Origin of the sequence: Microlunatus ginsengisoli (genome assembly GCF_039537205.1) — a bacterium.
Lineage (GTDB): Bacteria > Actinomycetota > Actinomycetes > Propionibacteriales > Propionibacteriaceae > Microlunatus > Microlunatus ginsengisoli.
Window position 1 is genome coordinate 84872 of record NZ_BAABAB010000049.1, and the last position, 44016, is coordinate 128887.

Sequence of the window (44016 nt, forward strand, 5' to 3'; positions counted from 1 at the left end):
ATCAAGGTCGCGTCGCCCTCGTCGGGGATGACATAGAAGGGGAAGACCAGGTTGCGGGGGTCGTTCAGGCCGCGGAACGCGTAGCCGATGTCGACGTACATCACGCCCTCGTTGATCCGGTCGAAGTCGACGGTGACCTCGGTGATCTCGATCCGGGTCTCCCATCGCTCCAGCGCATCGCGGACGTCGTAGGCGACCTGCCCGGCGGTGGCCGAGTTGGCCGGCCCGAAGACATGATCATGGATCCGGCAGCCGAAGTCGGGCCGCATCGGCCGCTCGCCGATCGCGGTGCCGAGGATCAGCCGGATGGACTGCTCGATCTCCCGCTCGCGGGTCACCAGCGACACCCGGCCGCTCGCGTCAGTACCCAGCGGATAGGACCAGCCCGCTCCGATGAAGTCGACGTCGTACATCTCAGCTCACTCCAGTCATCAGTTGATCTTGACCATGCCGCCCTTGATGGTGGTCATCGCACTGCCCTCGACACTGGCGGTGGTCTGCCCCTTCACCGACACCGACATGCCCTCGACCGACACCGACCCGTTGCTCTTCATCTGCACCGATCCGCTGCCGCCGTCGACCTGGACGCCCTGGGTGGCGTTCATCTTGATCGAGCCGGCCTTCATGGTCAGGTCGGAGGTCTTGGCGTCCAGGGTGATTCCCTGGGTGCCCTCGATCAGCACCTTGCCGTCGGCGTGCACGGTGATCATGGTGTTGGTCTTGTCGATGTTGATCAAGAACTTCTCGTCCTTGGTGGTGATCGAGATGCCCTCCTTCTTGCCCTCCTCGTCGAGCAGGTCGATCCGATGCCCGGCACGGGAGACCAGCGAGCGCCGGTTGATCGCACCGGAGCCGCCATCGACCAGGTCGTTCGGACCGGGCGGCAGCTTGTCGATGCCGTTGTAGAGCCCGCCGAATACCACCGGCCGGTCGAAGTCCTGCTGCTCGAACGCCACCAGCACCTCGTCGCCCACCTCGGGCAACGCGATCCAGCCGCGCTCCTTGCCGCCGCCGGGACAGACCACGCGGGCCCAGCCGCTGACGTAGTCGTCCGACAACCAGGGGTACTTGACCTTGACCCGGCCCATCTTGTCCGGGTCCTTAGCGTCGGTGACCTGGGCGATCACGACCCCGCCCGGGGTGTTGCGTGAACGCGCGCCGCCGGAAGCGAGTCCGAGCAGGCTGCGGTCCTGCTTCCCGGTGACGGTGATCGCGGTCGTGTAGCCGGTGGTCGGGTCGAACCGGTGCCGCGAGCTGGTGATCGTGTATTTGCCCTCGAACGGCGCGCCCAGGCCGTCCAGGGTCACCTTCTTGCCGGCCTTGAGGTCCGGGTTCCCGCGGGCCACGCCCTCGAACTCGGCGAACGCCGCCGCCTTCTCCTCGGCCAGGGCCTTCGCCGCCTGGTCCACCTCGCTCTGTGTGCGATAGGGGATGTCGGTGGAGACGTAGGTCGGGTTGCCGAACGCGTTTGCCAGATCGGTCGGCTTGACCGTGGGCAGGTCGACGGCGGACGTCTTGGCCGGTGCGGTGGCGACCAGCGCGTTCTTCTCCGCGACGTTCCAGCCGCGCACCTCGACCTTGCCGACCTGCTGGGCGGAGGTGATCACCGAGCGGAAGCGGAGCAGCTCCTCGCCGAACTTCAGCGTGGGCGGCGTGCCGGAGGCGGCGTCCTCGGTCTGCTTCACGAAGGAGAACTGTCCGTTGCGCACCGTCAGGTCGGACCCGGCGTCTCGAGCCAGCTGGGTGAGGATCTCCCAGTCGGTCTGGCCCGCCTGGCTGACGAAGGGGAACACGGTCGAGGTCGAGTCCACCTTGCCCACCTTCAGGCCCGCCCGCTTCGCGACCTGTGAGGCGATGTCGGACGCGGTCATCTGGACGTAGCTGACGGTGCGCCGGTCCCGGAACAGCCGGTGCGCCGGGTCGTAGCCGCGGATCACCGTGAACGTCCCGCCGGTGTCGAACTCCAGTTCCAGGGCGGTGATCTCGGCCTCGATCAGGGTGGCGGGGCTGGAGGAGGTGGCGGTGTTGACCTTGATCTTGATCTTGCTGCCGACCTTGGCGTTGCTCTTCGACAGCACGATCCGCTCGGGGTCGCGGAAGCGGAGGGCGAACATGTCGGGCAGCCGCTGGCTGTCCTCGACCATGGCCGAGATCAGCAGCGGGACCAGATCGTCGGGCAGCGGTGAGCCCTCGATCTCGACCAGACACATGCTCGACGTCATCCGGTCACTCCCATCTCCTCCAACGAGGGAAGGAGAATCGTGCGACCGGTCGGCAGCCGGAGTGGGTCGTCGATGCCGTTGTACGCGGCCAGCGGACGCCAGTGGTTCGGGTCGCCGTACTCCCCGTACGCGATCGAGGCCAGGGTGTCGCCTATCACGGTGCGGTGCACGCGGCGGATTGAGTCGCTGCCCGAGGTCGGGTTCTGCCGTGGTGGCGCACCAGGCATCTCCTCCATCGAGACGCTGCAGATCGCGCGGATCGGCGTGCCGTCGGAGCGGAACAGGGTGTACTTCGCGCTGACCGAGGTGATCACCGCCGGGAAGGTGGAGATGCTGCCCCAGTGCATCACCACCAGTGGCGGCGTGGGCTTCTTCTGGCCGGCACTCTGCTCGGTCGGGACGAGACAGTTGAACAGCTTCTCGACGATCTCCAGCACCGAGCCACCCTTGGTGCCGGTGGCGTCGAAGAACATCTCGACGGTGAGCTTGCACGGGTCGGAACCGGTGAACTCCGGCGGCGGTGCGCTCTTGGATCCCTTCGCCGGCTTGCGTTCCCACTTCGCCGACTTGGCGATGGTGACTTCCTTGGGGTTGAACTGGAACTCGATGTCCTCCTTCTTGCCGCCGGGCTCGTAGCCGCCCTTGGCCGGCTTCGGGGTGTGGACCGAGATCATCGCCTTCTTCATGGTGGGCCGGCCGACGACGGCCTTGCCGCCGCCGGAGTCACCGGCCGCGCCGAGCTTGCCGTTGCTGCCCGCCAGGGCGATCGCCGTCGTCATGGGCGGAGCCTCTCGGGAGTGAGGAGTGATGCCGGGCGACGACGGAACGTACCCCCGGCGTGGCTGTGTCGTCCGGGATCGGGATCGAACGAGTGAGATCTCGCGGCGTCCATGACCGCGGAGCGCGGAGCGCGACCATCGAACACCGTCATGGGCGGAGCCGCTCGGGAGTGAGGAGTGATTCCGGGCGCCGACGGGACGCGCGCCCGCCGTGGCTGTGTCGTCCGGGATCAGGATCGAACGAGTGAGATCTCGCCAGACCCAGGACCGCGGACCGCGGAGCGCGGAGATCGAACACAGTCATCAGGACCCCTTGGGCAGGAAGCCGTGGTGGGCGAGCTCGAGCGTCTCCATGGCGACCTTGGGGGAGTCCAGGTTGAGGCTGGGCCCCGTCCAGCGCACCGGGATGACGCCGTCGAGGTTCCAGCTGGCGACCTCTCGGCCGTCCGCGGTGCGCGCGCTGATGGAGGCCGTCTTGCGGCTCACCTCGCTGGCGAACCCGATCAGCCACTCGGTGATCAGCCCGCTGTCCTTGCCGACGGCGCGGGAGAGTTTGACGTTGCTGTACTTGAGCCGGCTCGGCAGCTGCCACACGAACCCGTTGGTCCCACCCTCCTCGCGCTGCTCCATGACCAGCTCGACGCCGAGGCCCTCGCAGGTGCTGAAGTAGCCGAGGTTCTCCCCGTCGACGGTCACGCTGAAGCAGACGCTGACGGCCGGGTCGGTGGTGGCGTCCTTCGGGTCCGACATGCCTACCTTGGCAGCCATCTCAGTTCTCCTCGTGGTCGGTCGCGAACGGGATGATCATGGGCGGAGGTCCGTCAGCAGGCCGGCTCGCTCGCGGTCCTGCCACAGCTCGGCCCGCAGCCGGGCGGACAGCGGTTCGTACAGCCGGCGCGCCATCTCCTCGATGTCGGACCCGCTAGCCGGGCCGCCGGGCGCGGCAGCCCCGCCGGCCGGGGCTGCCGCGCTGGCGGGTGCCGCCTCGGCCAGCTGGACCTCGGTCGCGGCGGGTGCGGGAGCCGCGGCCACATCGCGCTGCACGGCCGGCATCGCTCCGGCCGCGTCGGACTCGTCGCCGGGTGTGCCGGCGACCAGGGCGAACATCTCGGCCAGCCCGACCGTCCGGCTGGAACTGGCTCGGGTGGACTCGGCGGTGGGCTGCGTCGCCGCGGGCCGGGGCTCGGCCAGCAGCTGCACGAAGGGTTCCGGGGTCGGTGGGCCGGCCGGATCGGGCAGCACGGCCGGTGCCGAAGGTCCAGGGAACGTGCTGGGTCCGCCGCCGGGCAGCGTTGACGGCCCGGACGACGTCCACGACGCCGGCGACGGTCCGTACGACGGCCCGGCTACCCCCATGTCGCGCGATCCAGAGGCGGGCAGCCCGGACGGGAGGGATCCGGGCGTGGGGGCGGCCCATGACATCGAGCGCTGCACGGCCGCGGGCCCGCCGGACGCGGCTGGCAGCGGCGACCAGGTCCGGTCCTCAGCCGGGCTGCTGGACGGCCACTCGGTGGACGGCTCGGCTGCGGTCCAGCCGTGCGTGGCGGCAACGACCTCCGATGTGGCGGGCGCATGCCGTGCCGCGGTGTGGTCTTCGTAGCGGACCCGCTGGACCGGCGGCTCGGTGGCTCCGGCGGGCTGCGCCCAGGCGGCCGGCTCCGGTCGGACGAGCGGCGCGCGGTCGGTGAGCAGGGTGCGCTGGACAACGGCAGGCTGCCGCAACAAGCCGAGTCGTACGTCCGCTGCAGGCAGGCTGCCGGACGCGTCCGGTGCCAGCCGTCGGGCCACCACGAGCGCGGGCGGCCGGTCCGATGCGGTCGGCCGGCTCGGCTCGCCCGGCCCAGCGGACGGACCGTTGGTTCGCGCCGCCGGCTGCCCGAGCGGCACCGCCGCCGACTCCGCGGCCTGTCGTGCGACCACGAGCTCCGGGCCGGCGTGCGGGGCGTGGGAGCGCGACTCGGCCGGTGTGGCTCCCGGGGTTCCGGACATCGGCACCGAGCCGTCGGGCTCGGCCTGCAGGGCGGTGATCGCCGCCGCGAAGCCGCTCAGCGGCGCCTCGGCCGGCGCGGCGTGCTCCGTGGTCGTCGACCGGCGCTGCACGAGCGGCGGATACTCCTGGTCGACAGGCGCGACGGCATCGGTCCTCCCGTCGGCCGGACTGCCGCCCTCGACAGGGATCCTCACCGGCGCGGCTGCGGACAGGGTGGGAGCAGAGGAGGTCGAGGCGACGGTCGAGGGCGATGCGGACGGATCCGGCGCCGGGCCCACGTCCACCGGGCTGGGCTCGTGCGACGAACCCGCCGTCGGCCGGGAAGGCTCGGCGAACTGGCGCTGCACGGCCGGGGAGCCCGGGCCGGTGCGGCCGGTTGCCACCGGCATCGAATCCGTTCCGCCGATCGCGGGAGCGTGGGCATCGCCGTCGGCACCGGAGGCCCCCGCCAACGGCGGCCGGCTGGCGAGCAGCCCGACGACGTCGGTCGGCTGCGGCGCGTCGCCCGCGCTCGCGGCGGCGGCACCGGTCGCGCCCTGTTCGGCAGCCCAGGTCGGTACCGCCGGATCGTCCGGCCCGGCCTCGGGCGCAGACGACGACGGGGCGCCGGACGGCTCCGGCGTGGCTTCCGCCACAGGTTCGGATACCGCGGCAAGGCGCTGAATGGTGGTCGGCGGGATCGCGTCGGACGGTCCGCTCGAACCGGAGACGTGGCCCGCGGACTCGCGCGCGACCACCAGGTCGGTGCCGGCCGGAGCGGCGGGCGGACTGACCGGCACCTGGCTCGGGGGTGTGGCACCTGGCGCCGTCGGGTCGGCCGATCGGCTGACCGTGAGCGGTCCCGGGTCACCGGAGAGGGTTCGGGTGTCGCGGCTCGGCTGCCCGTCGCCCGCAACCGGCTCGCGCGACGCCGGGGCACTCGCGACGGGCCGCGCGGAGTCCGCCAGGCTCGGACCCGGGCCGTACGTCCGCAGTTGGCCGGCGCCGCCGACCTCGCCCGCTGCCGTGCTGCGCTGGACCGGGACGATCAGCGCCGGCGTCGTGCCTGCCGGGGTCGTGCCTGCCGGGGTCGTGCCTGCCGGGGTGCCCGACGGGGTTGTGCTCGATGGGGCAAGGGACGGTTGCGTTGGAACCGGTTCGGAGCCCGCGCCGCCGGGAGCGGCGGCCGGCTCGCCCAATGTGGGCAACTCCGTTGGCGACGGAGGAACGGCGACCTCGGCCGAAGTAGCCTCGGGCCCGGATCCACCGCCGTCATCCGCAAGCCGCTGGATGGGCAGCGCTGACGGCACGGGACTGGCTGCAGCCCGGTCGTCACCAAACCCCGGGTCCCCACCGGCCGGATCCCGAGTAGCCGCCTGATGCGTACCGGCAGGATCCACAGCGGCAGGATCCACAGCGGCAGGGTCCACAGCGGCAGGGTCCGCACGGCGGGCGACCGTCAGCGGCGCGGACGGCTGGGCCGGGCTCACCGACTCCACCGCCGCAGACGATGTCGGAGCCGGACCCTCGATGTGTTCCATCGGCGCGGCCGCGATCGGGACCTCGACGGGGACATCGGCCGCCGGCGTGGACGAAGGCTCCGAGCTCGGCTCGGGCCGAAGCGTGGCGATGTGGCGCTGGACGGCCGGTGCCGGTCGCTTGGCGGGCGCCGCCTCCGGAACCCGCAGCTCGGGACCGCCGCCGTAGCTCAGCGGCTGGCCCGGTGCTGCGTCGGCCAGACCGCCGACCACCCCGCTCGGACCGTCCGGATCGACCAGGTGTCCCAACGGGCCAAGGAAACTAGGGTTCTGCTGGGTGGTCAGCGAGCTGCGGAAGGCGTCGGGCGGCGCGACCGCCGGAGCGACGTCGCCGAGACTGCGCTGCACCGGCGGGAGCGACGACCATGCGGCCGGGCCGGACGTCCGCCCGGACATCGGCACAGGTTCCGAGCGCGCCGGGCCGGGCGCCGGAACGCCGGAGGCGTCGCCCCCGGTGTCCCCGGCACCCGGCCGGCGACCCCATCCCCACGGCCAGCGCATGGTGTCGACTCCTGATCATGATCGTCCGCGGCTCAGTCGCCCGAGATGCGGGAGTTGAGGGCACCGATCTCGCGGACGAACCTCTGTCGCTCGGCGTGCTCGAGGTCGAGGATCTCCTCACGGGTCCAGTGCAGGTAGTAGGCGACGTACGCGATCTCTTCGTACAGACGATCGGTCGCGTACGTCAGGATTCCCCCAGGCGCCCCCCGGAGACGTCCACCGCGAAGTGGTGGTCGCAGGAGGGGCAGGTGACGGTGGCCCGGGTGTGGCCCTCGGTGTTCACCCGACGGTAGAGATCTTGCAGGAACGCGAGATCGGTCGCGAACAGGTTCTCCACGATGCCGGGATGGATGTCGTCCATCGTGCCGATCCGCTCGATCACCCGGGAGAGCAGGACGACCGTCAGGTAGGCCGGGTTCTCGCGGACCCGGTCGTCGCGCAGCGGAACCAGCTCGTCCCGGGCGGTGGCCAGTCGCATCACACCGTCGCGGTGCACCGTGCCGGAACCGTCGACGTAACCGCGAGGCAGTAGGAAGCTGAACTCGGTGACCAGCTTCTCCCGTTGCGCCGGCGCCTCGACCGGCGAACCGGTCGAGGCGTCCCGTGCCGCGGGCTCCGGGATGATCAAGGTGCCGCGGCGCATGGTCACTTACCCTGGACTTCGATCGACTCGCAGGTCAGGGTCAGCTTCTCCGACAGGTAGGACGTGTCGCCGGCCTTCAGCGAACCGATCTCCAGGCTCTTGGGCCAGGCGTTGGTCAGCTTGTAGCGCTTGACCTCCTGACCCTCGTAGTCGAAGACGATGATCGAGCCGCCCTTGCGCGAGTCGGACATCTTGCCGAACCGGCTGTCGTTGACCCACTTGTCGAAGCTGTTGTCGCCGGTCAGGCCACGGGTCAGGGTGATGTCGGGCGCCTTGGGCCGGCCGGGCAGCCGGCGGATCTGGTATTTGCCGTCCGGGCCGTTCTCCTTGAATTCCACCACGTCCTGCTCGATCTTGAGACCCGAGATCTCGGTGATGCTCTTGATCGTCACGCCGTCGAACTCGAGTCCGAACGAGTGGCCGACCGAGCTGTCGCCATCGGGAAGTGCCATCTGCGTACCTTTCTGTGCTCAGTTGAGGATGTCGGTTACTCGCTGACCAGGCTGGTGCCGCCGGAGAACTGCGCCAGTCGGAAGATCACGAACTCGGCCGGCTTGACGGGTGCGACGCCGATCTCGCAGACGACCTGGCCGGCGTCGATCCCCTCTGCCGGGTTCGTCTCGTCGTCGCACTTGACGTAGAACGCCTCGTCCGGGGTCGAGCCGAACAGCGCGCCGGCACGCCACTCCATCACCAAGAAGGCGGCGATGGTCCGGCGGATCTTCGCCCACAGCGCCCGGTCGTTCGGCTCGAAGACGACCCAGTTGGTCCCGTTCAAGATCGACTTCTCGAGGTAGTTGAACAGCCGCCGGATGTTCAGGTAGCGCCAGGCCGGATCCGACGACAGTGTGCGCGCGCCCCAGACCCGGATGCCGCGACCCGGGAAGGCTCGGATCACGTTGATGCCCTCGGGATTGAGCAGGTCGTGCTCGTTCCTGGTGATGTTGATCTCCAGGTCGATGGCACCCCGGACGATCTCGTTCGCCGGCGCCTTGTGCACGCCGCGTTCGGCGTCGTTGCGACCCCAGATGCCGGCGATGTGCCCGGACGGCGGCATGTACGCGAGCTGCCCGGTGGCCGGATTCATGGTCTGCACCCACGGCCAGTACAAGGCGGCGTACATCGAGTCGTAGCGAGCCTTGTCGACACGCCATTCCTTGATCTGTTGGGCATTCATCCCGGGCGGCGCGTCGAGGATGGCGACCCGGTCGCCCATCAGCTCGCAGTGCGCGATCATCGCCAGCTGAACGGCCTGGACCTGGTCGAGGTCGATCGCACCCTGCTGGTAGGCGCTCATCAGGTCCGGCACGCACAGCATGGTGATGTCCTCGATGGCCTCCAGGCCGCCGAAGCCGGTGCGGTCGGACACGTCGCCGACGTAGTCGTCCGGGCTCAGCCGGGTGGACGGCACGGCGGCCGGCGGCACCGGAGCCACGAGCGCCGTCTCGCCGGAGGCGAGGCGGACGGCCTGACCGCTGCCGGTGTCCTCGAGCTGGACCGTCTTGGAGACGGCGTTGACCATGGTCACGACGTTCTGCTTGCCGCGGGCGAAGCTGGCCCGGTCGAACTCCTCGACGACCTCGCCCTTCACCTTGACCAACAGCTTGAACATGTCGTCGGACGGGCTGTCGCCGCCGGGATCGGTGATCTCGACGGACACGTCGCCCGGCGAGGCCGCCGGATCCAGCGCGGTGACCTTCAACCGGCCGACCTGGGCGGTCGGGCTGGCGGCCAGCTCCTTGGCCCGGGCACTGCGCGGAGCGGGTCCGCTGCTCGCGCCGTTCTGGCCGATCCGGACGACGTAGCAGTTGCCGCCGCCGTTCATGAAGTAGCCGTAGACCGACTGAGCGAGGTACGACCCGGCGACGAAGCCGCCGAAGGTCGTGGTGAACTGCGTCCAGTTGCTCACCAGGGTGGGCACATTGAACGGGCCGTCCTCGGCAAGGCCGATGAAGGCGGCGATCGCGGTTCCGGCGCCTTCCAGCGGTCGCGCCCCTGCGGCGACCTCCTCGACGTAGACACCGGGTGACTGGTACGGCGGCATGCTGGCTCCTCGGGGTGTGACAGTGGCCTGCGACCAGCGTGCTCCCGCACACCCGGCGGCGGTACGTCCGCGCGGACGGTGCGTCGGGCAATCTCCGTTGCCCGAAAGGGAAGTCGGCGGGGCCCGGCCGGTGTCGAGGCGCTAGCGCCGCCACCAGGTCGGCGTGGAGACGTGATGATGCTCGGCGCCGAGCGCGACCGGCTCACCTCCGCCGGCGTCCAACCGCAGCAGCCGTTGCTTCGTCGACGGCTTGCCGTCGGAACCGCGGTTGGACACCGCTACGACGGCTGTGCCGCCGGGCGCCCAGCTCGGCTTCTCCTCCCTGGTCGGACCGCTCAGCAGGGATCGGGCCGTGCCGCCGCCGATCGGCACCACCATCACGTCGTCGTCCACCGGACTGCTGTTCACCTGGCGCCGGAACGCCAGCGACGCGCCGTCTGGGGACCAGCTCGGGTCGGCGTCGATTCCCGGCCCGCTCGAGGTCACCGCGCGCGGCGTGCCGGTGCCGGCGAGCGGCAGCACGAACAACGAGCCGCCGTCGCCGTCGGACAGGGTCGAGCTGCCCCAGAAGGCAACCGACCTGCCGTCCGGGGAGATGGTCGGGTCGCCCGCCTGCGGCTGTCCGCTGTCCAGCTCGCGCCGGATGGCGCCGTCGAGACCGACCACCACCAGCCGCTTCGGGCCGCCCGACGGCTCACACTCCAGCACGAAGGTCTGTAGGTCGGTGGGAGACCAGCTCGCGTGCCGGATCCGGCCGCAGCCCGCCGGGGAACGGAACAGGAGCTTGCCGTCGCCGCCGCTCGCCGGCATGGCACGGACGGCGTTTTCGGCCGCGTCGATGTAGCTGAGCGTCCGGCGGTCGAGGGAGAGACCGATGCCGAACTTGTCGCCACCTCCGATCGCGCCCAGATCGCGTTCGCTGCCGGGCCGGACGGTGTCCACCAGCAGCAGCCGAGTCGTGGCTCCCGACGTCGTGGTGACCGGCACCACCAGCTGATCGTCGCTGATCGGCGGGCCGACCGGCAGGCCGTATCGCGCGGGATCCGGCGGTGCGGGCGTGGCCGCGGTTGATGCGTCGACCGAGGCACCGGTGGCCGGCGACTCGCCGGTCGCCCGCTCGGACCCCCAGCGTTGCACCGCGATCCCGGCACCGGCCGCCAGCGCCAGCACGATCGCGCCGACCACGAGCACAACGCGCCGGCGTCGGCGAGAAGTCCGAGCCGCGGCGGGCGCGACGTCGAGCGGCGCCTCGACCGGCAGCTCGGTCGGATCCACCGGGGGTTCCGCGGCGACCGCCGGCACCTCGATCGGTGCGGGAGCGGGGTCGACGGGCGCCGGCTCCGGCGCGGCTGCCTGCCGGGACACGGGTTCGGGCTCGGGCCGATCGATCTCGCCGGCAGGCGGAACCGGGCCGGCCGCTACCGCCCGGGCCTGGTCGGCGTACAACACGGCGCCCAGCGCGATGTCGTTCTTGGGATAGGTATCCAGCGCGATCGGCACGCCGAGCTCGCGCGTGAGCCGCTCGGTCACCAGCGGAATGCGGGAGCTGCCGCCGACGAGCACGACGCAGTCCAGCTCCGCGTCCGCGACGCCGGCGAGCCGCAGCGCGCGCCGAGTGGTTTCGATCGTCTGGTCGACCGAGGGTCTGATCAACTCGTCGAGCTCGCCGCGGGTGAGCCGGATGGTGCGCATCGCCCCGGGCAACATCGAGGTGATCTCGGTGCTGACATCGGTGGAAAGTGCCTCCTTGGCCTCGATGCACTCGCGGCGGAGGGCGGCGAGCGCGCGGGCGACCGGCGGATCCTCGCCGTCGAGCTCGCCGATCCCGAGCCGGGTCAGCGTTTCGGCGAAGATCATCTCGTCGAAGTCCGACCCGCCGAGATGTTCGATGCCCAGCGGGGACCCCAGGATCTCGAAGCCGGACACGGTTCTGCGCAGGACGGCGGCATCGAAGGTGCCGCCGCCGAGGTCGTACACGGCGAGCTCGGAGCCCACCGGCACCTTGCGCCTCGCCGCGTACGCGATCGCCGCGGCCACCGGTTCGGGACACAAGACCGCGTCCGGCACGCCGGCGTCGGCCGCGGCGGTGCGGATCAGTCCGAGCTTGAACCCACTCCAGTCGGCGGGGTGGGTGATCACCACCCGCTCGCACGGAGGTTCGAGCCGCTGCGCCGCGAAGTCCAGGACCCAGCGGAGCAGCATCGTCTGCAGCTCGGTGGCGCTGAACGCGCGCCCGGCGACCATCATCGGGACGCCGTCGCCGAGCCGTCGCTTGAACTCGCGGACGACGCGTTCGGGTTCCGCGGCTGCCCGCCGCTCGGCCGCCTCGCCGATCAGGACCTCGCCGCCGTCGGCGACCAGCAAGACCGACGGCATGGAGACGTGCCGGTAACCGAGCTCCACCATCCGCGGCTGCTGATCGTCCAGGTATGCGGCGGCGGTGAAGGTCGTTCCGAGATCGATACCCAGGCGATACCCCATGCGCTCCCTCGGATCGTCACCCTACCGGCCCGGAGCCGGGTCCGAACGCCCGTCAGCCGAGCCGCTTCGGCAGGAAGGAGATGACGCCCTTGATCAGCAGGACGAAGAAGACGAAGGTCGAGGCGGTGGTCGCTCCGGCGGCGGCGATGCCAGCCAGACCGCGGTTGACCTGGGGTGCGGTGATGTCGATGTTCTTGTCGCCGATCGTCGTGCCGCAGCTGGAGGTGATCACATATCGCCCGAGGGGCAGATCGGGGATGGACGTGCGGAGATAGAACGTGCCGTCCGCTGCCGCCCTGGTCCGGCCCAGTGTCGTGCTGCCCAACCGCACCGTCACCGTCTGGCCCGGGCGGCACCCGGTCCCGGCGATCTGCACGTCGCCGCCCGGCCGGCCCACCTCGGGCCCGGTCACCAGCCGGCTGGACGTCGGTGGCGGCGGCTGCTCGGACGGCTTGGCCGTGGGCGACTGGCTGCTGGGCGGCGCGCTGCTCGGCGGCGCGCTGGTCGGTGGCTGGCTGCTGGGCGGTTCGCTGGTCGGTGGCTGGCTGCTGGGCGGTTCGCTGATCGGTGGCTGGCTGCTGGGTGGCTGGCTGCTCGGGGGTTCGCTGCTGGGCGGCTCGCTGGTGCGGACCCAGGTGACGATCGCTCTGGCATGTCTCGGCGCCACCACCGCCGACTCGGTCGCGGTGATGGTCTCGGTTCCCGCCGCGCCGCGATCCCATGACAGGGTCGCCCGACCGTCCGGGCCGGTGGTGGCAGTGCGGCCAAATGCAGACTCGCCGGCCGCGGAGCTGTCGAAGGTCAGGTCGAGCGACCGTTCGGCGAGAGGCTGCCCGGCGTGAGTCAGCTGCGCCGTGATCGAGGCGGTGTCACCGATGTCGACGGTGGCACGATCGGGGATCAGCGACAGTGTCGGAAGCCACCACTCGTGGTCCTCGTCGTTCGAGATCACCCGATCGCAGCCGTACGGCGTCGATGCGGTGATGTGATCGGTCCGGGCCGAACTCCTGGCGTAGGTGTACTCGACCCTGCCTTGATCGTCGGTATCGAACTCGGCATCTCCGCTGTCGGTGCCGGTGAAGCGGACGGGCACCCGCGCGCTGGGAGTGATCTCCTCCCCGTCGTCGTATGTGACGGTGGCGGTCAGGGTCACCGTGGTACCGACCCGATCATCCGCGCTGGACTGGTGCAGATCGACCACGAGCGGAGAGGGATCGGGCACGCCCCAGGTATGGGTGGTTTGATCCGACTGCGGTTGCAGAACTCCGACCTCGCGCACGGTCACCCGGTCCCGGGTCGGCACGTCGCGACGCAGTGACACCGATGCGAAACCGTCTTGGTCCGTGGTACCGCTGCCGCCGAGATCGGACAGGTCGCATTGCAGGCTGTGGCTGGCGAAGTCGAGTCTGGCGTCGGCCACGCCCTTTCCGTCCAGTGTCAGCCGAGCACGTACTTCGGCGTATGCGCGCGCCGGTGAGCGGGTGTCTCGCGGCTCTATCCTCAGCTCGGGGATCGCCCAGCGGACGGTCACCGGGTCTGACATGACGCGACCGCATCCCGGGACATCGACCGTGGCGACGAATGTCCGAGTGCCCGAAGTGGTGCGACTCTCGCCGAAGATCGCTCCGCTGGTGACGCCGCTCTCGGTGGTGGCGAGGGCCGGACCGGTAGCCGTCTCTCGGAGCGACACGTCGAGGTTGGACAGCGGCACGGCTTCGTCCGGCAGGTGCCCGGGGTAGGTGGGTGTGGCGCCTAGCGTGACCTCGGCGCCGACCCGGACGACAGCTGCCCGCGCCTCGAGATCGACAGCGATCGGGGCGCCCGCCGGCGGGTCCCAGACGATCTCGGTGGTCGCGACCGCGGGCGCGATTGTGGCGTCCTCTTCGACGGTGACCAGGTCGGTGCTGACCTGGTCCCACCGCCACGGCGCGAAACTCGCGCGTCCGACCGAGTCGGTCATCGCAGCGCGCTCGAGATTGCCCAACGTCGCATTCCGTGCCGCGAGGGTCAGGCTCGCCCCAGCGACGGCCCCCCCGTCGTGGCTCAGGATCGCGGTGACCTCGACCGATTGCCCGGTGAACGCGCGCGACCGGTGTCCGAGCACGTCGGTGCCGCCCGGTGACAGGTCCAATCTCGGGGCCCAGCGTTTGAGCACGACCGAGAAGCTGCCTTGCCGGCCCGCGAGGCCGACGACGACGACCTCGGGTCCTGGTTGTTCGGTCACGAAGGACAACGTCGCGGTTCCCGTGGCGCTCGTCGTCGTCGATGCGACCCCCGCGCCGGGGTTCGCCGTCGAATAGGACAGGAGCGTCTCGGTGGCCGCCCGAGCCTCGTCGACACTGGATACGACGGCCACGTTCACGGTCGAGCCGACCCGGGGTGGACCTCCGCTCGGATCGAGCGTGATGCTGACACCAGGATCGAGGAACGAGTCCCAGACGTGCGACGTTCCGCTGCTCGCGGGAATGGCCGGTCCGATCTCCTCCACAGTGATGGCCTCGGCCGACGGTGCAGCACGGGTCCAGGTCACGGATGCTTCTCCGCGCGCGTCCGTTGTGCGGGTGTAAGGGTCGACCACCGCGCGGTCGGCGGGATAGAACTGATCCACCCGAAAACTCAGCTGCTGTCCCTCGACGGGTACGCCGTCGTGGGTGACGCTAGCGATCAGGGTGAAGCTGCCGCCGGTGACCGATACCGAGTCGCGCCGGTCGAGCGAAATCGTGGGGAACCACCAGCTGAGCCCGATCGGCTCGGATACCGTGTCGGCACCCGAGCAGCCGTTGTTCACCACCCGCGCGGTGACCGACTCGTTGCCGATCAATGGGCTCGTGTGCTGGAACACCGCCTCGCCGTCGGCGGTGTATACGATCCCACTCGTCCAGCCACCGTTGGCGGTGCCGCTGAACACGACGGCCCAGCCGTTCTGCAGGACGTCGTCACCCGGCGCCGCCGCCGAGACGATCGCCGAGAGGGTCACCGTCGATCCGATCCGATTGCTCGTGGACTCGACCGACACATCGACCTGGAGAACAGGCGGATCGGCCCGGGCCGGAACCTGGGTTGCGGGGGAGACGGCGATGGCGAAAGCGGCGATGAGCAGAGCGGCGCAGAAGCCGACCACCCGTCGAACGGAGCGTGAGCGCGCGCCAGCGCCCGTACGCCTTACCCCCGAGACGACCTGCGTCGTCACCATCCGACCGTAGGGGACACGCCTTCCTCCTGTCGACGTAAATCCATGCTGGATCCCCGACATGCGGAAGCTCAGGCGGGCACCTCTTCTTCTTCCTCGGCCGCCTCTCGCTGGACGAAACTCCCTTGCACGGCTTCCTCTTCTTCCTCCGGTGCCTCGCCCTCGCGCTGCACGAAGAGGCCCTGCACGGCATCCTCGTGATCATGGTCGTCGCCGCCGTGGCGCTGGACGAACAGGCCCTGGACCTCTTCTTCCTCGGCCTCCTCGCGCTGCACCGCGGGCCCGGAGGCGCTCAGGGTCTGGACCGGCGACGGGCCGGCCATCACCCGGTCGGCGTTCGCCGCGGCCTCCCGTTCGAACCGGTCGGACGGATCGCTCACCTTGATCCCGCCGGGCGCGGAGGTGCCGTCCACCGGCCCGCTGCGCTGCTGCACCACGTGGGTCAGCTCGTGCGCCAGGGTCGTCTTGCCCTCGGCCGACGACGGATCGTACTTGTCGCGCTGGAAGACGATGTTCGACCCGACGGTGTACGCGTGCGCGTTCACGGCTGACGCGGAGGCCGCTGCGGCCGAGTCGTCGTGCACCCGGACGTCGCTGAAGTCGTGACCCATCCGCCCCTCCATGTCGGCGCGGACCTCGGGTTCCAGCGGGCGGCCGCCGGAGGAGACGACGTCGTGGACCGGGGAGCGCTCCTCCTCCATCAGCGCCGTCACGCCGGCGTTGCCGACCGAGCGCTGCAGGCCGAGGATGTCGTCCGCGCCGAGCGCGTCGGTGCGGCCGGCCGCGGCGGCCTTGGCCGCGTGGGAGCCGGTCTCCTCATCGATCCGGGATGCCTTGGGACGCAGCGAATCGACCCGCTCGTCGTACGAATGCTCGTGCATGACTCGACCTCCGCTAGCTGTGCGACCACTCCAGGGTCGCACGCGATCCGGCCCCGGAACAGGGCCGCGAGTGGGGACGTACGCGCACCTCGGGTTGCCCGAACGGGCAAGCCGCCTCCGGCACGCGTGCGGCGCGCGCCGCTCGGCTCCCGCCCGTTTCGCGCGCGGTCCGCCGACTTCGCTCGGTTTCGACCCACGTCGCTCGTGAAGCTCGACGCGCGGAGTGGGCTGGAGTCGCGCGAAGTCGGTGGCGCGGGCGGTCGAGCCGGCGGGATCAGGCGATCTCGGAGTAGTAGCGACCGAACTCGCGCTCCAGCACGAGCCGGCCGAGCTTGCGATACTCCTGCTCGACGGCGGCCACCAGATGCAGCATGACGACCGGAGAGCCGTCGGCGGCGGCGAGGTAGGCGGCCGTGGTCGAGGCGGACCGGATGTTGCCGCCGGCGAAGTCGAAGGACGCGGCCAAGAAGTCGTAGTCGATGTCGTCGCCCAGCGGCAGCGGCGGGGCCAGGCAGCGCTGCCACAGCGACCGGCGCAGTTCCGGGGTGGGTTCGGGGAAGTCGAGGATCGCGTCCAGCCGGCGAGTGAATGCCTCGTCGATGTTCGCCCGCAGGTTGGTCGCCAGCACGGCGAGCCCGTCGAAGGTCTCCAGCCGCTGGAGCAGGTAGGCACTCTCGATGTTGGCGTAACGATCATGGGCGTCGCGGACGTCGCTGCGCTTGCCGAAGATCGCGTCCGCCTCGTCGAAGAACAGCACGGCATTGACCCCGCCGGCCTCGGCGAAAATCCGCTCGAGGTTCTTCTCGGTCTCGCCGATGTACTTGTCGACGACGGTCGCCAGGTTCACCGTATAGAGGTCGAGCCCGAGGTCGGCGGCGATCACCTCGGCGGACATGGTCTTGCCGGTGCCGGAGTCGCCCGCGAACAGCGCGGTGACGCCGTGGCCACGGCCGCCGCCGCGCCGCATCCGCCAGTCGGTGAGCACTGTGTCGCGGTGCCGGGCCCGCGCGGCGACCTCCTTCAGCCCGCGCAGCACCGTGGGCGCGAGCACCAGGTCGTCCCAGGACACCTCTGGCTCGATCCGGCGCGCGAGCCGCTCCAGCCCCGCCGCGTTCTGCGCCCGTACGCCGCGGCGCAGGTCGTCGGCCGACAGCGGTCCGCCGCTCATCCGGGCCGAGGCCTCGGCCGCCCGGACGGCCTTGCGTACCTGCCCGGGGCCGAGGGCCAGGTGGACGGCGAGCGACGCCGGATCCAGCGACGGGTCGTGCGGCCCGAGCTCACGCTCCCACAGCGCCAACCGCTCCCGTCCGCCGAGGACCGGCGCGTCCGCCAGGATCGGGCCCTCGCTGGACCACTGCGGATCCCAGGTGGTCGAGCCGACCAACAGCACGGGTACGTCCGCCGCCGTCAGCCGGTGCAGCGGCTCCGGTCCCGCCTCGGCCAGCGCCTCGACCGGGCCGGCGACGAGGCCGGCTCCGATCAGCAGTGCCTCCCGGATCGCCAGGTCGGCCAGCGCGGTCGCATCGGCCGGGGCGATCCCGGTCAGCCGGCTCAGGTCCAGCGTGAGCGCGCCCATCCCCGCCGCCGTCAGCGCGGCCACTCCGATTGCCGACCCGGTGCCCACCACCTTCTCCCGCAGGTGGATCAGTCGTACGCCGGAGGCCAGCGCCCGGCCGAGCTGCGCGGCGACCGGCGCCGGATAGGGCGCGACGTCGTCGATCAGACCGGCCAGGCCGGCGGCCGGCGCATCGTCGCCGAGCAGGTGGGCGCCGACCCGGTCCGGCACCCGGAGACCGCGGGTGAGGAACGGCCGCTCGGCGTCCTCCACGACCAGCAGGCCGCGCCGGATCAGCGGCCGGCTCGACTCGAGCCGGGCCCGCGCCGCCGCGGTCATGGTCGACTCGCCGGCGAGCTGCAGGGCGAGCCCGACCGAGGCTCGGCGCCGGGTGACGTCGTCGTTGAGATAGCCGTACAGCCGCTCGAACCGGCTGTCCAGATCGGGCATCAGCGCGATCAGCAGCAGCTCGATGTCCAGGGGGCCGAGCCCGGCGGTCCGGGCCAGTCGGCGGAGCCGCAGCACGCTGCCGGTCGCCTCGGCCGCGTCGGCGTCGGACTCCAGTGCGGCCCGTGCATCGCTGGCCAGCGGATGCGTCTCCGGCGGTGCGGTCGCGAGCAGCTGGTCGACGGTCTCCTCGCTGACGTACAGGCCACGGAAGGGGTCGTCGGGGGCCGGATCGCCGACCCGGCGCTGGGCCACCAACGCGCGGACCCGAGTCTCGACCAGCTGCGCCCGACCGAGCAGATAGGCGAGGTCGGGTGTGGTCACTGCTTCTTCTTCGTCTGCCGGACGCGGGTCATCGCCACCCGGGGCCCGGGCCGACCGCCCGTCGCGGACTTGCCCGCGGTGCTGGTCGTGCCGGTCGCGCGGCCGCCGGCCGAGGCGCCGGACCCGGAGCCGCCCGTCCCGCCCGTTCCGCCGGGCTGCCCGCTCGCGGGCGGCGGCGCCACCGGCCCGGCCTCGGACGACCCGAGCGGCGCCATCGCATCAGCCCAGCTGGTCGCGACGGCCCAGGCGCTCGGACCGCCGCCGGCCTCGGCTTCGGCCGCGCCGTCCTGGTCGGTGCCCGCGGCGTGGGATCCGCCGCCGGCGGCCTTGCCACGGGATCCACGCGCCCCCGCCTGGCCGCCGGTCGCCCCCGCCTGCCCGCCGGTCGCCTCCGCCGGCTCCTCGCCGCCAGCGGCCTTGGCGCCGCGGCCACGGCGGCGACCACCGGTCGCGGTCCCGGCATCGGGCTCGTCTGCGGCATTGCCGTCGTCGCCGTCGGCCGAATCGCCCGCCCGCCCGGCCAGCACCAGCCCGCCGTGCCCGGCCTGCCACGACGCCGGCGTCTGGTAGCCGTTCAGCCCGCTCTTGGACTCGCGCGACGGCCAGCCGTTCGAGCCACCCAGGTCGATCGTCGGCGGGACCGACACCGGCGGACCGGTGTGGAAGCTCTGGCCGGTGTCGAGCGGCGCGATCACGACCAGGTCGATCGACGGCTTCAGCTCGCCACCGAGCGCGGACCAGACGTCCGCGAACGCCCGGTCCTCCGGCGGCGGTAGCGCGATGGTGATCGGAATCGGCAGGCCGAGCTCGGTCAGCGGTCCGGTCAGCACGTTGGCCGGTAGCGCGTCGTAGCGCAGAAAGCAGGTGAGCAGCGAGGAAAGCAGCCGGTGCTCGTCCTCCGGCCGCTGGGTCCAGGCGGTGACCAGGTAGGACAACTTGAAGTGTCGCGGCGGCAGGTGCCGGGAGACGACCACGTTGTTCTCGTAGACGTTGTGCATGCCGCGCTCGCGCCGGCGCAGATCCTCGCGGATGTCGTACAGATAGACGTCGATGGTCGGCGAGTTGCGCCGGCCCGCCCACTCGCGGGTCGGCGCGTCGAAGACGATTTCGACGTCACGCGTACCGGTCGCCTCGCGCTCGATCAACGTGCGCAGCGCCGAGTCCACCTCGTGGATCACCCCAGCAGTGTGCCGGTATGTCCCCGCTCGCGGCACCGGGCGAGCGACCACTTTCGGGGGCAGCCCCTGCTGCCCGATCGGGCAGCGCGTGGTTTGCGCGGCGCGTGCTTGGCCCGGCGAGTTCGACCGGCGCCCATGCGACCCGCTCGGCACCCCGTAAGGCCACTTCGCTCGCTTTCACCGCGCTTCGCGCGTGAAGGACCACGCGCGAAGTAGCAGGAAGGCGAGCGAAGTGGCACCGAGGCGGGGTAGGTGGCCCGTCCAGGGCCGTGGCAAGACCCGGGCGAGCCGGTCCGGTCGGCCGGAAATCAACCTGCCGTCGTACGCTGCCCGGTTCTATGCTGACCGCGTGACCGACCCGATCGTCTACCTCGACAGCGATCGGCTGTCGGTCGAGCCGGGCGGTCAGGTCTCGGTCGGGATCAAGATCACGAACCCGGGGACCATCGTCGAGGGCTACCGGATCGAGGTGGTCGGCGAGGGGGTGTCCGGCTGGGGCGAGGCGCTGCCGCCGGAGGTCTCGATCTATCCCAAGCAGGACGGCAACGCGGTCATCGTGTTCAGCCCGCCCGGCGGGACCGGCGCCCCCGGCGGGACCTGGCCGTTCGGGATCCGGGTCTGTTCCACCGAGGACGCCGACGCGAGTGCGGTGGTCGAGGGCGACCTGGAGATCGGCAAGGTCTTCGGGCTGCAGGCGAAGCTGGTGCCGGTCAACTCGGCGGGCCGCTGGAACGGCCGGCACGTGGTCGAGCTGAGCAACTGGGGCAACTCACCGGCCAAGATCACGCTGACCGCGACCAACCCGGACGACGCCCTCGGGTTCATGATCAAACCCGAGGTGGTCGATTTGCCGCTGGGCGGCACCGCCAAGGCCATGGTCTTCGTCAAGACCAAGAAGCCCTTCCTGCGCGGCACCCAGTTGCGGCTGCCGTTCACCGTCACCGGCGAGCAGGCCGGGGCGGCGCCGCAGCAGGGACCGGCGCTGCCCTACGGCGGGACGCCCGACCGGCCGACGGTCGACGGAGCCTTCAATCAGAAACCGATCGTGAGCCGCGGGGCGGTGATGATCGCGGCCCTTTCGCTGCTGGCGGTCGGCGGTGGCATCGCCTGGGCGCTGACTCGGCCGCCGCCGGCTCAGGCCACGTTCCAAGAGCTCGGGCCGCCGGCGCAGCCGCAGAACGTCAAGGTGGTGCCGGCCACCGCGGAGTCTGTCGACGTGCAATGGGACGCTGTGCCGGACGTCCAGGGCTACACGGTCGTCCAGGTGCTCGAGAACGGCGGCCAGAAGGGCAGTAGGGACGTTCCCGGCACCGATACGGGCACGACCGTCGGCGACCTCGCCGCCGGGACGAAGGTCTGCTTCAAGGTCAGCGCCAAGCGCGGCGCGACGCCCGGCCCGTTCTCCGACGACGCCTGCGCACAGCTGCCCGCCGCGGGAACCAGCGCGAGCCCGAGCACGTCCGGCCAGCCGACCGATGGCGCATCGTCGCCGCCGGCCACGGGCGGGCCGAGCACATCCGGTGGACCGAGCTCAGCGGGCGGGACCGCGCCACCGCCACCGCCACCGCCACCGCCCGGGAGCAGCGCGCCGGTCACGTCGCCGCAGGGGTCGCCGGCGTCCAGCACGCCGACGACTCCCGGCACCGCGACCGCCGTGAAGACCAAGTGGTACGGGGTCGGCCTGTGGCCGATCAGTACGACGCCGCAGAGCTATGTCGAAGGCAAGCGCGCGGCACTCCAGGCGAAGAATGTGGTCGCCGGGGTCGGGACGAACGAGACGTTCCCGAGGGCCGCCACGCCGGTTCCGCTGGGCAGCCCGACCTGGATCCTCTACACCGGGCCGTTCGACACGCGCGAGCAGGTGCAGGCGAACTGTGCGCCCATGTTCGAGGTCCAGTCCAGCTGCCTTCCGGTCCAGCTGGAGCCGTAGTCCGGCTGGCCTCAGGTCCGGGGCCTCGCCTGCACCCGGATCTCGGAGAAGCCGAGCACGTCCTGCCCAGGGGTCTGATCCGGGGGCCAGGCCGATTCGACCCCGATCCGGATCGAGCCGACCGGGACCTTGGTGTCGAGCGGAAGCTGCACGCTCTCGACGTTCGCGATCGGGAACGACTGGCAGTGGTCGCCGTAGGCGACCCAGATCTGCTTCGGTCGATATTGCAGCAGCCGGCTCGGGTCCTCCTTCGCCAGCCCTGGCCAGACGTCGAGCCGGCGGACGCGGATGGGGTCGAACCACAACTCGATCACCGGTGTGGTCGGCGGGGTGCCGCACGGTGTGCCCTTGGTCTGAGCGTTCCAGGTCATCAGCCAGGCGCCCTTGGTGTTGTCCACCAGGGCCGACGGGTCCGTTCCGCCGGCCGACTGCCCGGCCGGGATCGTCCGCGCGTTCACCGGCTGGACCTGTACGACGGTCTTCTTGATGTTGTAGTAGCCCGACATCACCAACGACTTCGGGCTGTGGCGCAGCAGGGTGAGCCCGCCGGCGACGAGGGCCAGGGACAGCACGATGATCACCAGTCGCCGCCAGCGATACAGCGGGGGCAGGTTGCGCCGGAAGGCCCGCCGGGCGGCGCGGTCCTTGCTGTCCCACAGCCGGCTCCACCAGGTATCGCGCTTCGTCGGTTGTCGCGCGGCCGGCACGGCGGCCCCGCCGGGCATGATCAGCTGGTGGCCGCAATGGCCGCAGAAGCGGCGGCCCGGTTCGACCGTACGTCCGCAGCTGGGACAGCCGGTCGCGGCCGCCTCGACCGGGGCGGCGACGGTGGCGTCTGCCGCCGGGTATCCCGCCGCCGGCGACTGCTGCTGGGGCGGGGCGGGCTGGATGCCGGGACCGGGGAGGGGCTGCCGAGGTGGTGCGGCCGGCCGGGCGGGTGGACCGGCCGGCGTCCGGGCGGGCGGGCTCGTGGTCGGAGCCGACCCGGTCGCCGCGGCTGCCGCCGGCGCCGCCGATCGAGCCGCCGGAGCGGCCTGCATCGGCTGAGTGACCTCGTTTGCGCTCGGCGAAGCGGGCTGCGCCTGCCAGCCCAGATAGGCCCCGCACGCGATGCAGAACTCCGTGCCGGGCTTGTTCGTCTCGCCGCAGTCCTCGCAGATCACGTCGCCCGATGCCACCTTCCTCGTCGCGGCGGACCCGTCACCTCGGGTGCCAGTCTGCGGCACGCTGCATCCCCGCGTCGAGGCTAAATCGGGTGTACTCCGCTTCCCGTGCCGGCGATGTCGCGCGCTAACCTGCCCGGTAACACCGGACCGCGGTAGATAATCACCGTGCCTGCCGGGCCCGCGACCCTCAGGATTGAGACGTGATCACCTGCGCGAATTGCGGCACCGAGAACGACTCGGGTGCGGTGTTCTGCAGCGCGTGCAATCACTTCCTGCAATGGGACGAGCCCGAGCCGGTGCCCCGGTCGCAGCGGCGCCGGCGATCCTCGGGCGATCTCGCCAGCGCGCTCGGCTCACGAACATCTGAGCCGGCCGCGCCCGAACCCGAGCCGGTCATCGAGCCGCCGGACGTCGAGCCGCCCGCAGCCGAGCAGGTCGTGCCGCCGGCGGTGGTCGAGCCTGAGATCGTCCCTCCGGAGCCGGAGCCGGAGCCGGAGCCGGAGCCGGAGCCGGAGCCGGAGCCGGAGCCGGAGCCGGAGCCGGAGCCGCAGCCGCAGCCCCCGCGTGTCGTCTGGCCCGAGCCCGAGCCCGAGCGCCCGCCCGAACCGGTGCCGGTGCCGGTGCCGGTGCCCGCGGCCGAGGCCGCGGCCGAGGCTGAGGCCGAGGCTCCAGCGCCCGCCGAGCGGCCGGTCGCCCGGTCCAAGCCGGTCGTCAGACCGGCCGTGCGTCCCGGCGACCCGGGGGCGAGCGTGCAGGAGATCATCGCCGCGATCGACGCGGGCCGGGAGATCGCGGCCAGCCAAGGACGTACCGACCTGGACCAGCATCTGCACGAGACGAAGGAGCGGCTGGCCACCGAGCAGGTCCAGGTCGTCTTCTGCGGCCAGTTCAAGGTCGGCAAGAGCACCATGATCAACGCGCTGCTGCAGCGCGCGGTCTGCCCGGTGGACGCCGACGTGGTGACGGCGGTGCCGACCATCGTGCGCTATGCGCCGGCCCCGAAGGTGACGACGTACGTCCGGACCGACGAGGAGGACCGGATCGAGGAGCGCGAGCGGCCGCTCGGCGAGATCGACCTGCTGGTCACCGAGGAGGCGGACCCGGCCGATCCCGAACGGGACCGGGTGGTCGAGGTCGGGCTGCCGCACCGGATGTTGCGGACCGGTCTGGCGCTGGTCGACACCCCCGGTGTGGGTGGGTTGGACTCCGCGCACGGCTTCCTCACTCTGGGAGCGTTGCGATTCGCCCGGGGCGTCGTGTTCGTGACCGACGCGGCGCAGGAGCTGACCGCGCCGGAGCTGAGCTTCCTGAAGACCGCGGTCGAGCGCTGCCCGACCACTGCGGTGGTGGTGACCAAGATCGATCTGTACCCGCACTGGCGGCGGATCGTCGAGCTCGACCGGAAGCACCTGAGCAACGCCGGGCTGGACCTGCCGATCATCGCGGTGTCCTCGTTCCTGCGGCTGCGGGCAGCCCAGGATCCCGACCTGAACGCCGAGTCCGGTTTCGCCGACCTGGTCGCGTTCCTCGCCCGCGACGTCGTCGCCAAGTCCCGGCAGGCCGCGGCGAAGACAGCCGCGGTCGAGGTGGAGTTCGTCGCCAGCCAGCTCGAGCAGCAGTCGGCGGCCGAGCGTGCGGTGATCGAGGCACCTGAGTCCACCGAGGAGGTGGTCAAGGAGCTCGACCGGGTCCAGGAGCAGGCCAAGCGGCTGATCCACCCGCTGGCGACCTGGCAGACCACCCTCTCCGACGGCATCCAGGATCTCGTCTCCGACGTCGAGCACGACCTGCAGCAGCGGCTGCGGACCGTCATCCACGACGTCGAGGAGGTGATCGACTCCGGCGACCCGAAGGACACCTGGGAAGACACCGAGGTCTGGCTGCGGCGGCAGATCGCGATCGTCACGATGGCCAACCGTGACCTGCTGGCGGAGCGGGCCGAGGACCTGGCCGAGGACGTCGCCGACCACTTCCAGCTGCCCAAGGGAACCAAGCTCGTACTGCCGGCCGCGCAGACCGCCGACGTCGACTCGGTCGTGCTCGCGCCGGCGTCGTCGCTGGCGATGCCCGGCGGCAAGCTCGCGCCGCTGCTGTTCGCCGGCCGGACCGGTGTGATCGTCGGCTCCGTCGGGCTCCACCTGCTGGGCGTCGGTCCGATCGTGATCGTGGCGATGGCAGGGCTCTCGCTCGCTCTCGGCACCGGCATCGGCAAGAAGCTGATCGGGGACGAGCGGAAGCGGCAGCGGACGTACCGCCAGCAGCAGGCCAAGGCCGCCGCGCGGCGGTTCGTCGACGACGTCGCGTTCTTGATCAACAAGGAGACCCGCGACATCCTGCGACAGACCCAGCGACACCTTCGCGACGACTTCCAGACCCGCGCGATGCAGCTGGAACGGTCCGCCTTCGAGGCGATGGAGGCGGCGCGCAAGCTCAGCGAGCTGGACGAGGCGCAGCTGGCGGCCCGGGAGCGAGAGCTGGCCGAACGGGAGGACCAGCTGCAGTCGGTCCGGGCAGCCGCGCGGGAGGTTGCGGACGCCACCTCGACGCCGGTCTCGGGTGCGCGCGAGGCGGTCGGCGCCCGTGGCTGACCCGCTGGTCGACAACCTGACCGCGCTGCTGGACCGGGCGGCGAGCGGGGCACGGACCGAAGACGCACGGCTGCGGCTGGTCGATGCCCGCGATCGGCTGGCCGGCCCGCTTCGGCTGGCGATCGCCGGCAAGGTGAAGGCCGGCAAGTCGACCCTGCTGAACGCGATCCTCGGCGACGAGCTGGCCCCGACCGATGCCGGCGAGTGCACCAAGATCGTCACCTGGTATCGGGAAGGTACGACGCCGCAGGTGACCGTCTTCCCGCAGGAGCGGGACGAGGGAGTCATCCGCCCGTGGTCGCGCGAGTCCGGAGCGCTGGAGGTCGACCTCGGCGAGCTGGAGGCCGGTGAGGTCGATCGGATCGAGGTGGACTGGCCGACCAGCAAGCTGCGCGAGCTGACCATCCTGGACACGCCCGGGATCGCGTCCATCTCCGCGGACATCTCGGCGCGGACGCAGCGGGTGCTGGCCGCCGACGACGGGCGGGTGCCGGTCGCCGACGCCGTGCTGTATCTGATGCGGCACACCCACGCCAGCGACGTCCGGTTCCTGGAGTCCTTCCACGACGACGAGCTGGCCCACGGCACTCCGATGAACTCGGTCGGCGTGCTGTCCCGGGCCGACGAGATCGGGGCCTGCCGGCTGGACGCGATGGAGACCGCGGACCGGATCGCCCGGCGCTACGAGGCGGATCCGCGGCTGCGCCGGCTCTGCCCGGTGATCGTGCCGGTGAACGGGCTGCTGGCATTCGCGGCCACCACCTTGCGCGAGGTGGAGTACGCCATGCTCGCCACCTTGGCCCGGTCGGAGCGGTCCGAGGTCGAGCAGCTGCTGCTGACCGCGGACCGGTTCCTGCACCGCTCGAGCGGGGTGCTGCTGACCGAGATCGAGCGCGAACACCTGATGGATCGGATGGGTCTGTTCGGCGTACGGATGTCGGTCGAGCTGATCCGCGCCGGTTATGTCACGTCGGCGATCGAGCTGTCCGACGAGCTGATCCAGCGCAGCGGGCTCGACCGGCTGCGCTCGGTGCTGACCCGCCAGTTCGAGCAGCGCAGCCGGGTGCTGAAGGCGCGCTCGGCGATGGCGGTGCTGGCCGACGTACTCCGCAACGACGGGTGCGCCGACCGGGACGCGCTGCAGACCGCGGCCGAGCAGCTCTCGGCCAGCACGCACGAGTTCGAGGAGGTGCGGCTGCTCAGCGCGCTGCGGTCCGGCTCGATCGAGGTACGTCCCGAGCGGATCGACGAGCTCGATCGGCTGTTGGGCGGCAGCGGGCACAGCGCGAGCGCCCGGCTCGGCCTGCCGGACGACGCGACGGGCGAGGAGATCCGAGCCAGCGCGCTGGACTCGCTGCTGACCTGGCAGCGGTTGGCCGAGCACCCGCTGTCGAGCCGCCAGCTCAAGATGGCCGCCCGCGCCGCCACCCGAACCCTTGAGGGCCTGGTCGCGGCCTACACCCCGGTCCCCAGCTGACCCTTCCCGCACGTCCCGCGCCGCGCCCATCCGGCCGTACCCCTCCAGACTCCCGGCGGACGCCTCGCCCTGACGGCCCACCCTGGCCGCCGCCTACCCTGGCCGACGCCACCACCCCAGCCCCGGTCCACGGCACCGCTTCACACAGCTGACTGACGCTTCGCACCCTCTGCTCGGGGTGTGGGGCAGCAGTGAGGGGTGTGAAGCGCCGGCGAGGGGGATCGAGCGGGCCGGAGTGGCGGGCAGCAGGGATCAGCGGTGCGAGTGTGGCCGGGTGACCACCGGCAGGGTGGGCATCGGCGGGTCGGGGGCGAGGCTGCCGTCGGGGGCGATGTGCTCGAAGATCTGGTGCACCAGGGTCAGCACATGCGGGTCGTCGCAGACGTAGAACAACCGCTTGCCGTCCCGGTGCGCGCTGATGATGCCGGCCAGCCGGAGCTTGGACAGGTGCTGGCTCGCCGTGGCGATGGAGATGCCGGCGCGCTCGGACAAGGTGCTGACGTCGTACTCACCGGTGGCCGCCAGCGCGACCAGGTGGAGCCGGGCCGGCGTGCTCAGCAGCGCGAACGTCCGGGCCGCCACGTCCAGCTGCGGTTGCGTCGGCTCCGGGATCACCCCCTCATTGTGCTCGCTCGCGGCCGCTCGACGCCCGCGAGCAACGTGAGTCATCTCACTTCGACAGTTGTTCGCGAGCCCGAGCGGGTCCTGGTCTGAGGAAGTCGTCGGAGAGGTCGCGGGACGAACGAGCCTAGATCAGCCCTTCGCGGACGGCGTACGCCACCGCGTGCGAGCGGTTCTTCAGCTGCAGCCGGGTGTTCAGGTCGTGCAGCACGTTCTTCACCGTCCGCTCGCTGTACGACAGCTTCGCCGCGATCTCGGAGGTGTCGTGACCATCGGCGACGAGCCTCAGCACCTCGGTCTCGCGCGGGGTCAGACCGCTGAAGGTGAGCCCGCGCGGGGCCAGCACCTGCCGCTGCAGCCGGCCGACCTGCTCCAGCAGCCGCCCGAGCAGATCCGCGGGCACGTCGCCCTGCCCGCAGGCCACCCGCTCGATCGTGCGGACCAGGCTGTCGGCGGTTGCGTCGGTCCGCCGCAGCAGCCCGCCGACGCCGGCCTCGGCCGCCGCGACCAGCGCGGCGTCGTCGACCGTGGTCGCCACCAGCACCAGCCGGACCAGGCCGTCGCGGCGCAGGCCGTGCAGCAGCCGGACGGTGCCGGCGTCGACGGCGTCGGCCACCAGCACAGCGACCGTCGCGGTGGTCCGGTCGGCCTCCGGCACGATCCGCACCTCCGGCCGGCTCTTCAACTGGCTGATCACCCCCGCCTGGGAGATCGGGTCGATGCCGTACACGTAGGTGGCGATCGGTTGACTCACGGCTGCCCTCCGGAGGTCTGGTTCGTGCGCTTTCGGGAACCACGATGCGCCCGATCGCTCATCGAGCCGTCAACGCCGGCCGGGGTCCGGGACTCCAGCCCTCAACGCCGGCTCAACAACGATGCACCGCGCCGCGCGCGGGGTGCCTCACCGGACCTCCCGAGGGCGCCGGCGGGGGCAGCAAGGTCTGCCCGAAAGGGCGCTCAGCAGGACTTGGTGTCGAGGACCTTCTGGTCGGCAAACGTCCAGGCGCCGGTGGCGATGCTCATCGCATACTCCATGCTGCGGGTCCGGCAGGAGGACTGCCCGTCGTTGACGTAGTCGTAGCGCAGCCGCACCTTGTCGCTGGTGTCGTCGACATAGCTGACCGAGGTGATGTGTACGTCGCTGATCTGCTGCCGGTGGGCGCCGATGAACTTCTGCAGTGTCGGGTACTTCGTCAGCCGCGACCCGCTCAGCTGCCGATAGGCCTGCTCGAACCCGGTCTCCCCGGACTTGCGGTCCACCACCTGATTGCCGGCGTTGATGCCCTCGACGTACGCCCGGACGGTGGTGGCGATGCCGGGTGCGTCGGGCTGAGAGCTCTCGACCTCGACCAGCGAGTTCTCATCCGGTGGCTCGCACCCCTTGGCCGACCGGTCCTCCGGGCTGGCCGCGGCAGCCTCGGCGATCTTCTTCACCAGCGTCGCCGGCACCGCGAAGTGGATCTGGTCGGCGGCCGTGCCGGTGTCGACCAGACCGACCGTCGCGCCGGTAGCGTCCAGCAGCGGCCCGCCGCTGGTACCCGCGCCGGGTGCCGCGGTGAACCGCACCGCGCCGCTGAGCGGCCGGCGGTCGTCCCCGTCGCTGACCACCGCGTCCTGGTCGACTCCGGTGACCCGCCCGGTCTCGAGGTTGATCGGCAGACCGCCCGGGTAGCCGATCGAGAACACGCTGGTGTTCACGGCCGGGTCCGCGTCGGCGATCGTCAGCGACTCGGCGCCGACGTCGTCGAGCCGAAGCACCGCGATGTCGGCGGCGTCGTTGTGCCCGACGACCTGAGCCGCGAAGACGTGCTCGTCGCCGGCCCGGGTGGACAGCGTCCGCACCGCCGGCGCCTGCTGCTCCTTCACCACGTGGTAGGCGGTGACCACGAAGCCCGGCTGGAAAAAGAACCCGCTGCCCGTCGAGTACGTCCCCGCGCAGTCGACGCCCTCGATCCGGACGATCGCGTTGCGGCTGTCGGCCAGCACCTGGTCGTCGGTCTTGGTCTGCGGGCTCGGGGACGCAGTCGGGCGGCTGGTCAACGTCGGCAGCACGATCGGCGGCTGATCGGACCCGAGCTTGACGCAGCCGGCGGCGGTGGGCAGCAGCACGGCCGCGCACGCGGCGATCGCGAACCTGCGGGCACGGATCTGCACGACATCCTCCTGCGGCCCTCGACTGCGGCCGATCGTACTGATTGTCGGTCCACACCGGCGTCCGCGCCCGGCTTTTCGGTCGCCCGAGCCGACCGATAACCGGTTGCCCGGTCGAGGCCGATGAGGAAGTGTCTTCTCCCGGGTCGGAATAGGGCGCGGCCGGCAGACGCTGTCGGAGGAGTTCGTTCTGGCCCGGCCGGCGGGTGACCCGATGGCGAGTCGCCTCCACCGCCAGGCACGCACCACACGTACGCAGGAGTTCAGATGACCACCACAACGACCGAGACGGCCCAGTCCGGCCGGATGTCGAAACGGGACCGGAACGTCATCGCGACGCTTCTGGTCGCCACGTTCGTCGTCATCCTGAACGAGACGATCATGAGTGTCGCGCTTCCGACCTTGATGATCGATCTGCAGATCGGCGCGAACACCGCGCAGTGGCTGTCCACCGCGTTCATGCTGACCATGGCCGTGGTGATCCCGACCACCGGTTTCCTGCTGCAGCGGCTGACCACCCGGACGGTGTACGTCCTCGCCCTCGGCCTGTTCTGCATCGGCACCACCCTGGCCGCGCTGGCGCCCGGCTTCTGGGTGCTGCTGATCGCCCGGATCATCCAGGCCTGCGGCACCGCGACGATGCTGCCGCTGCTGATGACCACGATCCTCAACCTGGTTCCGGTCGAGCGCCGCGGCGTGGTGATGGGCAACATCGGCCTGGTCATCTCGGTCGCCCCGGCGCTCGGCCCGACGGTCTCCGGGCTGATCCTGGAGTACTTCTCCTGGCGGTTCATGTTCGTCGCCGTGCTGCCGATCGCGCTGGCCGTGCTGGCCTACGGCGCGGTCCGGCTGGTCAACGTCGGCGAGCCCGGTGAGCAGCGGCTGGACGTGATCTCGGTCATTCTCACCGTGCCGGCGTTCGGCGGCCTTGTCTTCGGGCTGAGCAATCTGACCGATCCGGACGGGATCGCGCTCGGCATCGTCAGCCTGGTGGTCGGCGTGCTCTGCCTGATCGCCTTCGGGCTGCGACAGCAGGCACTGGCCCGGACCGAGCGCAGCCCGCTGCTCGACCTGCGGGCCTTCGACTACCGGATGTTCAAGCTCGCCGTGGTGGTGCTCTGCATCGCCATGATCGCGCTGTTCGGCTCGGTCATCCTGCTCCCCATCTATCTGCAGACGATCCGCGGGCTGACCTCCCTGCAGACCGGGTTGCTGGTGCTGCCGGGCGGCGTCGTGATGGGCGTGCTCGGTCCGATCGTCGGCCGGCTGCTCGACCGCTTCGGGCCTCCTGTGCTGGCGGCGTCCGGCGGGGTGGTGCTGGTCGGCGCGTTGCTGGGGCTGAGCACGGTAACCGCGACCACGCCGATCTGGTTGCTGCTGGTGCTGCACATCGGCGTGATGACGAGCCTCGCGTTCTTGTTCACCCCGTCCTTCACCAGCGGCCTCAACCCGCTGCCGCCGCACTTGTACTCGCACGGCAGCGCCATCTTGACCACGCTGCAGCAGGTGTCCGGGGCGGCCGGCACCGCGCTGCTGGTGATGCTGATGGCAGCCCGCGCCGCCACCCTCGTCGCCGCCGGTGAGTCGCAGACCGCCGCGCTGAACGGCGGCATCTCGTTGGCGTTCCTGGTCGCGGCCGGGTTCGCGGTGGTGGCGGCCGTCTGCGCCGCCTTCCTGCGCAACCCCGTCCCGGCGCATACGCACGCTGCGTAGGTCCCTCGCGCCCGGCCCGCCTCCCCGCCACTCACCGGCGGTGCCGGGTGGCAGAGTTGGCGCGTGGCTGACTCCAGGATCGCTCTCGTCACGGGTGCCGGCTCGGGGATCGGTGCCGCTTCGGCACTCGCCCTCGCCAGGGACGGCTGGACGGTGGCCTGTGCCGGGCGCCGGGTGCACCCGTTGCAGAAGCTCGCCGCCGATCATCCCGACCTCGCCCTGGAACCGTTCCCGGCCGACGTCACCGACGAGGACGACGTGGCGGCGCTGTTCGCCGCGGTGGTCGAGCGGCACGGCCGGCTCGATCTGCTGTTCAACAACGCCGGCAAGGGATCCTTCGCCTGCGACCTGGACGAGATCACCCTGGCCGACTGGCGCAGCGTGGTCGACGTCAACCTGACCGGCGCGTTCTTGTGCACTCGCGCGGCGTTCGGGCAGATGAAGCGCCAACACCCGCGCGGTGGCCGGATCATCAACAACGGCTCCATCTCGGCCCACACGCCGCGCCCGCGCTCGGCGCCGTACACCGCCACCAAGCACGCGATCACGGGACTGACCAAGTCGACCGCGCTGGACGGCCGGCCGTACGACATCGCCTGCTCCCAGATCGACATCGGCAACGCGGCCACCGACATGACCAGCGGCATGGCCGCCGGAATCCTGCAGGCCGATGGCAGCACCCGGGCCGAGGCGCGGATGGACGTGGCCGACGTCGCCCGGGCGATCGTCTACATGGCGAGCCTGCCGCTGGAGGCGAACGTCGCCACGATGACGGTGATGGCGACCACGATGCCGTACGTCGGACGCGGCTGAGGCACACGCCCGGTGGCCCCGACCCACGACGTCGTCAACCAGGTCCCGCCGCTGGTCGATTACGACGCGCTGGCCGTCGACGCCGCGCTGGCGGGCGGGCTGGTCCGGCTCGGCGGCGAGGGCGTGCTCGGCTCGCTCGGCGCCCTCGGGCGGCGGGTCGGCGACCAGCAGGTGCAGCGCTGGGCGACCGAGGCGAACGGTTACCCGCCGGTGCTGCGGACGCACGACCGCTACGGCAACCGGATCGACGAGGTGGACTATCACCCGTCGTGGCACCGGCTGATGGCGCTCTCGATCGGCGAGGGCCTGCACGCCGCCCCCTGGGCCTCCGGCGAGCCGCACGCCCATCTCCGCCGGGCCGCCGGCTTCTTCCTGACCAGCCAGGCGGAGGCCGGGCACGGCTGCCCGATCTCGATGACCTACGCGGTGCTGCCCGCGTTGCGTCACAACCCGGCTCTGACCAGGCAGTTCGAGCCCGGCCTGACCTCGACCAGGTACGATCCCGGGCTGCGCGACCCGGCCGGCAAGGCCGGACTGGTCGCCGGGATGGCGATGACGGAGAAGCAGGGCGGCTCCGACGTGCGGGCCAACACGACCCGGGCAGAGCCGGCCGGCGACGGTGCCTGGCGGCTGACCGGGCACAAGTGGTTCTGCTCGGCGCCGATGTCGGACCTGTTCCTGGTGCTGGCCCAGGTGCCGGGGGCCGGGCTCAGCTGCTTCTGCGTGCCGCGGGTGCTGCCCGGTGGTGGTCGCAACGCCTTCGCGCTGCAACGGCTGAAGGACAAGCTGGGCAACCGGTCGAACGCCTCGTCGGAGGTGGAGTTCGACGGCACGCTCGGCTGGCCGGTCGGCGAGCCCGGGCAGGGGGTCAAGACCATCCTCGAGATGGTCACCATGACCCGGCTGGACTGCGTGATCGGCTCCGCGGCCGGGCAGCGGGCCGCCCTCGTCCAGGCCGTCCACCACGCCCGGCACCGGCGGGTCTTCGGCGCGCTGCTGATCGACCAGCCGGTGATGCGCGCGGTGCTCGCCGACCTGCAGCTGGAGGTGGAGGCCGCGACCGCGCTGATGCTCCGGCTCGCCGCCGCCGTCGACACGGGCGAGCGTGCGTTCTTGCGGTTGGCCGTCGCGGCGTCGAAGTTCTGGGTCTGCAAGCGGTCCGGGGTCGTCGTCGGTGAGGCGCTGGAGTGCCTGGGCGGCAACGGCTATGTCGAGGAGTCCGGGCTGCCCCGGCTGTTCCGCGAGTCGCCGCTGAATTCGATCTGGGAGGGTTCGGGCAACGTGATCGCGCTGGACGTGCTGCGGGCGGTCGGCCGGGACGGCGAGGCCATCGCGGCGGTGGACGCCGAGCTGGCGTCGGCAGCGGGGTCCGACCCGCGTTTCGACGCCGGGGTGGCGCGCTGTCGCGAACTGGTGCGGCGGCCCGACGTACAGCAGGCCAGGGAGCTGGCCCGGCTGCTGGCGGTGCTGCTGCAGGCAGCGCAGCTGATCCGGTTCGCCCCGGCGCCGGTGGCCGACCTGTTCTGCGCGACCCGGCTGGGCGCACCGGCGCCCGTTCTCGGGGCGCTGCCGGCGGGCGCCCTGCCGCGCCTCGACGCGGTCCTGGCGAGAGCCTTGCCCTGACGCCGCGCTCGGCTTCGCCGCCCAGGGGCCCACGGTTTGTCCCGAAGCCGCCCCGGGTAGCTCCCAGGCATGGCAACACAGGACGAGATCGACACCATCGCCGAGCTGATCGACAAGGCTCGGGTGGCCCATGTGACGACACTGACCGACGAGGGACGGCTGGTCAGCCGGCCGCTCGCCGTGCTCGACCGGCCGTTCGACGGCCGGCTGTACTTCTTCACCGCCGACCCCTCGAGCAAGACCGAACAGGTCCGCGAGAACGACCAGGTCAACCTGGCCATGCAGGTCGGGAACGACGGGTTCCTCTCGATCGCCGGCACCGCCTCCGTGTCTCGCGACCAAGCGATCATCGACGAGCTGTGGAACCGCTACGCCGAGGCCTGGTTCGAGCAGGGCCGAAACGATCCGGCGGTCGCCCTGCTCCGGGTGGAGGCCGACTCGGCCGAGTTCTGGAACGTGGATGACCCGAAGCCGGTGGTGCTGCTGAAGTACGCCAAGGCGATCGTCAAGGGTGAACAGCCCGACATCGCGGAGAACCGGTCCGTCGAGCTCTGAGGCCGACCCTCGAGAGCACGGCCCCGCACCGCGACGACCGGTGCCGGTGGCCGCTGCGGGTGCGACACCTCCCGCGGTGAGCGCTCAGGCCGGCTCCGGCGGCGTCGCGATCCCGGCGAGGGCGTACGCGCGGAACGCGTCCCCCAGCGCCGCGCGGCAGAGTTCCTCGGTCCGCTCCCGCTCGGGTGTCTCGGCCGCCGGCACCGGGGCGCCGATCTCGGCCCGGAACCGGTCCGCCGCGCTGAGCCGGGCGACCGCGCCGGCCATGTCCCCGGTCGCCGCGGCGACGGCGGCGAGCTCGTCCAGCACGCTCGCCATCCGCCAGCGGTCGCCGAGCTCGCGATGGATCTCGAGGCTGTCGGACTGCAGCCGCTGTGCCGTGTCCAGATCGCCCTGCAGCCGGGTGAGCACGCCGAGCTGGTTGTACGCCCACGCGATCCCCTCCCGGAAGGTGATCGACTCGCTCAGCTCCAGGCTCTGCCGCAACAGCAGGTCGGCGCCGGTCAGGTCGTCGCGGTAGCGAGCGGTGATGCCGGCGTTCGTCAGCGCCCAGACTGTGCCCTCGCGGTCGCCGACCGACGTCATCGTCTCCAGGCCACGCTGGTTCAGCCGGTCCGCCTCGTCCAGGTCGCCGCTGAGCCAGGCGACGAAGGCGAGATAGTTCAGCTGGGCCCCGACCTCGTGCTGGTTGGCGCCGCGCTCGGCCAGGGCCAGCGACTGGAGGTGGAGGCGCCGGGCCGTCGGGTAGTCGCCCCGCTCGCGGGCGATCGACCCCAGCCGGGCCAGGCACCAGGCCAGGCCGTCCTCGTCGCCCAGCTCGGCGTAGAGCGTGCGGGCGGCGTCGATCCGGTGCCCGGCGATCTCGTAGTCGCACTGCAGGAACGCGAGCATGCCGGCACCGCTGAGCGCTCCCGCTCGCACCGGTGGCGGGGCGCCCGGTGCGGCGGACAGCGCGGCCTCGGCCCAGGCCCGGCCCTCGGCGTACCGGCCGCGCAGGTAGCACCAGCGCCAGCTCGCCGCGACCAGCCGCTGAGCCTGCACGGGCGCGTGCTCGGTCAGCCAACCGACCGCTGCGCGAACGTCGGTGACCTGGCGCTCCAGCAGGTCCAGCCAGCGGTGCTGGTCGGGCCGGGTGAGTTCGCTCGCTGCCCGCTCGACCAGGTCGAGCACGTGCCGCGCGTGCCGGCCTCGCACCCGGTCTGCCTCGTTCGAGCTCGCCAGCCGCTCCCGGGCGAACTCGCGGACCACCTGCAGCAGCCGGAAGCGGGCGGTGGGCCCGATGTCCTCGGTCCGGATCACCAGCGACTTGGAGACCAGGGACGCCAAGGCGTCGAGCACCTCGACCTGACTCAGCTCGACCGCGCAGACCGCGGCGGCGTCCTCGCGATCGAAGGAGGCGGTGAACACGCTCAGCCGGCAGAAGATGGCCTGCTCGACGGGCGTCAGCAGGCGGTAGCTCCAGCCGACGACCTCCTCGGTGAGTGAGGCGTCCCGCGATCGGCCGAGGATGGCGAGGGTCCGGTCGAGGGTGTCGGCCAGCTCGGGGATGGTCAGCACGCCGGTCCGCGCCGCGGCGAGCTCGAGGGCGAGGGGCAGGCCGTCCAGCCGTCGGCAGATGCGGACGACCGCCGCGGCCTCGGCGGCGTCGTTCACCTGGCCGTCCAGCCGACCCGCCCGTTCCAGGAAGAGCCGGCTGGCGGGGTGCTGCTGCAGGTCGATCTCCGCCGCGCCGATCGGCGGCACGCCGAGCGGGCGGAGTGCGTACACGCTCTCGCCGGCGATCTCCAGCTGGTGCCGGCTGGTGACCAGCATCTTCACCCCCGGCGCGTTGGCCAGGATCGAGGCGCAGAGCTGGCCCACCGCCCGGACCAGAGTCTCGGCGTTGTCGATCAGCAGCAGCTGCCGGGTGCCACGGAGGTGCTCGACGATCGAGTCGAGTTGGGACCGGCGGGTTTGGGTCGCCCCCAAGGTGGTCGCCGCGGCCGCAAAGAAGGCGTCGGGGTCGCTGAACGAGCCGACCGGCAGCCAGCGCACGCCGTCGGCGAAGTGCTCCTCCTCTTGGCCGGCGATCGCGATGCTCAGCCGGGTCTTGCCGACGCCGCCGGCGCCGCAGACCGTGATCAGCCGTACGCCCGGGTGGCGCAGCAGCCGGCCGAGACCGGCGAGGTCGTCGTCGCGGCCGATCATCTCCTGGGCCAGGGTGGGCACCGTCCAGCCGGCCGGCGGGTCCTCGGTGAGGGTGCCGAACAGCTGCGAGCGGTCCGTCGCATCGAGCCCCATCGCGTCGGCCAGCAGCCGCATCGTCGTCATCCGCGGCGTTCGTCGTCCCCGCTCGAGCAGCGAAATGGCTTCGGTGCTGAGCCCGGCGTGCTCGGCCAACGCCTCCTGGGACAGGCCCGAGCGTCGTCGGAGTCGACGCAACTCGTCGCCGAATGAGGTCATCGGCTCGCCCCTGCCACTCGTGGCACGTCTGCCAGCGATTCTCAGCCTAGCGGTCGCCGGGATTGTCCGGCTGCTGTCCGTGGTCGCCTCACCCGTCGGGCTGCCACCATCGTCGGCAGCGGAGGACCGATGCGGGCTGGCCCACCTTGGGGGAGGTGGCGGCGTCAGTCGTGAAGGGCAGCCCTCATCGGCCGCTTTCGGGCTTAGGCTGACCTAAGCCGCCCGACTACACTCACCTCGTGTCGATGATCGAGGGACTGCCGTTTCCGGTTGCCTTCGGCATCTTGTTCGTGATCGTCATGCTGCGGGCCAACGCCACCTATTGGCTGGGTCGCGGCGCGGAGACGGGGGCCGAGCGGACCCGCCTGGCCAAGATGCTGGCGTCGCCGAAGTTCCGCCGCGCGCAGGACGTCGTCGCTCGCTGGGGCGCCCCGATCGTGACGGTGTCCTTCCTCACCGTCGGCGTCCAGACGTTGATCAACCTGGCCGCGGGGGTCGCCCGGATGCCGCTGCGGCGTTATCTGCCGGCCGTCACCCTCGGCAGCATCATCTGGGCGCTGCTCTATGCCACGGTCGGCTTCGTCACCCTCGCCGCCTGGCTGAAGCTGTACGCGCTGTCCCCGATCGCGACGATCGCCGGCACCGCGCTGTTGCTGGCCGCGCTGGCCGGCTTCATCTGGTGGCAGCTGCGGCACCGCTCGGCCGCGCGCGGCACCGCTACCGTGTCCCGGTGACCAGCGAGCGACCAGAGCCGGCCGGCAACCCGTTCGATCCGGCCCGGTGGACCGACGTCGAGGGGTTCGCGTTCACCGACATCACCTATCACCGCTGCCGCGACGTGCCGGCCGTGCGGATCGCGCTGAATCGGCCGGACGTACGCAATGCCTTTCGGCCGCACACCGTGGACGAGCTCTATCGCGCCCTCGACCATGCACGGATGTCCTCCGACGTGGGTGCGGTGCTGCTCACCGGCAACGGGCCGTCGGCCAAGGACGGGGGCTGGGCGTTCTGCAGCGGCGGCGACCAGCGGATCCGGGGCCGGGCCGGCTACCAGTACGCCGCCGGCGAGGGTGCCGGGGACGTGGACCCGGCCGCGCTCGGCCGGCTGCACATCCTCGAGGTGCAGCGGCTGATCCGGTTCATGCCGAAGGTGGTGATCGCGCTGGTGAACGGCTGGGCGGCCGGCGGTGGGCACAGCCTGCATGTGGTCTGCGACCTGACCCTGGCCAGCGCCGAGCACGCCCGGTTCAAGCAAACCGATGCCGACGTCGGCTCCTTCGACGCCGGTTTCGGCTCGGCCTACCTCGCTCGCCAGGTCGGCCAGAAGTTCGCCCGGGAGATCTTCTTCCTCGGCCAGACGTATTCGGCCGAGGACGGCTTCCGGATGGGGACGGTCAACCGGGTGGTTCCGCACGCCGAGCTGGAGACGGTCGGCCTGGAGTGGGCGGAGATCATCTGCGGCAAGAGCCCGACCGCGCAGCGGATGCTGAAGTTCGCCTTCAATGCGGTCGACGACGGCCTGGTCGGGCAGCAGGTATTCGCGGGCGAGACGACCCGGCTCGCGTACATGACCGACGAGGCCGTCGAGGGTCGCGACGCCTTCCTGGAGAAGCGGCGCCCCGACTGGTCGCGCTTCCCGTATTACTACTGATCGACGTTCCGCGCGGCGGGCCTGGCCCACGTGTGCACGACGTAATGTCCGATACCGAACCCCCACGACAAGTGCGCGATCTTATGGTCGGATGGGGTCTCCAGCGCAATGACATTGCGTAACGGGGAAAAGTCGTGGCTCGTCAGCCGGGGGGTCTGGGCAAGCGGGCCCGGAGCCGACAGACTGCAGATCAGCAGGCCACTCAGCGCGTCGTGCCGAAAGGTCAGAAACGATGGTGCAGCAGACCCCGACGAGCCCACCGCTGCCGCTCGGTAAGCAGCTGCTCAGGCGCAAACCGATCGTCTTCCAGCACAAGCACCACCTCGGTGAAGAGCTGGCCCGCAACATGACCACGTTCCAGCTGATGATGTTCGGTGTCGGCGCCACCGTCGGCACGGGCATCTTCTTCGTCCTGGGCGAGGCTGTCCCGAAGGCCGGCCCGGCGGTCCTCATCAGCTTCGTGATCGCCGCCACCGCGGCCGGCTTGTCGGCCCTGTGCTACGCCGAGCTGGCCAGCGCCATCCCGGTGAGCGGCTCGACCTACTCCTATGCCTACCATGCGCTCGGCGAGTTCGTGGCCGTGATCATCGCCGGCTGCGTGCTGCTGGAGTACGGGGTCGCCACCGGTGCCGTGGCGGTCGGCTGGAGCGGCTACTTCAACGAGTTGATCGAATCCATCTTCGGTTGGCGATTGCCCCAGGCGCTCTCGGTCGCGCCGATTCCCGGCACCGACGGCGATCCGACCGGCCTGATCAACCTCCCCGCCGTGGTCCTCGTCCTGCTCTGCATGTTGTTGCTGCTGCGAGGCGCGTCGGAGTCGGCCAAGGTGAACGCGGTCATGGTGATGATCAAGCTCGGTGTGCTGCTGTTGTTCGTCGTGATCAGCCTGACCGCGTTCAACAAGGACCACTTCGCCAACTTCTTCGCTAGCGGCTTTGCCGGAGTGAGCGCGGCGGCCGGGACGATCTTCTTCTCCTTCATCGGACTGGACGCGGTCGCTACCGCAGGGGAGGAGGTGAAGAATCCCCAGAAGGCCCTGCCACGCGCGATCATCGGCGCTCTGGTGATCGTGTCGACCATCTACGTGCTGGTCGCTTTCGCCGGCATCGCGGCCAAGCCGGTGTCGTTCTTCTCCACCCAAGAGGCCGCGGAGGCTGGCCTGGCTCAGATCCTCAAGGACGTCACCGGGTCCACGATCTGGAGCACGATCCTGGCCGCAGGCGCGGTGATCTCCATCTTCTCCGTCACGCTGGTGACGATGTACGGACAGACGCGCATCCTGTTCTCGATCGGTCGGGACGGCCTCATTCCCCATCGCTTCACCGTGGTGAACCCGAAGACCATGGTGCCGACGTACAACACGATCTTCGTGGCCGTCATCGTGGCGCTGATCGGCGGATTCGTGCCCGCGGAGTATCTCTGGGACACGGTGTCGATCGGCACCCTGATGGCCTTCTCGGTCGTGGCCATCGGCATCATGGTGCTGCGGCGCACGCACCCCGACCTCGAGCGACCGTTCAAGATCCCGGGATATCCAGTCACGCCGATTCTGACCGTGATCATCTGCGCGTACATCATGTGGGGACTGGCCGCGATCACCTGGGTGATCTTCCTCGTCTGGCTCGCGATCGTGGTGCTCTACTACTTCGCCTTCGGCCGGCGACACGCAAAGCTGAACAGCTACACCTCGCCGGAGGAGATCGCGGAGCCCATCGGCCGGTTGGACGACGAATGACCTACGTCGTCGGATACAGCCCGTGGCACACGGACTTCGGCGTCCTCGACTTTGCGGCACAGCTCGCCCGCTCCGACGGACATAGGTTGCGGGTCGTGGTCGCGGTACCGGACACCTGGCCGACGCCGGTCGCCCGGGGTAGCGATCGCGAGTTCGGACAGTGGGCTGCTCAGCAAGGTTCGGACGCGGTCGCTGAAGCCCAACGGGTGCTGGGCGACAACAGCCCAGACGTCGAGGCCGAGGTCGTGTGGGAGTCGGCTCGGTCCGTCCCGCCGCTGCTGCTCTCCCAGGCCGACACCGTCGGTGCGGACCTCATTGTGGTCGGATCGGCGCAGCACGGACCATCCGGACAGATCACGATCAGTTCCAAGGCCAACCGGTTGTTGCACTCGTCGCCGATTCCGGTCGCTCTGGCACCGCGTGCCTACCATCCCGTGAAGGGAAGCAAGATCACACGCATCACGTGTGCGTTCCGAGGGGATGAGGCGTCGCGCGCGACGCTCTCTCGGGCCGCGGCGATGTGCAAGCGCACTGGTCAGAGACTCCGGGTCGCTACGTTCGGGGTCCGCGGACGGCGGATGTACCCGCCCGAGGTGAGCGGCGCCGAGCAGGTGGTCCTGGACGCCTGGCTGGAGCAGAGCCGCGAGGCTCAGAAAGAGGCCATCGCCGCCACGAAGGCCGAGCACGAATTCACGGCCGACGTCGACGGGCTGATTGCCGTGGGCCGGTCCTGGGCCGACGCCATGGACGACGTGGACTGGAATCGCGAAGACGTCCTGGTAGTCGGGTCCTCGTCGACGGGAACCTTCTCCCAGATCTTTCTCGGCTCCAGCGCGGCCAAGATCGTTCGCTTCGCTCCGGTGCCGGTGGTCGTCGTTCCCTGAGCCTGGTGGGGCCCAGCACCAATCAGGTCAGGCCCCGCATGCGCACCGAGAGGCAGGTAACACAGCCCTCGAGCTTCTCGAATTCGGTGATCGGGACAGTGACCACGCGCAGACCGCGGCCGGCGTACAACTCGGCGGTGCGCGGAGCATCGGACGACATCAGCACCGTGTTCTCACCCAGGTCGACCACCGCCGTGCCGTGCTCCTCGGGCACCGGCAGAAAGCGGGGATAGACGGTCGGGTCGTCGACCAGCGGCTGGTAGCCGACGACGGTGCCGTCGGGCAGTGCGGTGACGCCGGACTTGAGGTGCAGCACCTTGCTGACCGGCACCGCGACGACCTTCCAGCCGCGCGGCTCGAGCAGGGCCCGAAGCTGCTCGATCCCGGCCTCGTCGGTGCGGCTGGTGAGCCCGACGTACGCCGTCCGGCCGACCTTGAGCACGTCGCCGCCGTCCAGGTGCCCCGGCTCGGCGATGCGGGCCACCTCGATCCCCAACCCGACGGCCAGCGAGGCGAGCGTGGCGGCGGTGCTCGCGACCTCCCCTCGCCGCGATGCCGTGCCGGGCGAGGTCAGCACTGCCAGGTCGCCGAACATCACCACGGTGTCCTCGACGAAGACGCCGTCCGGGTGGTCGTCGGCGGGCGCGATCTCGGTCACGTCCCAGCCGTTCTCGGCGAACGCGCCGACGTACCCCTGCCACTGGGTGAGGGCGAGGTCGGCGTCCACCGGCTGCCGGTCGATGTGGGTGAGTTCGCCGTCGGCGAGGCGCGGTGAGGGGCGGCGGACCAAGATGCGCGGTGACATGGCTACGGTCCTACCGCATCCGCGCCGGTGCTCAGCCGACCACCCCGTACAGCCGGTCGCCGGCGTCGCCCAGTCCGGGCACGATGTAGCCGAACTCGTTCAGCCGCTCGTCGACCGCGGCGACGACGAGCAGGCAGGGCACGTGCAGGTCGTCCAGCAGCGCGGTGATCGCCTCGAGGCCCTCGGGCGCGGCGAGCAGGCAGATGCAGGTGATGTGGTTGGCGCCTCGTTTGACCAGGAACTGGACCGCGGCGGCCAGGGTTCCACCGGTGGCGAGCATCGGGTCCAGGACGTAGCACTGCCGGCCGGACAGGTCGTCGGGGAGCCGTTCGGCGTAGGTCGACGCCTGGAGCGTCTGCTCGTCGCGGACCAGCCCGACGAAGCCCACCTCCGCCGTCGGCATCAACCGGGTCATCCCCTCGAGCATGCCGAGTCCGGCCCGCAGGATCGGGACCACGAGCGGCCGCGGCCTGGTCAGGGCGACGCCGGTCGCCGGACCGACCGGCGTCCGGACCGAGTGCTCGGTGACCCGGACCTCGCGGGTCGCCTCGTACGCCAGCAGGGTGACCAGTTCCTCGGTCAACCGACGGAAGGTGGGGGAGTCGGTGTGCTCGTCACGGAGAACGGTCAGCTTGTGCGCGACCAGCGGGTGGTCGACGACGCGGAGATCCACACGCCGACGGTATCCGGTCGCCCCCGGTGCCGGATACCTCCGGCTCGGCTCGGGCTTGCCACGTCTGACACGATGGACCCGGCAGGCGGACCGGTTGGGTGAGGAGGAGACGATGTCGGACTTCGACGCCGAGGAGTACGAGTCATTTCGGCTGGACGCCGACGACTCGGACGACCCCGACGACGACACGGACGAGCCCGACGACGACTCGGAGGACGACGAGGACGACGAGGATGACGATCTCGACGACCTGGAGGACGCCGAGGAGGAGGACATCGACTTCGTCGTCGCCGCCTATCGGGAGGATGGTCAGGCGCTTGTCCAGGCCCTCGACAAGGATCTCGCCAACGATCTCGAGGAGTTGATCGTCCAGCTCCGGAGGCTGCCCGGCGATGCCGGAGCGCTCGGCTTCGTCAGCCTGGTGGAGGAGGTCGCGGTGCTGGTGCGAGTCCGTGGCCAGCACGTTCAGGTTCTGCTGAACGACGGCGGCGCCGCCAACGAGTGGCCGATCGCCCGCGACGTGGCCGACTTCTTGAACGACGAGATCATCGACGAGGACGACGACGACCCGATCGGCGACCTGGGGATCCTGTCCGATCTCGGGGTCAGCGAGTTCGACCTGGAGACGCTGATCGACAACCTCGACCTCGGCAGCGACCAGATGCTGCTCGAGATCGCCGACAAGATCAACATCGGCGCCGAGTTCCGGCGCGTGGTGGAGACCTCGTTCCGGCACTGAGCGCAGTCTCCCCGACAGCGGTGGCGAATCGGAACACCTAGGCTCGCGGCGTGGGCGTGACGATCTGGGACGAGGCCATGTCGGCCGCCCTGATCGCGGCGGGCCGGGCGGCGTCCTGGGGCGACGTCCCGGTCGGGGCCGCGCTCGTCGGTCCGGGCGGTGACATCGTGGCGGTGGCCGGCAACGAACGGGAGCGGCGGGCCGACCCGACCGCGCACGCCGAGCTGCTGGTCCTCCGCGCCGGCGCCGCGGCCCTCGGCTCCTGGCGGCTGGACGGACATACCCTCGTGGTCACCCTCGAGCCGTGCACGATGTGCGCCGGCGCGCTCGTGCTGGCCCGGGTCCAGACGCTGGTCTTCGGCGCGTACGACCCCAAGGCGGGCGCGGTCGCCTCGCTCTTCGACGTGGTCCGGGACCCGCGACTGAACCACCGCGTGGACGTCCGTGGCGGCATCCGCGAGGCAGAGTGCGGCCGGCTGCTGCTCGACTTCTTCGGCCAGCACCGGGATCCGCGCTGACCCGGGCGGTACGGTGTCCGCCGGGTGGCTATCGATTCGCTCCGCCTGCCCGGATTGGGTACGCTCTTCGGCGGTGGCGTGTCTGAGCGGCCGAAAGAGCGCGCCTCGAAAGCGCGTGAGGGGCAACCCTCCGCGGGTTCAAATCCCGCCGCCACCGCCAGCTGACCAGGCAAAACGCCG

Annotated in this window: 34 protein-coding genes and 1 tRNA gene; 14 read left to right on the plus strand and 21 right to left on the minus strand. The window is 71.0% G+C overall.

Annotated elements, in window-relative coordinates; all coding sequences use genetic code 11:
* From ABD747_RS23000 to ABD747_RS23065, 14 genes are all read right to left on the minus strand, one after another.
* The coding region (locus tag ABD747_RS23000; protein WP_344809062.1) for a GPW/gp25 family protein at nt 1–413 on the minus strand (413 nt) is incomplete at its 3' end.
* Between the two features lie 18 nt (nt 414–431).
* Nucleotides 432–2222 carry a VgrG-related protein gene (locus tag ABD747_RS23005; RefSeq protein ID WP_344809064.1) on the minus strand — a complete coding sequence of 597 codons (1791 nt, stop codon included), beginning with the start codon at nt 2220–2222 and terminating at the stop codon, nt 432–434.
* Nucleotides 2219–3001, minus strand: coding sequence for a CIS tube protein (locus ABD747_RS23010; RefSeq protein ID WP_344809066.1), 783 nt, complete (start codon nt 2999–3001; stop codon nt 2219–2221). Before ABD747_RS23010 ends, ABD747_RS23005 begins: the two co-directional genes overlap by 4 nt.
* A 303-nt stretch (nt 3002–3304) precedes the next feature.
* Nucleotides 3305–3769 carry a phage tail protein gene (locus ABD747_RS23015; protein ID WP_344809068.1) on the minus strand — a complete coding sequence of 155 codons (465 nt, stop codon included), beginning with the start codon at nt 3767–3769 and terminating at the stop codon, nt 3305–3307.
* Between the two features lie 36 nt (nt 3770–3805).
* Nucleotides 3806–6904, minus strand: coding sequence for a hypothetical protein (locus ABD747_RS23020; RefSeq protein ID WP_344809070.1), 3099 nt, complete (start codon nt 6902–6904; stop codon nt 3806–3808).
* Nucleotides 6905–7041: 137 nt separating this feature from the next.
* The gene (locus tag ABD747_RS23025; RefSeq protein WP_344809211.1) at nt 7042–7257 is read right to left on the minus strand and encodes a DUF6760 family protein; all 216 of its coding nucleotides are present in this window, start codon (nt 7255–7257) and stop codon (nt 7042–7044) included.
* The gene (locus ABD747_RS23030) at nt 7194–7652 is read right to left on the minus strand and encodes a hypothetical protein (protein WP_344809072.1); all 459 of its coding nucleotides are present in this window, start codon (nt 7650–7652) and stop codon (nt 7194–7196) included. The genes ABD747_RS23025 and ABD747_RS23030 overlap by 64 nt, the downstream gene beginning before the upstream one ends.
* Before the next feature lie 2 nt (nt 7653–7654).
* Nucleotides 7655–8104 (minus strand): phage tail protein, encoded by a 450-nt coding sequence (locus ABD747_RS23035; RefSeq protein WP_344809074.1) that lies wholly within the window; start codon nt 8102–8104, stop codon nt 7655–7657.
* 35 nt (nt 8105–8139) lie between these two features.
* Complete coding sequence (locus ABD747_RS23040; protein WP_344809076.1) at nt 8140–9696, minus strand: phage tail sheath family protein; 1557 nt, start codon at nt 9694–9696, stop codon at nt 8140–8142.
* A gap of 141 nt (nt 9697–9837) precedes the next feature.
* The gene (locus tag ABD747_RS23045; RefSeq protein ID WP_344809078.1) at nt 9838–12177 is read right to left on the minus strand and encodes an Hsp70 family protein; all 2340 of its coding nucleotides are present in this window, start codon (nt 12175–12177) and stop codon (nt 9838–9840) included.
* A gap of 52 nt (nt 12178–12229) precedes the next feature.
* Entirely contained in the window at nt 12230–15154 is a 2925-nt protein-coding gene (locus ABD747_RS23050) for a hypothetical protein (RefSeq protein ID WP_344809080.1), read from the minus strand.
* 284 nt (nt 15155–15438) lie between these two features.
* Entirely contained in the window at nt 15439–16248 is an 810-nt protein-coding gene (locus ABD747_RS23055; protein WP_344809082.1) for an eCIS core domain-containing protein, read from the minus strand.
* A gap of 274 nt (nt 16249–16522) precedes the next feature.
* Entirely contained in the window at nt 16523–18574 is a 2052-nt protein-coding gene (locus ABD747_RS23060) for an ATP-binding protein (protein ID WP_344809084.1), read from the minus strand.
* Nucleotides 18571–19752 carry a DUF4255 domain-containing protein gene (locus ABD747_RS23065; RefSeq protein WP_344809086.1) on the minus strand — a complete coding sequence of 394 codons (1182 nt, stop codon included), beginning with the start codon at nt 19750–19752 and terminating at the stop codon, nt 18571–18573. The genes ABD747_RS23060 and ABD747_RS23065 overlap by 4 nt, the downstream gene beginning before the upstream one ends.
* Before the next feature lie 349 nt (nt 19753–20101).
* Here ABD747_RS23065 and ABD747_RS23070 point away from each other — a divergent pair, with 349 nt between their 5' ends.
* Complete coding sequence (locus tag ABD747_RS23070) at nt 20102–21682, plus strand: fibronectin type III domain-containing protein (protein WP_344809088.1); 1581 nt, start codon at nt 20102–20104, stop codon at nt 21680–21682.
* An 11-nt stretch (nt 21683–21693) separates the two neighbouring features.
* On the opposite strand, the gene ABD747_RS23075 is transcribed toward ABD747_RS23070, so the two are convergent.
* Entirely contained in the window at nt 21694–22908 is a 1215-nt protein-coding gene (locus tag ABD747_RS23075; RefSeq protein WP_344809090.1) for a zinc ribbon domain-containing protein, read from the minus strand.
* Nucleotides 22909–23048: 140 nt separating this feature from the next.
* Here ABD747_RS23075 and ABD747_RS23080 point away from each other — a divergent pair, with 140 nt between their 5' ends.
* Both ABD747_RS23080 and ABD747_RS23085 read left to right on the plus strand, forming a co-directional pair.
* Complete coding sequence (locus ABD747_RS23080) at nt 23049–25436, plus strand: dynamin family protein (RefSeq protein WP_344809092.1); 2388 nt, start codon at nt 23049–23051, stop codon at nt 25434–25436.
* Complete coding sequence (locus tag ABD747_RS23085; RefSeq protein ID WP_344809094.1) at nt 25429–26913, plus strand: dynamin family protein; 1485 nt, start codon at nt 25429–25431, stop codon at nt 26911–26913. Before ABD747_RS23080 ends, ABD747_RS23085 begins: the two co-directional genes overlap by 8 nt.
* A gap of 252 nt (nt 26914–27165) precedes the next feature.
* Here the strand turns inward: ABD747_RS23085 and ABD747_RS23090 are convergent, their stop codons facing one another.
* The 3 genes from ABD747_RS23090 to ABD747_RS23100 all read right to left on the minus strand — a co-directional run bounded on the left by ABD747_RS23090 (nt 27166) and on the right by ABD747_RS23100 (nt 29688).
* Nucleotides 27166–27528, minus strand: a complete 363-nt coding sequence (locus ABD747_RS23090) for an ArsR/SmtB family transcription factor (RefSeq protein WP_344809096.1) — start codon at nt 27526–27528, stop codon at nt 27166–27168.
* Between the two features lie 133 nt (nt 27529–27661).
* On the minus strand, nt 27662–28288 hold the full coding sequence (locus tag ABD747_RS23095; protein WP_344809098.1) for a helix-turn-helix transcriptional regulator: 627 nt from the start codon (nt 28286–28288) through the stop codon (nt 27662–27664).
* Nucleotides 28289–28491: 203 nt separating this feature from the next.
* A complete protein-coding gene (locus ABD747_RS23100) occupies nt 28492–29688 on the minus strand; it encodes a S1C family serine protease (RefSeq protein WP_344809101.1) in 1197 nt (398 codons plus the stop codon).
* 264 nt (nt 29689–29952) lie between these two features.
* On the opposite strand from ABD747_RS23100, the gene ABD747_RS23105 reads away from it, so the two are divergent.
* The 4 genes from ABD747_RS23105 to ABD747_RS23120 all read left to right on the plus strand — a co-directional run bounded on the left by ABD747_RS23105 (nt 29953) and on the right by ABD747_RS23120 (nt 34389).
* The gene (locus ABD747_RS23105) at nt 29953–31398 is read left to right on the plus strand and encodes an MDR family MFS transporter (RefSeq protein WP_344809103.1); all 1446 of its coding nucleotides are present in this window, start codon (nt 29953–29955) and stop codon (nt 31396–31398) included.
* A 63-nt stretch (nt 31399–31461) separates the two neighbouring features.
* Nucleotides 31462–32211 (plus strand): SDR family oxidoreductase, encoded by a 750-nt coding sequence (locus tag ABD747_RS23110; protein ID WP_344809105.1) that lies wholly within the window; start codon nt 31462–31464, stop codon nt 32209–32211.
* A gap of 12 nt (nt 32212–32223) precedes the next feature.
* Complete coding sequence (locus ABD747_RS23115) at nt 32224–33834, plus strand: acyl-CoA dehydrogenase family protein (RefSeq protein ID WP_344809107.1); 1611 nt, start codon at nt 32224–32226, stop codon at nt 33832–33834.
* A 69-nt stretch (nt 33835–33903) separates the two neighbouring features.
* On the plus strand, nt 33904–34389 hold the full coding sequence (locus ABD747_RS23120) for a pyridoxamine 5'-phosphate oxidase family protein (RefSeq protein WP_344809109.1): 486 nt from the start codon (nt 33904–33906) through the stop codon (nt 34387–34389).
* 84 nt (nt 34390–34473) lie between these two features.
* Here ABD747_RS23120 and ABD747_RS23125 read toward each other — a convergent pair whose 3' ends face one another.
* Nucleotides 34474–36831 carry an ATP-binding protein gene (locus ABD747_RS23125; RefSeq protein ID WP_344809111.1) on the minus strand — a complete coding sequence of 786 codons (2358 nt, stop codon included), beginning with the start codon at nt 36829–36831 and terminating at the stop codon, nt 34474–34476.
* A gap of 245 nt (nt 36832–37076) precedes the next feature.
* On the opposite strand from ABD747_RS23125, the gene ABD747_RS23130 reads away from it, so the two are divergent.
* The 4 genes from ABD747_RS23130 to ABD747_RS23145 all read left to right on the plus strand — a co-directional run bounded on the left by ABD747_RS23130 (nt 37077) and on the right by ABD747_RS23145 (nt 41101).
* Entirely contained in the window at nt 37077–37565 is a 489-nt protein-coding gene (locus ABD747_RS23130; protein WP_344809213.1) for a DedA family protein, read from the plus strand.
* Nucleotides 37562–38482, plus strand: coding sequence for a 1,4-dihydroxy-2-naphthoyl-CoA synthase (locus ABD747_RS23135; protein ID WP_344809113.1), 921 nt, complete (start codon nt 37562–37564; stop codon nt 38480–38482). The genes ABD747_RS23130 and ABD747_RS23135 overlap by 4 nt, the downstream gene beginning before the upstream one ends.
* A 232-nt stretch (nt 38483–38714) precedes the next feature.
* The gene (locus ABD747_RS23140) at nt 38715–40217 is read left to right on the plus strand and encodes an APC family permease (RefSeq protein WP_344809116.1); all 1503 of its coding nucleotides are present in this window, start codon (nt 38715–38717) and stop codon (nt 40215–40217) included.
* A complete protein-coding gene (locus ABD747_RS23145; RefSeq protein WP_344809118.1) occupies nt 40214–41101 on the plus strand; it encodes a universal stress protein in 888 nt (295 codons plus the stop codon). The genes ABD747_RS23140 and ABD747_RS23145 overlap by 4 nt, the downstream gene beginning before the upstream one ends.
* 22 nt (nt 41102–41123) lie before the next feature.
* Here the strand turns inward: ABD747_RS23145 and ddaH are convergent, their stop codons facing one another.
* Entirely contained in the window at nt 41124–41906 is a 783-nt protein-coding gene (gene ddaH, locus ABD747_RS23150; RefSeq protein WP_344809120.1) for a dimethylargininase, read from the minus strand.
* Nucleotides 41907–41937: 31 nt separating this feature from the next.
* Nucleotides 41938–42579 (minus strand): uracil phosphoribosyltransferase, encoded by a 642-nt coding sequence (gene upp, locus ABD747_RS23155; RefSeq protein ID WP_344809122.1) that lies wholly within the window; start codon nt 42577–42579, stop codon nt 41938–41940.
* Between the two features lie 112 nt (nt 42580–42691).
* Here upp and ABD747_RS23160 point away from each other — a divergent pair, with 112 nt between their 5' ends.
* The 3 genes from ABD747_RS23160 (at nt 42692) to ABD747_RS23170 (ending at nt 43996) form a co-directional block, all read left to right on the plus strand.
* On the plus strand, nt 42692–43318 hold the full coding sequence (locus ABD747_RS23160; protein ID WP_344809124.1) for a tRNA adenosine deaminase-associated protein: 627 nt from the start codon (nt 42692–42694) through the stop codon (nt 43316–43318).
* Between the two features lie 77 nt (nt 43319–43395).
* Entirely contained in the window at nt 43396–43836 is a 441-nt protein-coding gene (locus ABD747_RS23165) for a nucleoside deaminase (RefSeq protein WP_344809215.1), read from the plus strand.
* Nucleotides 43837–43908: 72 nt separating this feature from the next.
* A tRNA-Ser gene (locus ABD747_RS23170) sits at nt 43909–43996 on the plus strand.
* The last annotated feature ends 20 nt before the right edge of the window (nt 43997–44016 follow it).

Excerpts from the sequence above, each read along its gene's own strand:
- ABD747_RS23005 (WP_344809064.1), bottom strand. The coding sequence starts at position 2,222 with ATGACGTCGAGCATGTGTCTGGTCGAGATCGAGGGCTCACCGCTGCCC.
- ABD747_RS23010 (WP_344809066.1), bottom strand. The coding sequence starts at position 3,001 with ATGACGACGGCGATCGCCCTGGCGGGCAGCAACGGCAAGCTCGGCGCG.
- ABD747_RS23015 (WP_344809068.1), bottom strand. The coding sequence starts at position 3,769 with ATGGCTGCCAAGGTAGGCATGTCGGACCCGAAGGACGCCACCACCGAC.
- ABD747_RS23020 (WP_344809070.1), bottom strand. The coding sequence starts at position 6,904 with ATGTCCGGGCGGACGTCCGGCCCGGCCGCATGGTCGTCGCTCCCGCCG.
- ABD747_RS23030 (WP_344809072.1), bottom strand. The coding sequence starts at position 7,652 with ATGCGCCGCGGCACCTTGATCATCCCGGAGCCCGCGGCACGGGACGCC.
- ABD747_RS23035 (WP_344809074.1), bottom strand. The coding sequence starts at position 8,104 with ATGGCACTTCCCGATGGCGACAGCTCGGTCGGCCACTCGTTCGGACTC.
- ABD747_RS23040 (WP_344809076.1), bottom strand. The coding sequence starts at position 9,696 with ATGCCGCCGTACCAGTCACCCGGTGTCTACGTCGAGGAGGTCGCCGCA.
- ABD747_RS23045 (WP_344809078.1), bottom strand. The coding sequence starts at position 12,177 with ATGGGGTATCGCCTGGGTATCGATCTCGGAACGACCTTCACCGCCGCC.
- ABD747_RS23055 (WP_344809082.1), bottom strand. The coding sequence starts at position 16,248 with ATGCACGAGCATTCGTACGACGAGCGGGTCGATTCGCTGCGTCCCAAG.
- ABD747_RS23105 (WP_344809103.1), top strand. The coding sequence starts at position 29,953 with ATGACCACCACAACGACCGAGACGGCCCAGTCCGGCCGGATGTCGAAA.
- ABD747_RS23120 (WP_344809109.1), top strand. The coding sequence starts at position 33,904 with ATGGCAACACAGGACGAGATCGACACCATCGCCGAGCTGATCGACAAG.
- ABD747_RS23125 (WP_344809111.1), bottom strand. The coding sequence starts at position 36,831 with ATGACCTCATTCGGCGACGAGTTGCGTCGACTCCGACGACGCTCGGGC.
- ABD747_RS23130 (WP_344809213.1), top strand. The coding sequence starts at position 37,077 with ATGATCGAGGGACTGCCGTTTCCGGTTGCCTTCGGCATCTTGTTCGTG.
- ABD747_RS23140 (WP_344809116.1), top strand. The coding sequence starts at position 38,715 with ATGGTGCAGCAGACCCCGACGAGCCCACCGCTGCCGCTCGGTAAGCAG.
- ABD747_RS23145 (WP_344809118.1), top strand. The coding sequence starts at position 40,214 with ATGACCTACGTCGTCGGATACAGCCCGTGGCACACGGACTTCGGCGTC.
- ddaH (WP_344809120.1), bottom strand. The coding sequence starts at position 41,906 with ATGTCACCGCGCATCTTGGTCCGCCGCCCCTCACCGCGCCTCGCCGAC.
- ABD747_RS23160 (WP_344809124.1), top strand. The coding sequence starts at position 42,692 with ATGTCGGACTTCGACGCCGAGGAGTACGAGTCATTTCGGCTGGACGCC.
- ABD747_RS23165 (WP_344809215.1), top strand. The coding sequence starts at position 43,396 with ATGTCGGCCGCCCTGATCGCGGCGGGCCGGGCGGCGTCCTGGGGCGAC.